Source organism: Alicyclobacillus suci (assembly GCF_017329615.1).
GTDB lineage: Bacteria > Bacillota > Bacilli > Alicyclobacillales > Alicyclobacillaceae > Alicyclobacillus > Alicyclobacillus suci.
In genome coordinates this window covers 1-57,671 of sequence record NZ_JAFMTW010000008.1, presented here as the reverse complement: position 1 = coordinate 57,671, position 57,671 = coordinate 1, and the positions used below count along the sequence as shown (strand labels likewise).

The following is a 57,671-nucleotide window of genomic DNA, read 5'->3' as shown; positions in this document are numbered from 1 at the left end:
TTATTACGGAAGACATTTTCGTGTCGGGCGTCACAGTACGGGATGTCGAAGTGACGTCTGACACGCCTGTAGAGAAGGCGGCTGCCGCAGAGTCTGAAGAAGTCACCACGCCACAGGCGTCTGACGGTTGGAGTCGCGCAGCACAGTACACTGCGCCGGTCACGAGCGGCCGCGGCAGTTGGCTGATGGCCGTATCTCGAGCGCTGGGTAAACTAATTGGCACCCTCTACCAAGCGGGGCGAGACTCCGTCGATATCCTAATTCGAAATATTCTTCCCTTTATGGCGTTTGTAGCCATGTTAGAAGGTATTATTAACTATACAGGGCTTGGTAAATTGTTAGCGCATGGCCTCGTTCCACTTGCGGGCTCGTTATGGGGACTCATTGTACTGGTCATTATCTGTACACTCCCGTTTTTGTCACCCATTCTCGGCCCCGGAGCCGTCATTGCACAAATCATCGGCGTCCTGGTTGGCGCGCAAATTGGTGCAAAGGCAATTTCACCTTTCTATGCGCTACCTGCACTATTTGCAATTGATGGTCAAGTTGGTTGTGACTTTGTGCCCGTCGGATTATCACTTGGGGAAGCAAAGCCAGAAACGATTGAGTATGGGGTTCCCGCGGTTTTATATAGTCGATTGTTTACAGGTGTAGCTTCCGTTATCTTGGCGTATTTTGCAGGGTTTGGAATGTACTGAACGATATGAATGAGGTGTGAGAAATGAAGTCCGTAGTTACCCAAATTGGAGAAATGGCACTACAGTTTGAAGATGAGGGCGTCATTGTATTTTTTGGTCCAAAGGCGCCAAAGGAGTTACGGGATATTTCCATTATTCACGAATCAGAAATCGCGTTTGATGGAACGCTGCTTCAACCGAACCATCACTTATTACTTGGTGATCAAGTTTACAGCATTACACTTGTGGGCACGGAAGCGGCCAGTAACTTTGCAGAGCTTGGGCATATCTCGGTATATTTTTCTGAGCCACCTGTTGAAATTCTGCCAGGCGCGGTATACGTCCAACCCTATCGTTGGCCAAAACTTGAACTAGGTATGACGATTGAAATCCGCTGAGCGGGATGCACGCAAAGAACGGTCGGTTTTGAATTACCTGTGACACCCTTCTATAGAGTAGGGACATTCAGAACAAGAAAAGAAGGTTCTAAGTTGGCTTATTCAGATGACACCAGAGTCTTGGTCAAAATCGCACATATGTATTACGACGACAATGCAACTCAAGCGGAAATCGCCGAACAACTCGGCGTGTCCCGTCCACTCATCTCAAAGTATTTGGCAAAAGCCAGAGAACTTGGCATTGTTCAAATTCGGATTCGAGATGAGTTAGCCTATCCGTACGCAACCATCGAAAAGCAACTTGAGCGAAAGTACAAACTCCGTGAAGCGATTATTGTGCCCGAGGCCCCAACTCCTGCCGTCAAGCGCAGCTTGGGGCAGGCCACTGGCCGATACCTATCACGCATTTTGAAAAAAAACCAGACACTCGCGGTCTCGGGCGGCACGACACTTCACGAAGTCGCAAATCAAATGCCGTATATGCATCTGCAAAACTTCACGGTTGTGCCGATGGTTGGAGGCGTTGGGGATGAACTCATTGACATCCACGCCAATCAAATTTCCGTACAGATAGCAAGAGCTTTGGACGCTGATGTCAAACTCCTTCACGCGCCAGTCGTTGTCGATACTGCAGAGGCAAAAGCGACATTTTTAGAGCAGTCCGCGATTTCTGAAGTTCTTGAGTCCGCAGAACGCGCGGACATCGCGTTGGTCGGCATTGGTGGAAAACCTGAAAATTCTACCATGGTTCAGAATTACCTCGCAGTGGATGATTCCCGAGCGCTCGACCAACAAGGAGTCATTGGTGATGTCTGTTACACGTTGATTGACGAACGTGGAGAAGCTTGTAACGTCTCTTGGAATGAGCGCGTGATTGCGATATCCATTGAATCACTCCGAAACATTCCCATGGTGATTGGTGTCGCGCAGGGAGAGGACAAAGTAAGAGCCATTCACGCAGCCATGACGGGCCGTATCATTCGGGTGCTGGTGACAGATTATCCAACGGCTGAAAAATTATTGGAACTCGATTCGTAACGCACGGAGACACGACAGACAAAGGAGAGGATTCTAGTGTCTATACCGCTGGCAAAGCGAGATTGGAACGGCAACGACGTATTGCATCTCTATTATCAAATGTGGTTAATTCGGTTATTTGACGAAAAAGTCGATGAGATGTTCGCGAAAGGGCTCATCCACGGTACAACCCATTTGTGCGTCGGACAAGAAGCGACACCGGTCGCCGCGTGTGCAGCACTTATGAAAACAGACAAGATCACCAGCACGCACCGCGGCCACGGACATTGTATCGCCAAAGGCGCAGACGTCTCCAAGATGATGGCCGAACTGATGGGGCGTGTCACAGGCTACTGTAAAGGCAAGGGAGGTTCCATGCACATCGCCGATTTAGAAGAAGGCAACTTAGGTGCAAACGGCATTGTCGGAGGCGGAATTCCAATCGCGGTTGGCGCGGCGCTCACATCGAATATGATGAAAGAAAACTACGTCGTTCTATGTTTTTTTGGCGATGGCGCAACAAACGAAGGTAGTTTTCACGAAGCGCTGAATCTTGCAGCCATTTGGGACCTTCCAGTGATCTTTTTTTGTGAGAATAACCAATATGGCATGTCGGGATCTGTTAAAGAAATGTTTCGAATCCAGGATATCGCCGACCGAGCCGTGGCATACGGAATGCCGGGTCATGTGGTCGACGGAAACGACTTGGAAGCAGTCTATGACGTCGTGGCTTGTGCAGTGGCCAGAGCCCGCTCCGGCGCGGGTCCATCCCTCATCGAAGCCAAGACCTACCGTTGGAAAGGACACTCGAAGAGTGATGGACGGAAATACCGGACCAGGGAAGAGGAGACAGCTTGGAAGGCCAAAGATCCCATTGCACGTTTCAAAAGTCGATTAATAGATGAAGGAATCGCGACGGAAGAACAACTGAACGATATACAGGCGCGCGCCAAAATGGAAATTGAACGAGCGGTTTCCTTTGCAGAAAATAGTCCATACCCGACACTTGAGATGTTAGAAGAGGATGTATACGCACATTGATCAGCCAAAGGGGTGAGCAATTTGAGAGAAATCACATATCAAGAAGCAATCCGCGAGGCAATGAGTCAAGTGATGCGCGAAGATGAACGCGTGTTTATTCTTGGGGAGGACATTGGCGTTTACGGTGGCGCATTTGGCGTCACGCGCGGCATGATTGAGGAGTTTGGTCCAGAACGCGTTCGCAATACACCCATCTCCGAAGCCGCCATTGCGGGTGCAGCCATTGGTGCTGCATTAACTGGGATGCGCCCAATTATGGAGCTACAATTCTCAGACTTCGTCACCATCGCGATGGACCAATTAGTCAATCAAGCCGCCAAGATTCGGTATATGTACGGTGGAAAGGCCTCTGTGCCGATGGTTGTAAGGGCGCCAGGAGGCTCAGGAACAGGTGCGGCCGCGCAACACTCCCAAAGTTTAGAAGCCTGGCTTGCACACGTGCCGGGATTAAAAGTGGTGCAGCCAGCAAACGCCTACGACGCCAAGGGCCTATTAAAGGCCGCCATAGACGACAACAATCCGGTGATTTTTTACGAACACAAATTACTGTACTCAACCAAGGCAGACGTGCCCGAAGAACTCTATTCCATCCCCCTTGGACAGGCCGACATCAAACGAGCGGGAAGTGACGTTACGCTCGTGTCAACGGGCATCATGGTCCAGAAATCGCTTACGGCGGCTGATTTGTTAGCCAAGGACGGCATTCAGGTTGAAATCATTGACCCGAGAACATTAGTGCCGCTGGATATCAAAACAATCGTCAGCTCAGTCAAGCGGACCGGTCGGTGCGCAGTCGTCTACGAAGCGGTCAAACGTGGGGGCTATGGTGCCGAGATTGCTAGCTTAGTAGCGGAGAGTGAAGCATTCGATTTCTTAGACGCCCCGATTATTCGATTAGGTGGAAAAGAAGTGCCGATTCCGCAAAGCCCGGAACTGGAACGACATGCTGTCCCGCAGGTGGAAGACATCGTGGAAGCGATTCGTAACATGATGCAAAAAGCGTAGGGGAGGGAAAACGCTTGAACGAAGTGACCATGCCTAAACTAGCGATGACGCAAGAAATGGGCACCATTCTTCAATGGTATAAACGCGAAGGGGATTGGGTAGAAGCCGGCGAGCCACTCCTTGAAGTGATGACAAACAAAATCAACATAGATGTTGAATCTTACGTGGACGGAGTTCTACGCAAGCGCCTCTATGAAGAAGGGGCGGAGGTCCCCGTTCTGAACGTCATCGCATACATTGGTGATGCCGACGAACCCCTCCCAGACGAGTCAGTTAACGTGGCTGTATCGGCAGATTCGAATCATCCCGAAACGCATGCTGCGCCTCATCTGCAGAAGCCTGTCGCGACCCGAGTCCGCGCGACACCAGCTGCACGCGCTGTAGCGAGAAAACTAGGTATCTTGTTGACAGACGTACAGGGTACTGGGCCAAACAACCGAATTCAGCGAGAAGATGTCGAGGCGTTCGCGATATCACGCCCCTCTTGTTCAACCGCCACGCCAGCTGAACGTAGAATCGTATCACGTACAACGTCGCAGACGGAATCATCCGTACATGTGAATCCTAAAGATAATCCAATGACTGCTACGCCATTGGACTCTTTCTCGCGTGTGCCATACCGTGGTCTCCGCAAAATGGTGGGCGATAGAATGGCGACCAGCGTCTCAGAAGCTCCCCACGTCACCGTAGTGCGGGAGATAAACGTGTCACAAACCATCGAGTTGCGTCGTCGGTTGATGCCGATGGTTGAAGAACAAACGAGCGCTCATCTGTCATTGAACACCATGGTGTTATTTGCCACTGCACATGCATTGATGAAACATCCAAATGTAAATGCCACGTGGGCATCTAAGGATGAAATCATCGAACATCATTCTGTTCATCTCGGAATGGCGGTCGCTGCACCGCAGGGGCTGCTTGTACCAGTTATCCATTTCGCAAACACGTTATCGATTTTGGCGTTATCGGAGCAAGCGTCTCAGCTTGTCAAAAAGGCAAGAAACGGGACAATGGCACCGAACGATCTCGAAGGCGGGACATTCACAATAAGTAATTTAGGAATGTTCGGAATCGAGTCGTTCAATCCAATTATCAACTTGCCACAAGTTGCGATTCTTGGCGTCGGCTCACTTATCGAAAAGCCGATTGTCGAAAACGGAAACATCGTGGTTCGCCCCATGTTGACGCTAAATTTATCGTTTGATCACCGTGTTCTCGACGGTGCGGATGCGGCCAAATTCCTTCAGACCGTAGCCAATTACCTTACTTGCCCAGATGAGCTATTTGTCGCGCTACACGCTTAACACTCAGCAAACCTAATCCGCAATCGACGAGGGGGCATATACATCTCATCGCCCCCTCTAGTTCCAAAAACCACTTCCATCACCACGAATACGCCCATCACAACCAATCCGATGACTGCCTGCCAAAAATTTTGAGCCAACGCATAAATGAAGTACCCTGTACCACCAAGGATGCTTCCGCAGGCAAGTAAAAACTTGGTCAATAGCAGTGAAAAACTAACCGTAAAGAGCAAGCATGCTAACTGGGTTTCCGAAAAAAGGCATGCCTATCCCGTTGGCAACGACTGCAGGCATGAAAAGACACCCTGACGGCAACCGCATGAACTTGCTCACTCCTCTCAGATAATTGAATTCATGATATAAGGGAATAGACACGTGGTCAACTGTTTGCGCAAATCAACTACGGTTCCCCCTTAACAAAAACATCCAATTTGGCATAATAACAAAAACTATCTTCCTCAAATTTTTAAAACATGGGTAATCACTCCAGCCTTATAATTTTTGCATACACCTAGACCACCTCATGAATCCGCTTCCACAGAAAACTGCTTCCATTTTCTCTTGCAAGTACGATAAGAAACGGAGTTGAATCAGATGTTCACAGTATCGACCGTTAAATTCCCATTTTGGAGCAAACAATGGATCGGCGGCACCTGGAAAGAAGGATCCAGTTCACGCTATGAAACCGTGACGAATCCATTTAACCAAGAGGTATTAGCTGAAATCAAATTAGCAAGCAAAGATGATATTGACCAAGCTTACCAATTTGCAAAACAAGTTCAACCTGCCTGGGCAAATGCCTCAGCATATGAAAGAGCGAGTGTTCTAGAACGGGCGGCGGAAATATTAGGTCAACGGAAAGAGGAAATCATCAACTATTTGGTGCAGGAAACCGGAAGTTCTCAATTAAAAGCGAGTATCGAGGTCGATACGTCAATTGGGGACTTAAAGTATGCAGCACAGTATTCATTCAGATTAAACGGTACCATTTTACCGTCTCTCATTCCCGGAAAGGAAAATCGGGTGTATCGGAAGCCTGTTGGTGTGATTGGTGCAATCACGCCGTGGAATTGGCCATTTTACTTAAGTATTCGCGTGATTGCTCCGGCGATTGCGACAGGGAACAGCATTGTCTTGAAAGCGGATTCCCAAACACCCATTACCGGTGGCTTACTGATTGCACAAATCTTTGAACAAGCAGGGCTTCCAAAAGGCGTGCTGAGTGTCGTAGTGGCGGATGTTCAAGAAATCGGGGACTATATGGTTGAGCATCCGATTCCAAGCGTTATTTCTTTTACTGGTTCCACGGCGGCTGGAAGGCGGATCGGCGAAATCGCTGGACGGACACTGCGAAAGGCCGCACTCGAGCTTGGTGGAAACAATGTGTTTATTGTTCTGGATGACGCAAATATTGACCAGGCTGTCGCTGCCGCTACATTCGGGAAATTTTTGCACCAGGGTCAAATTTGTATCGCGACCAACCGAATCATCGTTTGTCGCAGTGTTTATGAAGAATTCGTCACCAAATTTAAAGCATCAACCATGAAAGTCAAAGTGGGTGATCCGGCGGATCCACAAACCCTGATTGGTCCATTAATTAATCAACGTCAGGCTCAGAGAATCATGGATCTGATCCAACAAAGTCTTCGGGAAGGCGCAAAGTTAGAACTGGAAGGAAAGCTCGACGGCAATCTGATGACACCGTTTATTCTGACGGATGTCACAAACGATATGGCTATCGCAAAACATGAGATTTTTGGCCCGGTTGCCGCGATTCTTCCTGTTGATAATGAAGATGAAGCGATTCGGATTGCCAATGATTGCGATACCGGTTTGAGTGGTGCGGTGTTCTCGGGATCGATAGAACATGGCGTCCACGTTGCCCAGCAAGTGGTCACCGGGATGATTCACGTCAACGACCAAACTGTAAACGTAGAACCGAATGTTCCATTTGGTGGCGAGAAATCGTCAGGAATTGGACGCTATTGCGGAGAGTGGGGTATTGAAGAATTCACAACCCTACAGTGGATCTCGGTGCAAAAAGAAGACCGTCAATATCCTATTTAATCTACTTTAATCTACGTATCGTTGAAGTTATGTAGTTCAGCACAAAGCACCTGGTCGGTTGACCAGGTGCTATCGGGTAGCTTGGGGGATTGATTGATGTGGGAACTGATGTTATTGATCGGCTTTTGGAGGAGACTGTCGAAAAGGGAGATGTTCCTGGGGTAGTGGCTATCGCAGGAACTGCAGATGGTGTGACCTATCACGGGGCATTTGGCCACAGGGCCGTAGACAATCGTGTACCAATGACAACCGATACGGTATTTTGGATCGCGTCAATGACTAAAGCCGTCACTTCCGTCGCCGCCATGCAACTCGTCGAACAGGGGAGACTCCAACTGGATGAGCCGATCGGGCGTGTATTGCCCGAGTTGACGACCGTCAAAGTCTTGGAAGGATTCAGCGAATCTGGTGAGCCAAGGTATAGAACTCCGAAGCGGCCGATAACGCTTCGCCATCTGCTTACGCATACAGCAGGGTTCACGTACGATATGTGGAATGCGGATATGATGTGTTATATGGAACGAGCACAGATTCCAAACATCATCGAATGCAAAAATATCACGCTCAGCACGCCGCTGGTTTTTGATCCGGGTGATCGTTGGGAATACGGTATCAACATAGATTGGGTTGGCAAAGCCGTTGAAGTCGTCAGTGGTCGATCCCTTCAGGATTACCTCAAGGAGAACGCTTTCACGCCGCTGCGTATGGAAGATACAGGATTTCGAATACCTGACGGTGCCCGCTCGCGTCTGGCCGCCATGCACCAACGTGGAGAAGATGGAACGCTCACACGGATTGATTTTGAAGTCCCGCAAGATCCCGAATTCTTTATGGGTGGAGCAGGACTATATTCAACCGGCACAGACTATTTGAAGTTTACACAAATGCTTTTACATGAGGGTATGGCGAATGGGACTCGTATTTTACAGTCGGAAACTGTGCAGATGATGCGGCGCAATCACATCGGAAGTCTGAACGTACGTCCGATGAAGAGCGCAATAGCGGCCGTGACCAACGACGGTGAATTTTTCCCTGGCATGGAGAAAAAGTGGGGCTTGGGTTTTATGATCAACATGGAGGACGCACCGACCGGACGCCGTGCCGGAAGCCTTGCGTGGGCAGGCTTGGCGAACACGTACTTTTGGATTGACCCGGTTGAGCGCGTAACAGGGATAATCTTGACACAGATTTTCCCGTTTGCAGACCCAAAAGTTTTAGACTTATTCGCCAAGTTTGAAACACAAATTTATCAATTGAGATGACTACTACTGTGCGGTCTATTGAGTTCTATTCAACACGATTTTCAGTTAACATAATATATATTATCGGACATTAAATTTTAACCGTTAAAGCCAAAAGTCCAGCTTTCAGATCTCGGCGCCGACCTCCGCAAAAAGCGAAGTGTCGGCCCAAAATGTTGTGTTAACTACGCGGTGTGTGATTTGCGAAAGCGAATCGCGTCCACTTTCCTGCAACCATAGATGAATAATCCAAGAACAATTAGGCGTACCAAAATCGTCAAGATTGACCACCATAAATAGTAAGCGTCTGGATACGCATGCCCCCAGAAAATAGGGTTGCTTGTTAGATTCCAAAGGGCAGTTTGCACTGTGTCCCTTAAGATTGGCCAAATCGTCAAGATAATGGAGAGTATCCAAGGTGTAAGACTCACAATGCGGTTGCGCGTCCAAGTGTAAACTGCAAGACACACGGCCAATAACATCAAGTAACCTGTCATTTCTGGCGGGCCGAGTGGTGCCATAATTGGATAACCTGCAAACACCATCGAACTCATCGAAAATTCATGCGTCATTCTCCCTATGAGCCACACGATACAAAACGGTGTCAGTGACAGGAAGACAGCAATACGGTCACTTCGTTTTCTTGTGAAAACGTACATAAACAGGAGCACCGCGAGTCCAATCCACGCTTGCAAGTGTGATAGAAACAGGTTGTGGTTCCAGTAAACGACCCATCTAGGTGTCGGAATCGGCGTTAACGTAGATGGTATCACGTCGTTCATACGCATTTGAACAAACAAGGATGTAACAAAAACCGTTAAACACAGTAACGATAATGTAAGAAACCAACGAGGTGACACACCATAGGTTTCACGAATGATACGCCGCCGAACTTCCCTCGCCGTTCCAAACGATGCGAAGGCGGATGCGTGTGCTTCATGTTCGGTCAATCCACGCTTTATCGCTTGTTCAATCGATGCTTCCAGATGGCCCTGCATTTCTTCCAACCACACCTGCTTTTCGCGTTTTGAAAGATATGTACCTTTGAAGACGCTATAAAAGTAATTATCGAAGTTCTTCACTCAAGTCCCACTCTCCCCAAAAACACCGACAACACTCGTTGTTCCTCCGTCCATTCACGACGAATTCTTTCTAGTTGGCTCTTTCCACGCTCTGTTAATGTGTAGTAGCGCCGACGAGGACCTGTCTCTTTGTCTGTGCCCCAATATCCTTCAATAAAGTGTTCCGCCTCCAGTCGCTTGAGCGCTGGATAAAGGGAACCTTCTTTTAGTTGCAATGCCCCGTGTGTTCGTTCATTCACCTTTTGGACAATCTCATATCCATATGTATCACCTGTTACTAAAATTGAGAGGACAATACCGTCAAGGTAACCTCTAACCCGTTCATTGCGCATTGTTCCACACCTCTATATATATAGATAACTTATGTACATAGTAAATGCATGCATCGACGTGAGTCAAGAAGCATGCATAAATGATGGCCCGTGGCTGTATAGGGCATTTCAAGTTTCAACCGGAAACTACGGATTGGTTTTATCGAGAAATTGCACCTAAAGTAGCCTCGCACGCGAAAACAAGGTCCGCCCCTTTTAAGAAAATTTGCAGTCCTCGTCGTCCGGCACTAATACTTACGGGGTCTAGACCTTGAACAGATTCGTCAAGATAGAGTGGGTATTTTTTCTTCACGCCGAGTGGAGAAACTCCGCCTCGAATATATCCGGTCAACATCTGAAGCTCTTTCACATGGACCATCTCCACTTTTTTATTCCCACTGATGATTGCCACAGCTTTTAAATCCAGTTCTCTATCCCCCGGGATGCAGGTCATTAAAACGCCCGTCTTATCGCCTCGAAGCACGAGTGTTTTGAAAATCTGCGACGGCGAAATTCCCACCTTTTGCGCGACTGTCTTTGCGTCGAGCGCCTCTTCGTTCCAGTCGTACTCGTGCACCTGATAGGGGATGTTTTGTCTATCCAATATGCGACATGCGATGGTTTTTGCTGCCATTTCCGCCACCTCTAAACTTATCAAATCCGTTTCTCTAGCATCTCGAGATTGCGCTGCATGAGGTCTGCCACATCATGTGCGAGCTTGTCCGGAGATTCTGTGAGTCCCTTTACCACACCGCGTATGGTGTCTATGGATTTGTTTTGGCTCAACTTGGCCGTACCCTCCAGGATGGTTCCTCCCTGTGAATGGTTGACTACAACCCATCGTACCCACAACTCTCCTCCCTGTCTTCAGCCAAGTAAAAATGATTTTCGGCAACCAATGTGCCCGCCATATTGTCAAAGTGTAGTGTACGTCGACCATGCACTCCACCCCGTTTGTCGTCTGGTGTGGCTAAGTCGCGGCCTACATCAAACAGATCTCGTTGTATGCGGGTGCCGTAACGAATCAAGTCAAAGAACTCAGGCGATGTAATCATCAAGGATAATGCCGCGCCTAGCATGACGTTTGCCTCATCAACCGTACCATATGTTGCAACGCTCAGGCTGTCTTTTGCGATACGGCGGCCTCGGCTACCTGAACGATCACCGCTGCAGTAGCCAAAGTTTTGACCAAACTGGCGAAGACCGTGGCGAGATCCCGTGATATAGACCTTGTTTCCAGGTAGATTTTGATGACTTAGGGTACAGTCGAGGTGCTTATCGACGCCGATTCCGATGAAAAGTGGAGACTTCAGAGCGGCGATAGCTCCGAACTCGTCTGCTAGTTGTTCCTGCGCCATTTGTTCGCACCGATACCTCTTGGAACGCTTCACCGTCTGCATCGTTCGATAATCACCTCTCACTGTACTGTGAACCCTCTCTGCCGCTTTCATGTAAAGTAATCACACAACCATTGGAAACCGTTAAAAAAGCGAACGAAGGCCGCTTATAATAAGCGGCCTTCACGTCATCCAAGCATCTAGTTATATGATTGACCGATTGCCCAATAGGCAATTCGGCAAACGAGCGGACAGCGCGGTACATCAATTTCGGATGAGATAATCGAATGCACCGAGCGCTGCGGTTGCGCCGGACCCCATGGAGATGATAATCTGCTTGTAGGGACTATTCATACAATCCCCTGCAGCAAACACACCAGGGACATTCGTGGCGCCGTGGCTGTCGACCACAATTTCGCCCATACGGTTACGCTCCACCGTATCGCCTAACCAATCCGTATTTGGCACTAGGCCTATTTGAACAAACACACCTTGCAGTTCTATATGTTTTTCGGCACCGGTATCGCGCTCTACATAGGTAATCCCATCAACCTTATCGGTGCCCGTAATTTCTTTCGTTTGAACGTTCTTTAACACGGTCACATTCGGCAGGCTATACAACCGCTTTTGTAGGACGGCGTCAGCTTTTAATTCTGGCATAAATTCAAGTACGGTCACGTGGCGTACAATGCCGGCGAGATCAATCGCGGCTTCAATCCCGGAATTTCCTCCGCCAATCACGGCGACATCTTTTCCAGTGAACAAAGGCCCGTCACAGTGAGGACAATAGGTTACACCTTTATTCCGGAACTCTGCCTCTCCAGGCACGCCGACATTGCGCCAGCGAGCACCGGTCGAAATGATGACCGTCTTACTCTTCAAAATCGCGCCATTCTCCAGTTCAACTTCGACGAGTTCCTTCTTTTCCAAACCTTTGGCAAGATGTCCTTTCATGACATCAATACCGTACTCTTTGACGTGCTCTTCCAGACTGGCAGCAAGCTGAGGCCCTTCCGTGTATTTCACACTGATGAAGTTCTCGATACCCACCGTATCGAGCACCTGTCCGCCAAAGCGGTCCGCTACCAAACCTGTGCGAATGCCTTTGCGCGCAGCATAAATGGCCGCACTTGCACCCGCTGGCCCGCCACCGACCACAAGCACGTCGTAAGGCTCTTTATCCGCGAGGTCAGTTGCATCCGGCGCACTGCCCAATTTGGCGAGAATCTCCTCGACAGTCATCCGACCGCTGCTAAACTCTTCGCCATTGAGGAAGACAGTTGGCACAGCCATGATGTTCTTGCTTTCCGCCTCGGCCTTAAAGGCAGCGCCATCAATCATCGTGTGCGTGATACCTGGATTGAGAATGCTCATCACATTCAGCGCCTGCACGACATCAGGACAATTGTGGCAACTGAGGCTGACAAAGGTCTCAAAGTGATACTCGCCGCGAATGTTCTTGATTTGGTCAATCACACTCTGATCAAGCTTCGGCGCGCGCCCACTGACTTGCAACAACGCAAGTACCAATGAAGTAAACTCGTGTCCCAAAGGAATTCCAGCGAACGTCACGCCAGTGTCTTCGCCTACGCGATTCACACTGAAGCTTGGTGTTCTTGGCAATGACGTCTCTTCCACTCGAATCCGAGGTGACATGCTGGCCAGCTCGTTTACGAGGGCCAGCATGTCGCTTGATACATCGTCGGATCCTGCACTCACTTTCAGCAGTACGTCGCCTTCCATGAGTTGAAGGTATTGCTTTAACTGTTCCTTAATCTCTGCATCAAGCACCATATTTACCAGACTCCTTAAATCTTCCCTACGAGGTCAAGGCTTGGCTTCAGTGTTTCAGCGCCTTCCTTCCACTTCGCCGGGCAAACTTCACCAGGATGGTTCCGAACATACTGTGCAGCCTTGATCTTGTCGACGAGCGTGCTTGCATTACGGCCAATGCCACCAGCGTTAATCTCAATGGCTTGGATGACACCGTCTGGGTCAATAATAAACGTACCGCGATCAGCAACGCCTTCTTCTTCGATCAACACGTCGAAGTTGCGAGAAATTGTATGCGTCGGGTCGCCAATCATCACATAGGTGATTTTGCGGATGGTGTCAGACGTGTCGTGCCACGCTTTATGTGTGAAATGGCTGTCGGTGGAGACCGAGTATACTTCTACGCCGAGGGACTTCAGCGTCTCATATTGTTCTTGAAGGTCTTCGAGCTCAGTCGGGCACACAAAGGTAAAGTCTGCAGGATAGAAGCAAACAACGCTCCACTTGCCTTTGAAGTTAGCTTCGGTGACTTCGATAAACTCACCATTGTGATACGCCTGCGCTTTGAACGGTTTTACTTCGGTTCCGATGAGAGACATAAGACGAATTCCTCCTAAAAGTTGTTTGGTGTACTGCAGATACAGTGACCTACATCTGACAGGTTGTGCAGTATTGGCATCCAATAGACCGATATAGTATTATTTCAGTAAATGGCATCACTCCTTTTTAATAATAATTATCATCTAGGTGCTATTATAGATAGTGTGTAACGAGTTGTCAAAGATACGCTGGAGAAATTTTTTAAGAAAGTAGGGATAACTGTGCATAACCTGTCCACCGACACAAATATCCCAAAGCTGCTGAAAGATGTAGGGCTGCGGGTCACCCCACAGCGCGAGGCGATTTTGAATTTCCTCATTCACTACGAAGGACATGCGACTGTGGACGATATTTACCAAGCTGTTCATCCAACGTTCCCTGGTCTGAGCGTGTCTACGATATATAACACGATGAAGCACTTTGGAGAACTGGGTCTAGTAAAGGAAATCACGTTCGGGGATGCGGCTAGCCGCTTTGATGTGAACGTACAGCCGCACCATCATCTCGTCTGTAAGCACTGTGGAAAATTGATCGATTTCTATTTGCCGCAACCGCCAAACTTCGCCCTGCCGCCCGACGCGTCAGGCTTTGAAATCGAGGACTACCATTTGGAGGTCAAAGGTACGTGCCGCGAATGTCGGGATAAGGGTCGGGATGAGGCAAGAAACGAACAAACGCAATAATTCAACTGGACAAAAGGGCATCTAAAGCGGATGCCCTTTGCTTTACGCGATGTGCGATGTCACGATTGCATAGAACCAGCGTCGCGTTCGTGATGTAGCTTTGCGTCCACCACGGCGATTTTCTCTTCCATCGAATGATTGACATCCCGACGGTCATCAATTTTCACGACTGTCGACAGCCGCTGTGCTCCCATACTGACTAGCGCCTCGTGCATCTCCGAAATGGCTGTAAAGATGTCAGGGAGTTCCCCTTCGATGGTAGTAAACATCGGATCAAGCCGAAACTTCAACTGCGGAAACCGCTGCAAAACGCGCTGCGTCTGGGCGACATATTGACTGACACTCGTACTTCCCGTCCCCAATGGTGCGATACTTACCGCGACAATTGCCACAACAACTCCTCCTCCGGAACGTAACGACATTTCTTTTTGCTTACAGAAAGGAGCTATCCCAAAAATCATCTACGATGGATTTGGGGATATTTGGGTATTGCTCCTTCATACGTATACTCCTCTTCTTTTAACAGAACACCCGTTTGAGAATCGATTAGAACATTGAATTTTACCGCATCGTGCTTTGCTTGAAGCTCTTGGGGAACTTGACCAGTTATCTCTGTTACTTGCAGACCAAGGTATGTTGTTTTCCCATCAATTTTCCATGTAGACTGATTTTCGAGAAATCCAAGTGCAAATTCTTGCGGGAATGTAACATCATCGGTAAACCGGCGATGTAGTAATAGTCTTCAGCATCATAATCTCCTGAGTAGTTCTCGTGGGAAAATCCTGACCCAACAATCCCCCGGTGAAGAGCCTCCTTGCGATTAAATTCATCCGGAAACCACACCTAAAATATACATAATGTTGAATATCAACATCAAGAATAATGGATAAAAATTTGCAATTGAATGATATCAATAAACAGTTACATTTTTCATCGTATGGTGGTTCAAATTCATTTGCGAACTCGATTCCAAGCCTAAAGAGAAACGGCCTATGCTGACCCTTCGTTGCATATAGCGCGTACAGATGTCTATAATATACGTGTAAACACCAGCATACGATAAAAGAAGGGCCACCCGGTGCGCCAACACCGAATGGCCGTATGTGTATCTCAGTCGCCCTTCAAGGGGGCTGCTTCTCGGGGGAATAGACCGCAAACTTTGTCAAGGAGGGCGGTCTATTTTATTTTATCGGAAACAGGCGAAGCCTTTGCGAAATTCATTTCCTCTTACTCGCTGACAGAAGCGCCACAATAAGCGTAGCAAAACTAATCATCAGCGTTAAGGCTTGATACACTGTCAACTGGCCTCACCTCCCCTCCTCGGAGATGAAGCAAGCCCCCATGAAAGCATTCCTGATGATACGAAGTAAGTATATCATTTCATGCACCTCATCTGATAACATTACGCTTCCGATGCATCTTCGCCTAGATTCGCGCGAATGGCGGGCTTCATACATACGCCTATTGACACTCCGCGTTCGCCAAGATAAAATGAGCGCAATCTTATACAGCAACGGCTGAGATGAAGAGAGTACGGGTTTGTTATCAGTGCAGAGAGTCGGTGGATGGTGGAAACCGAACTGAACAAATGCCGGAAGTACACTTCGGAGCCGCATGGTGAACGCCATTTGGTCAGTAGCCAGTGCCGGAAACGTCAACGGCGTTTTCGTTATCTCAATGAAGTAAAAGGCCTTTATGCCTTTGATTAGGGTGGTACCGCGAGTAAAACTCGTCCCTTGCCAGGGATGAGTTTTTTTATTTTACAACTGTATATCGCAAAAAGCTGAGATGGAGAGAGTACGTGTTGAATTCGGTACAGAGAGTCGGCGGTTGGTGAGAGCCGAACTGAATAGGCACGGAAGTACACTCCGGAGCTGTTCGGTGAACTCCATGTGGAAAGTAGCCTCAACCGGGCATACCAGTGCTCGTTAACGCAATCAAGTGAAAGGTTTTTGTGCCTTTTATTAGGGTGGTACCGCGAGCAGCCTCGTCCCTAGTCAGGATGAGGCTTTTTTGTTTACCACCATCCAATCGCACAAACCTTTTATTAGGGTGGTACCGCGAGTAACCCTCGTCCCTAATCTGGGGCGGGGGTGTTTTTATTGACAACGATTAGGGAGGAATTCACCAATGGTCGCAATGATTCAAGAAGTCACCACAAAGCCAGTTCCGTACAAACTCGCCAGTCGGCTACATCATCCAAGCCCGTCTGTTGTCTCTGTTCGTGATCGCAAAATCGGCGACGGATCCGTTACGGTCATGGCGGGTCCTTGTTCCGTGGAAAGCCGAGATCAGATTATCGAAATTGCACAGGCGCTCAAGCAAGCAGGTGCCAATCTCTTGCGCGGGGGAGCATTTAAACCGCGGAGTTCCCCGTACTCGTTCCAAGGTCTTGGCGAAACCGGACTCAAGTTTATGGCAGAAGCACGCGAAGCAACTGGACTGCCAATTGTGTCAGAAGTGATGGATATTGAAAATTTGCCTATGGCATGTGAGTACGTCGACATGATTCAAATCGGCGCACGCAATATGCAAAACTACCCCTTATTGAGGGCTGTCGGCAAAACGACAAAACCCGTTCTTCTGAAACGAGGCTTGTCGGCAACGATAGAAGAATGGCTCATGTCAGCGGAATACATTTTGAGTGAAGGCAATCCCAATGTCGTCCTCTGTGAACGCGGCATTCGAACCTTTGAGACCGCAACGCGTAACACGCTGGATTTAAATGCGATTCCGGTGGTCAAACACTTGAGTCACCTCCCTATCATTATTGATCCGAGTCATGGAACGGGTGTCGCACGCTATGTGAGTGCCATGAGTATGGCCGCCATCGCAGCGGGCGCGGATGGTCTCATCCTCGAGGCCCATCAATCACCTGAAACGGCTTTGTCAGATGGACAACAAAGTATTACACCGGACGAATTCGCAGAACTCATGCAACGCATTGACATCCTCACCCGTGCAGTGAACGTGAAAGAAGGTGTGACCATTGGATGACACAATCTGCAGTCTCGATGAATTTCGGGCGAAAATTGATTCCATTGACCACCAACTGATAACTTGTCTGGCCAAGCGGTTCGAGCTTTCGAAAACCATTGGTACCATAAAACGCAGCAAAAATGTCGACGTTTATCAGCCGGATAGAGCCAACCAGGTTCAACAACGCTTTCTTCATCTAGGCGCATTACATGGTATGCAAGAGCGCTTCGTAACGCATTTGTTCGAATTAATCCACGAAGAATCGTGCCGCGTACAGCGCACAGAGGTGTAACCTCGTCTCTGGTTTTTTGGTGAAATACCGCGATCGTACTTAGGAGTTGGAGGTAGACACCGCCCTTCCCCAACTCCTGCGTTCGATTCGGGTATTCTGACGAATATTATTAAAGTTTATGGAAAACTGAAAATCAGAAAATAAAGTCGATATTCTGCCTTATGGGCCCGGGGGCACACCACGCCATATGCCGCACGCCGCGGTCCCTCACGCGTCGAGGCCCGCTGGCTTATCTGTCCTAAGCCTACCTGCCGACTCCAAGAACCTTACCTGCTTTGTTTTTGCTTATCCTTGTACGCTTTCAAAGCACCCGCAACGGAAACAGCAGACCCAGCAACAAAAAGGACCGAACCCGCAATCCAGGCGATGCTTGCCACGACTTGATACGCCTCTTTGGATGGCTGAATTTTGGTAGGTCGCTTCTTGTTTACGGCCACTCGTCGCACCGCCCTAATCCTTCATAATGACGCATACCCAATCACAATTCAGGCACCTCAAGGATCCAATGGATTTCACAAAATGGTCTAACGTTTCGCATCTGACGCCTCATTCTTATCATATTCCAGTGAATCAAGATTCGATTCCGTGAATGTCCTGTAGGCCAATGCCTCCTACAGTATATCCTCCGCCGAGCCTGGATGTCTGATTAAGACAGTGGTATGCGCCACGTGCCGTGACCGACATCTCGCTCGCCCCCAAATATTACAAAAGAGACTGCCTCTTCCCCGCAGCCTCCACAAAACTGTCGTGTAGATTGTCGACCCGTGCCCATTTGTCAAGCGTAACGCTGGGTCGTCACACGTTTCCACTAATCTGCCCCTTCATATCCTGGTCAAGAATATTACCATCGGCGCCTTCCAGACCATCAAAGGTACTGTTGATGACGCCTCCATTCATGCATAAAACCCCAAAAATGCCGCCTTGCCCTTGGTTCATTTTCATATTTGCATCCCAACCGGTGAAATTCAATTCTCCCAAAAACACGCCCGCGTTCTGCTGGGGTGTACTGACGTTTAAGATTCCAATGTTGAACATAGATGGCATTGTAGAACCTCCCACATAGCGTTTTGCAATCCTAGAAATTACTTGCAATTTGTGATTTGATGTCCTGATCTAAAATCACGCCGTCTAATAGTTCCATGCCATCAAACGTGTGGTTCACGTTGTTTTGACTCCAGTTAAAGATGCCATACATTGAGCCATGCCCTTGATTATACTTCACATTGGCATCGAAACCTGTGATATTAATCTGACCCACAAATACGCCTGCGTTCTGCTGCGGGGAGTGGATATGAATCACGCCAAAGGAAATGAGGTTCGGAATCCGTGTCACCCCCCTTGCGCGCCATCGCAACACTTGCCCATCGTGCGCGACGCTACGAATCTGTATTCAATGTGCGCTGTGCTACAACAGGTGGTTCTGGCGCCGCCACGAATACCCCAGACTTCACATCTCTATCGTCAATCAGTGCATCGACGACGTCGGGGTCATAAGCGATATTGAGGTTCCCCTTCGATTGATTGACGTGCCCGTATGTCTGACCGTATGCGATGTTCTCCTTTTGATGCGCGTCTAGTCCGGTAATACGCGTTTCCCCGATGAATACGCCGGAATTCTGGGTAATCGTCTCACACTGAATGTCGTTGACGCGCGTATTCAATACATTCGGTGCAGAGTGCTGATAGTGTGGCGCGAAAACATGGATATCTCTATCGTCTATTGGTGTGTCGATAACGTCGGGATCGTAAATGAGATTGATGTTGCGGTAGACAAGATTTTGGCTGCCGATTGACCCTATCGCACTATTGGATTTTGAATGGCTGCTGACGCCGATTGCAATATTTTGGTTTCCAAAATACACACCCGAGTTCCCAGCAATAGTATTGACCGTCAGATTCACCGCTTGATTTGCTTTCACACCACCACTCCTACATTCCCTCACCCAATGCAACTTCCCCAAAACGCAGGCGGCAAAATCTCCTGCTTTGACACACGCGTATCTTGTATCTAGTGGCCCTCATGGATTTAGGGCCGATGTTTGTATCGCCTGCGTACGGACGGCCTCGGACGGCCTGTTTTCCGATTGACGGATGCATCTGATGCGTCTGAACCGTTGTGAAACAGCCAAAAGGGATCAAACCCCAGTGCGGAAAATGGCCATTGAGCGCTTAACTGGTGTAAATCGTGAAACATTTTCAAGGATTGGTTGTCGTTTCGCTCGTCACCGTCGCGATACGACTTAGGATATGTTATAAACTGCCTGACCCAGTACGGCATATCCTGCGGGAGCATGTTCTCAACCACCTTTTCCGTATCTGTCCACCAAGGGACTCGATGACCTTCCCGAGCCAAAAATGATTTGATGAAATCCTCCCACATCCCCATCCCCCCCTTGGGACCGTGCTGTGTATCATCCACAGAAATCGCCTTGGAAGCCAGCTATCTCCTGAATACGAGCAAATGTTCTCTGACAAGCTTATATAGATGCGCCCAAAAATCACTTCCCTTCATGGTTCTTAGAACTCAATTGAATGCTTGACATTAGATAGCTGGTCTTTCATAAACATTGAATGACGAACATATCCATATGGTGATTTGTATATCGTGCGCAAAGGCCATAAAGAATCAAGTGTTTTTCGGGGTGGCCAAAATCCCGAGAGGAGTTGAATCATTTTATGTTTGCATCACGTCGCATTCTTCGCAATCAGACACTTTTAATTGAAGAACTCCGCCGTACCAACCAACTCCTGAGATCTTTACCGTACGAATTGGCCAAAGCCCCTGGAAATGTGCACATTCAAAACTTGAAAATAGAGCAGGCCACATTGGATAAACTGCTCTTTCAGTTAGACCGCATCGATGTCAAAGAGTTGAGTGGAACGCTGAATGTGGGCAATAACTTTCAAATGGACAACCCTCAGCGACAGCGATTATCAAACAAGCAATCGGGATTTCGTCGACTCGTGCAATCGGATGGCTCGAACAACTGGAATGAATCGACGGAGGAATCCACAAACGATACGAGTCCCGTTTCTCCGGGGTCCACCGAGCATCCCCACCTAGCGAGGACAGATAGCGGCTACTCGATAAAAGTCGACCAACAATAGGGGGCTTACTACATTGGCTGACCAGGAAGACAACACTGAGCCAGGTCTCTTTTCGACAGTATTTATTGTCGGAACCGTGTCCGTTTCCAACATGGAGGGTGCTTCTTGCCTAAATGTCGGAAACAACTTCCCGACCAACTTTCGAAGTGTCAAAAAACATAACCAGGGGTTCGGAAATGTGACGGGAGATCACAATGTCATGCGAAATCTCAAATCACTCTTAAGCGACCCGGATATACTCGATACGGTTTCGTTCCAAAATGAAACAGACATTCCCAAGTGGGTTGAAAGCCTGTTGCAATCCTCGAAAGAAGAAGGGCTCAAACGATGAATCAGTGGCGTCAGGGGCGCATTCAAATCGGCACGATAACCGACGCATCGCACGCGTACTTTGGTCACAACGTGGTAGTTTGTCAAACCACCTCGCGCAAGGTATCCGATGGCTTTGGCTCAATACGTGGGCAAGGCAACGCGTTGTTCGAAAACGTCCAAATCACGTTAGATAACGATGTCGTCGACAGCGAACATGCAAAAAGGCATGCTCAGTCAGACCAAACGTTGTGAAGCTCCACGACACCTGCTGGGTGATGCAGGGAGGCATACGTCCATGAAAAACGGTGGCCAACAAAATCCATTTGAATATCTGAAGAACCTCGGTGATTTACGAGATATCAAGAAATTATTAGGTGAAGATTTTTTTAAACACTTCTCCATGGCAGGGTTCAATGCGGACCCACTCGCGCGCGAGGAAGAAACCGAACAAGTATACCCTGCCGTCGACATCTATGACCTTGGGAATGAATTTAGCGTCTGGGCGGAAATCCCTGGGCTGAAGCGAACGGACATCTCCCTGCAGGTGAGTTCCTACAGCCTGTTCCTGCGCGGGAATGTACCGACGCCAACCGGAAAGCGCAACGCGCACGTGCTGACGTCGGAACGCTATGTGGGTCCGTTCGAACGAACCATCGAACTGCCCGTGCGTATCCGTCCAGAATCCGTCAAAGCTTCTTACGCCAACGGCCTTCTGATTATCGTTTTAGAAAAGTTCTCGCCGACAGAAGGAGAAATCCACCATGCTGTAGACATCGAATTTGAGTAAATCCGCCCAATACCTCAGCCGTTCCTCGATTGTCCACCGCGTTAGCGATTCCGAACCATCGCCAATAAATCGGCACTCGCGCCCGACACGTCCGAAGCCCCCATAATTGCGGACACCACCGCGATGCCATCTGCGCCTGCTTCCAGGACTTGAACAACATTGTCCTGCTGGATGCCGCCAATCCCGACGATTGGCACATCGACGCAGTCAGCAATCGCTTGAAGTCCGTCAATTCCACACATATCCGCATCCGGCTTCGACGACGTCGGAAACACGGACCCTACCCCCAGGTAATCAGCGCCTGCGGCAACCGCAATCTGTGCTTCTTCCACGGTGCAAGTGGAGACGCCAATCACCATGGTATCCCCCACCAACTTTCGCACGTCCGTACACGAAATGTCACTCTGCCCAACATGAACGCCGTCGGCATCGGTGAGAAGTGCGATATCAACGCGGTCATTCACGATGTAAAACGCACCGTATTCCCTCGTCAATTTGCGAATGGCCCGCCCGAGTTCCACCAGTTGTGCCCCATCGTCGTGCTTGCGTCGAAGTTGAACCGTTGTGACGCCGCCGCTCAGCGCTTGCTGAACCACATCTAGCAGATTCGCGGTGTCCGCTCGCTGATCAGTCACCAAGTAAAGGGCCAATTTGTCGCTTAGTTGCGCACGGCTCAACGTCGGATTGGACATACAAAAAGCCTCCTGTCAAAAGAGGCCGCTAGGGTGTAGACACGCGAGGAGGGCGTCCGCCGAAATATCCTCACGTCTCCGCCACTTTCCTACGCCGGTATTACCCAGATCAGGTGCTAAGGGTCCAAGGTATCCCTTGTCTCAGCATGTTGCTCCCCTAGTGGCTCTATTCAATTCATCTGTCGATGACATTACTACACTCTGCTGGACAATTGCAAGGTCCCCCTTGTCACATGCCAATATATCTGGCGTAAAGACTACGCGCTTCCACTTCGTTGTCAACACCATGAATGAGCGCCCGACCGTCGGCAAACAACGTGATTTGCACGTTGCCAAAGTCGCAGCGCAGCAAGTTCTCGTTGTGCCGCACCTCGCCAAACGAAGAAAGCCTAGCCGCCATTTGCGACAGTGAGACAAGGAGGCTAGCCGCTGGCCGCACCTGTATCGTTTGACGTCCGCATAAAGAGACTGTCAAGTCATTCGTCCGGGTCGCCAACGCCACGTACTCGTGCTGTTGACAACATGGACACGCCGCTTTTGCCTGTCCAAACTGGACGCTACGAAACTCATTTTTCCACACGTCCACATACGTAATCGCGTTCGCCAGGGCATCGACATTGCCCGTCAGATACTTGAATATCTCCGCTACCTGCAGCGAGGCGATCATTGACACCACGGGCGCAATGACGCCCACCGTATCACACGTATCCTGTCCACCACTGTGCGTGTTGGGCCCAAACAGACAGACCAGACACGGTGTCTCTCCTGGGCGAATAAACGCCGTCGTGCCATAGGAACTGACCGCGCCGCCGTACGACCAGGCGATTTGATGCTTCACCGCTACGTCGTTGATAAGGTATCGTACCTGAAAATTGTCCGTCCCATCGACAATCACGTCGACATCGGACAGCAGCCGCTCCGCGTTTCGCCAGTGAACATCCGCAATCGCCACCTCAATTTCGACGTCGCGATTCGCCTGTCTAAGTTTATCCGCAGCCGCCTCCGCTTTGGCGCGTCCGCGCGCGGCATCTGCTTCGTCATACAACGACTGCCGCTGCAAATTGGACGGTTCGATGATGTCTCTGTCAATCAGGCGGACGAAACCAACACCCGCGCGAACGAGTTGGGTTGCCGAGACCGTGCCCAACGCCCCCATCCCGACAATGGCGACACGCGCGCGGTGCAGCATAGCCTGTCCGTCCTCCCCAATCGGTCGAAACAGGACCTGCCTCGAGTATCTATCGTGATTCAACGTGATCATCCCCCTTGTCACGCTCCTGCGGACACTTTAGCGCAGTTTCGAACCATCCGCAAAAGGGCTGGCTTTCCAGTCACTCCCTTGACGATCCAGCCTCGCCCATGATAGCCTAATCCCGAATTGAACGTCTGACAAATCATGTGGTAGAAAATGGTGTGTTAGTTGGGTTCAAAATGGAAACCCGCCGTACCTGATAATTCAGGTACGGCTTTTTTGATGGTGAGGTGAACCATGAACGCGGTCTTACATGTGATTAGTGACCGGCAGCGACACCACTTACCGCTCTTTGACGCGCTCGTCGAAGCGGCGAAAGGCGGTGCCGACGTCTTGCAAATTCGCGAGAAAAAGGCGCCCGCGCAAGAAACGTATTCGCAGGTACGACAACTGCAACAAGCGTTATCAGAGGAGCGGCTCTCTTCGCGCATTTTCGTCAACGACCGAGTTGATATCGCCATCGCGACAGACAGTGCCGGCGTACACCTAGCAGCCAAATCACTCCCCGCGCCCGTCGTCGACGCATTGCGTAAGCAAGCGGGTTGGTCCGGCCAAATCGGCTGTTCTGTCCACAGTCTTGAAGAGGCGCAACGAGCCGAGCGGGCAGGCGCGGACTATGTGACGTTCGGCCACATTTTCGCCAGTGAATCGCACCCGGGACTGCCGCCGCGCGGCGTCTTCGCGCTGCAGCGCGTGGTCGAAGCGCTGTCCATTCCCGTCATCGCCATTGGCGGCATTGACCACACCAATATCGACACCGTACTTGCGACAGGATGCAGTGGCATTGCTGTCATCGGCGCAGTACTTGGAGCCAGTGATCCACGTCGCGCGGCTGCGCAATTGAAGTCCGCCATCGAGAAGTCAAAGGCGAGCCCGAAAGTCGTATTTGGCACGTTACACAATAAAGTGCATGACTAGGAGATATATCAAAAACCGGCATTGCGACAGACACAAGGCGCATAACTTGTCATTTTAGGAAAGGCGGAAACCACGTGCGTAATCTGTTTGACGTCATTGTCATCGGCGGCGGCGCGATTGGAATGACCAGCGCTTGGCGGCTCGCTCAAACGGGGCGCCGCGTTTTGCTGCTCGAACAGGGCCAGTTGGGTGGTGAAGCTTCGAGTGCTGCAGCGGGGATGCTCGGCGCGCAATTGGAAGTTTCAGAACCCGGTGCCTTTTACCAACTGTGCCTGGAAAGCCGTGCATTGTATGCGCAGTTTGTCGACGAGTTGTTCTCGTTGACGGGAATTGATGCCCAACTTTCACACAACGGTATCCTCCAGATGGCCTTCGACGCGACCCACGTCACAGCGCTGAAATCTCGAATGCGTTGGCAGATTGACCATGGTGCGCGCGCCGAGTGGTTAGACGCCGACGAAGTAAAACGGCAAGAGCCACATCTCGCAAAGGCGTTAGGGGCGCTTCTGTTACCAGACGACAGCAACGTCAACACACCACTCCTCATGCGCGCTTTAGCCGCAGCCGTGAAGCAAATCTGCCAGGTGTGCGAGGGCAGCCATGTGACCGATATTGAACACCAAAAGACCGGCGACGGCTATGTGGTCAAGACCGCCACAGGCAGTTACTGGGGGGAATCCGTGGTCGTCGCTGCGGGCGCCTGGTCACAGCGTTTGTTGGAACCGTTCTCCACGCCTTGCGCCATCCGCCCTGTGAAAGGGCAACTCGCCGCGATTCGGCCGCGGCAGGGGCTTGCGATTCGCCACACCATCTACAGTGCCCCCGTCTACCTCGTGCCCAAACGAGACGGCACCATTGTGGTTGGCGCCACCGAGGAACGCGAAGCCGGATACAACCGAGACGTGACGATAGATGCGTTGACGACGCTGTTTACCGCCGTGGCCCGCATGGCCCCGGGCCTTCGGGACGCTATCTTCGAGCGCACGTGGATGGGGCTTCGACCCGGGTCCCCAAATGGCCAACCTTGGATTGGCGAAGTGGCCGGCGCACCAGGTTTGCACGTGGCTGTTGGTCATTTTCGAAATGGCATCTTGCTCGCGCCCGTGACCGCCAAGATGGTCGTGCAGTCCGTCTCCAGAGAGCCGTGGCCAGCGCGTTGGCAACCGTTTCACGTCGCATTCCAAGACCAGTTCCAACCGAGGTGACTGCGATGAAGATTACTGTCAACGGTAAATCCCTAGAAGTTTCAGCGAACTCCACCGTGCAACAACTCGTGGAGCAACTCGATTTGGGGCACGAGCGCATTGCCGTCGAGCACAATCAACACATTCTCGAACCGGGCGATTTTGCCACAGCCACCATCGAAGAAGGCGACACGTTGGAAATCGTCCGTTTCGTCGGCGGTGGTTGATTGAACTGTATCCGCACAACAGATGTAGAAACGTCAAAGGAGGATGAACGCATGGATGGATTCACGATTGCGGGACGTACGTTTACATCTCGCTTAATGGTGGGGACAGGCAAATATCCATCGCTTCCCGTCATGCGCGACGCACTCGCCGCGTCAGGCGCAGAAATCGTAACCGTCGCCGTCAGGCGGGTGAATCTGGAGGCACGCGAAGAATCGCTGCTCGCTTATATCAATCTCGACAAGTATTTCTTACTCCCAAATACCGCTGGTTGCCACACGGCTGACGAGGCCGTTCGCACCGCGCGCCTCGCACGTGCTGCGGGTTTATCGAACTGGGTCAAACTCGAGGTGATTCCAGACGACGGGACGCTTTTACCCGACCCAGTCGCTACTGTGGAAGCGGCAGAAATCCTCGTCAACGAGGGATTTGTGGTCCTCCCGTACACGACTGACGACCACACCGTCGCCCGGCGCTTGCTCGACGTCGGCTGCGCGACCATCATGCCATTTGGATCCGCCATTGGAACCGGGCAAGGGCTCCCCAATCCGGAACGCCTGCGACGAATCATTGAACTGGTCGATGGGCGGGTGCCCGTCGTGATCGACGCAGGTATCGGCGCGCCATCGGACGCGTCCCTGGCCATGGAACTGGGGGCAGATGCGGTTTTGGTCAATACGGCCATTGCGAAGGCAACGAACCCGGTGCAAATGGCTCGGGCCATGGCGCTGGGCGTTCAGGCGGGTCGCTTCAGTTACCTCGCCGGCCGCATTCCTCGCACGGAAGTGGCCTCGCCGAGCAGTCCAGAGACAGGTCTCATCGCGAAGGAAAGCGCGCCGACGACCGCGAAGGCTTAGTCGCGCAGCATAGTGCAACACCAAGGCGGTAGCGAAAATACTGGACAAATGACAGGGCTGGTGGAAAGCGCGCGCACCGCGGCCCGTTTACGCCAGCCCTGTATGTATCACGCCGATTTTTTGGCGATTTGAAAGTTGCGAAGAACGCCCGTGCGCTTCAGCGCGTCAGCCAGCCACTTGGGCAAGAGCCCTCCGAGTACTGCCCCACTCACCATCGTAATGACGGTGTAGAAGACGACGATGGAGGCCTGGTACATGTGACCCCCGTACTGAACATACCATTGAAGGCTAAAAGCAATGCCAGCTAGCGCACCGGAAAGCATCAAAATCGACCCGTGATACTTGCGCCACCCGAACAAGAGAAATGCAACTTCCGCACCAATCCCCTGAACGAGGCCCGACAAAAGCCCGCCAAGGCCCCAGTTGCTCCCCAGTCCGAGCTCGACAACCGCCGCAATCACTTCGGACATAAGCGCAGCGCCCGGACGGCGAACGATGTATGGTATGAGACCTGAAGCCAGCCACCAAAGTCCGTTTATCATGCCCTGCCCAGGCACCCAACCGATGCTGAACAGATTTGTGACGACATCCCACGCGCGGTAGATAGCCCCGCAAACCACAGACAGAATGACCATCGTGACAATTTCTCGCAACTTCCAGCCCATTTTGCACAACGCCTCCCAGAGTTTGCGTGCGCTCAGGCAATGCCAAAAGACCTCGTCGGCGAACAACGCGTGACGAGGTCTGCTAAGTCTGCGGCACTTCCCCACGCTGGTATTACCCAGATCGGGTGAAAGGGTTAGCATCCTCTGCCTCTCAGCCATATGGCACCCCTAGCGCCTCGCATCGTATGAAATTAAATTCCCGCCTCTTAGTTTAGCAACCATTGCAAATCTGCGCTATCAATGTAGAATGCTGTGACCAAAAGGTTCGATGAGCCCGCGCACAAGCGATAACGGATTCGGTAGCGAACTATCCAGGATTAAGCTCGTCCCCACGACCGCTACTAGGCTCATCAAACACGTGAACACGCCCCATTCTCTTTTCGTTTCAACAGGGACGAAAAAGCGAATTTGCACCCACGATGCGGCTGCCAGCGCAAAAAGGAAAAAGAAAACTTGAATCATCGGCTGCCTCCGATACTGGACATTTCTTCATCCTTACTATTTCCGGATGCCCCTTCTCCGCGAATACCGCGGTGTGTCTTCTCGTAAATCGGCGGACCAGATTTACCGCCTTCGACAATCCTGACGTTTGCATGAACCGTAAAGTGCACCGTTTGAAAGATATGGTGCCAATTGTCCTTGAGTCGCTCCCAATCGTAAGGATGCTGTCGATAAATCATCAGCCCGACCCCGGTCGGGTCGGCATCGAGTTGTTTACTCAGTGTATTTAAACAGTGCTGTGCAGCGCGAACAGCATAGGCGTTCACAGCCGTCTGAAACGTTTTCAACACTTCAGGGTCGTCAGCGTCAAGACCCGTCTGGTTTTCTAGCAGCATCGCTGCCCCGGATAGCTGATACTGCACGGATACTTGATTTCCTCGTACTTGCGTGCGGACACGCCTGTGCGCCTGAGTCAAGTCCACGCTGATGGTCTTCCCCGTCTTTGGTACTTGCATTGTCAACACGGTGTACTTTAGCCTGCCGAGCATCCACTCCAACAACATCGTGTCGTCCGGATTTAGGTATCCGACCAGTTTTAAATTGCGGAACACCGCGCAGTGATCAAATGAAAATGCGGGCTCCGTATCCTCGCTCTCTTCGCCCTGACTGCTCGAATCGCCTGTGCTCCCATTCGTTCCACCAGTGTCTGAAGAGTCTGTACCTGGTGACTCTTGTGCCGGCCTGATGTCAATCGCGCTTGCCATCTGGTCTGAACCTTCACTAGCCGATTGAATCATAAAATCCATCAAGGTCGTGTTCGACCCCGTCAGTTGACGCTCCAACTTACGAATCGCCTCACCGGATAAGCTCTCCAACGGATACGTGGTATTTAGCAGGGATTGCGCATCGCTGTCCTTCGCAACCAAAATCGCCGTGCGCAGGCGATTAGGGGGATTTCTCCCAAAGTGATCGAGAATATCCATCATTCCGGTTTTGGCCATCTGGTCACCAATCAGAATGATACGCAGGTGCGGCAAATACAACTGCCGGGGAAGCTTCTTCTGAACATTGGTGTCCGCCTCACTGACACTGCGGCCCGTGGCGCTAATCATAAAGAAACTCTTGCCGCCTGAGCCACCACTCAATCCTGTCTGAGCACCACCGACCCGCGATGGGATAGCTACTTGTGCACTCACGAGAACGCGGTTATCCGGGGTTAAATCGATAGCCTCTGCCATGACGAGTGCGAGTTCGTTGACCTCTTTCCTATCCCAACACCCGGAAAGCGGCAGAATCAAGCAAATCGTTGTGAAGATAAGGAGCCATTTGCGCAGGTTACGCATGGGCAGGCGACCTATCCAGCCCGCGCCTGAGCATGTCGACGGCTAACAGGAACGTGGGCAAAATATTCTGGACGACCATCCCTTCTATGGGAAACGTATAAGTCAAGAAGCTGCGCAGTTCTGCCAAATTCGGGAACATCCACAGACACCCAATCATCGTCAATATGGTCACTGGCATGACAATTAATCGGTGATCAGACAATCCGGTTAACTGCGTCACACAGGTTGCAAACACAAACAAACAGACCGCCTCTTTCACCACTAGCCCGTACATCCAAATCGAAATGATGAGTGGGTCAATTCGCTCAAAAAAGTCACCCAAGCTGATGTACCTGGCGGTAATGTAGTAAGAGTACGTCAGTTTCTCGATGAGCGGCCCTGCGACCATGGTGCTTTGGAGCGCTATCATCACGACAAACACGCCGATGAACGTCAGCAGGTAATACGACATGCGGCGAACGTTTTTGCTCGTCTCCAAAAAGGGCAACAGAAATCCCATCAGCAGGAATTCCCCGTACCAGGCCGATGGCACAATCGCCGCCTGAATGACGGTTTCAAACCAGTCCGGCCCCAACACGGGGCGGACATAAGCTGGACGCATATTCGGCAACAAACAAATGAATACGAAGAGGAAAAACGTGATGGTAATCGGAATAAACGTCTCCGCGCAACGCGCGATGACTTCGATGCCTGCCCATACCGCGACTCCACATGCGAATAGAAATAGCCCGAGAATCATCGGTTTTGGCGTGCGCGGAAGTGCAAACATCGAAATGAAGGTCATCATCTCCGCGGCGACCTTCGTCGTGTAAATAAATGTCTGCAGAATGATGATGACACCAAACGCACGCCCCCCCCATTTGCCGAGGATGTCCATCGCGTATTGAATGATACTTTGACCAGGATGGCGCCGCGCCAGTTCTGTCATCACCCAGATGCTCCAAATGCCTGTCAGTGTCGCTGGAATCATCGCGAGCCAAGTGCGCTGATGGGCAAACTTTGCGGACAGATCTGTCACTGGCAGAATTTCTGTCGCAATGACAATGGGGAGTAATAACATGACAAATTGCCATCGCGAAATCCGCTGTATCGAACTCATACCTTCCCCCCTAGTCTACTCCTTATCCTGCTGCGGACCCGGCTGCTGCCCAGCTGGAATTCGTATGGTATTTTGCTTGGCCGTCATCCCTCCGCGATACCGCATCGCCCAACGAGGAACGCGGATGAACACGTCCCGAAAATCCTGAAAATGCATCGGCCCAACCGGTGTGAAATAGGGAACGCCGAACGACCGCAGGGACACCAAGTGGATGACGAGAATCACAATGCCAATGGCGATTCCATAAATTCCAAAAATCCCTGATAAAATGAGCATTGGGAAACGGAGAAGTCGAATCGCGATACCAAAGTTGTAACGCGGAAACGTAAACGAAGCGATGCCTGTAAATGACACGACAATGACCATCGGCGCCGAAATAATCCCGGCTTCCACGGCCGCCTGACCAATGACCAACGCGCCGACGATACTCATCGCTTGCCCAATTTGCTTCGGCATGCGAACGCCGGCCTCACGCAGGGCTTCAAACACGATTTCCATGAACAGCGCCTCAATGACGGCCGGAAACGGGGTAGATTCACGGGCTGCCGAGATGCTCATCAAAAGTGTCGTTGGAATCATTTCCTGTTGAAATGTCGCCATGGCGACGTAGACGGATGGCAAAAGAAGGCTCACCAGCATAAACGTAATTCTCAAGATCCGCAAAAAACTCGACATAAAGGTCCGCTCATAATAATCTTCGTTCGCATTGAGCGCCCCCCAGAAAACCACTGGAGCCACCAACGCAAACGGCGTACCATCTGTAAAAATGGCAAACCTGCCCTCCAACAAATTTGCGGAGACCACATCGGGCCGCTCCGTGCTCTGTACTTGCGGAAAGGGAGACTTCGGACTGTCCTCAATAAATTCCTCAAGAAATGCTGATTCGAGTACAGCGTCAATATCAATGCGCTGAATGCGCCGCCGCGCCTCCTCAACCACGGAAGGTTCAGCGATTCCGTCCACGTAAGCCAGCACCACATCGGTTTTTGTAAATTCACCAATTGTGAAGGTTTGCATCTTCAATTTCGGACTGCGAATGCGCCGCCGCACCATGGCCGTATTCGTTCGCAAAGACTCGACAAACCCCTCGCGAGGACCACGAATGACCGGTTCCGACGGCGGTTCTTCGATGCCACGTTGCTTCCAGCCCACGACGCTTAAGGTCAAAGCCGCCTCGTCTCCATCGACACACATGGTGACACTGCCCTTCAGGACAAATGCCACCACTTCGTCGTAGGTTGTCACCACACCCACTTGTGCCGCAGGTACGGCTCTGTCGGCCAATATTTCCTGCACCCAAGCCGCCGTGACAGCGGGTGCCGGCGGCAAGGGTTGACGCATCAGCACCTGCAAAACGGCCTCGTCCAGGTGCTTGGTGTCAACAAGTCCGTCGACATAGGTAATCAGCATACGAATCCCCTGCCCCACCGCATCTGGACAAACAATGTGCCGAAACACGACATCGGAGCAATTGGCAAAGGTTTCGCGCAACTGCTTCTCCTTGACCTCCAGCGCCTTATCCAGCAAATCTCCCGCTTCTGGGACTGGGTCGGGCAATCTCACCTCAGGAATGATACTTTTGGGTCGCTTCATTCGTCGATAAGGCCTCATACCGTCCTCCTCGCAGAACTACGATATACATTCCCCAAAGATGACCTTGAACATGCAATAAAAGGTATTAAAACCACATTGAGGATCGCCGACGCACACCAAACAGTCACGCTGCGTATTTCAGCTGTACGACCTTGAGGGGATAAAAGGATTGAAAAGAATTGAAAAGGATGGTGCGACCCTTGGGAGGATACTACCAGAATAAACTTACGCGTCAGTGCCGCACGATGCACGATGGATGTAAAGTGCCACCCATGCCACCCATACGGCGCCGATTCACATCGTCCCCAAGATCTTTTCTACTAAAACCAATTGATTGTACTGAAAAATGTCCTGCATGATCTCAAGCGCAGTTTGCAGGCGCCCAGAATAGTCATAGTCTTCATTTCGCGACAGTTCAATCGTTCGACGCGAAACCGGATCGTCGTAAATCATTAGATTTTGGTAGGTACGCACCTTCCATCCGCGGGAGCGCAAAAAAGCATCGACGTTCTTCAATGGAATCGTTCGTAGAAACGAGTGGTCGGTAATGGTCACGTGGACATTTTGAAATCGCTCAAACATGAATCCGTCACCTCGCTTGGATACACCCAGATACACCCACAAGCAGTATGGTCGCCTAGACCCGTACAGATACACGTTTGTTTGCGCCATTGGAACGAAACCACCTTAATGTTATAATACTAATATTAGCATGCTACGATTAGTTGCATGTCCCATTTTCATCCTCCACAGCGGGGCTGTTTATCGCAATTTCACTTGCAGAAAGGGTGTATGGACACGACGGACGATTTACTTACTATCGACGAAGTATTTGCCGCATTGTCAGAAGCGGGTGTCACATCATCCATTCAAATGACGCGTACCTGGGTGCGGGAAGGCAAAATTGAAGGGGCCTTTATGCCAAAAGGCGCGCGAAATCGCAAAGAGGGCTGGCGCGTGCCACGTGCGAGCGTAGAGGCCTTCATCCAGTCACGCAGGCCGGAGCGTAGGCAAATTGACGAACTGCAAGAGGAAGTCCAGCGACTGACACTTGAACTGATGTCAACCCGCCGTCGCGCCGCGCAATTCTCACAAAACGAAGCGCGCCAACTCGCTATCAAAGAGCGAGTCTACCAAACCATTCACGACATCACCGCGAACGGTCGTGCATACAGTCCTGAACACGTACAGCTGGTGTTAGATATTGTGACAGGAGACGTCTCAAAACTGACCGACAAACAGTTGTATCTTCTGTGTGATCAGTTGTTGGCCTTGTCCCCAAAACTGCTCGATGGTGATGACATCACCACGCACCGCTAATGCCGTGCGGACGCAGATGTAAACGGTGTCATTTTTTTATAAAACAAATTGAAGCGCTTCTATTTCACATGATATACTGTGACTGCGGGTGAATTCCCTCTTTCTAACTATTGAAAGTTAAATTTAATTCCAATTCTGATAATTCACCTCGCACATTTCGAACCAAGTCATACACACAGAGGAGGGGGCGTATTGCAAAAGTTAAACAGAAATATTGGCACGTTTGGCCTGATGATGACCGGCGTCGGCTCGATCATCGGCTCAGGCTGGTTGTTTGGCGCGCAGAAAGCAGTGGTCGTCGCGGGTCCAGCAGCTGTCGTGGCTTGGATTATCGGCATGGTCATGGTGCTCTTCATTGGCCTAGTCTATGCTGAGCTCGGCGCGCGATTCCCGGAATCTGGCGGGATGGTCCGCTACGCCCAGTACTCACACGGATCTGTCATTGGTTTCATCTCTGGGTGGTCAAATTGGATTGCCATCGTTTCCGTCATTCCAATTGAAGCAGAGGCCTCGATTCAATACATGAGTTCGTGGCCCTTCGCTTGGACACATGCGCTCTATTCGACCAGTTCTCAAACGTTGACTGCCACCGGCCTATGGTTGGCCGCCGTCCTGGTTTTCATCTACTTTTTAATCAACTTCTGGACCGTCCAACTATTTGCACGCGTCAACACGTTCATCACCGTGCTCAAGTTCGTGATTCCAGGTTTAACTGCGATAGCTTTGCTTTGCAGTGGGTTCCACAGCGAAAACTTCTCGCAACACGGCGGGTTTACGCCCTTTGGTTGGTCAGGTGTACTCACGGCTGTCGCAACTTCAGGTATTGTTTTTGCATTTAACGGTTTTACCAGCCCCGTCAATTTGGCCGGTGAGGTAAAACGTCCAAATCGTTCTGTGCCAATTGCCGTCGTCGGGTCAATCCTGTTGGCCGCCGTCATCTATCTCTTGCTACAAGTGGCCTTTATTGGCAGCTTGACACCTGCGATGCTCGCCAACGGTTTCGCTCATTTGAACTTTGACTCACCTTTTGCAAACTTGGCCATGGCTTTTGGCCTGAATTGGCTGGCCATCATCTTGTTTGCGGACGCATTCGTGTCTCCGTCTGGAACGGGCATCACGTATACAGCGACCACGGCCCGTATGATTTTTGGCATCAGTGAAAACGGTTGGCTGGCGAAATCGTTCGCCCATGTGCATCCAAAGTGGCGGATTCCTCGCCGAGCCATGTGGGCTAATCTCGTCATCGCGTATTTGTTTCTGATACTGTTCCGCGGTTGGGGGCAACTGTCCACCGTCATTTCCATTGCGACCCTATTATCCTACACGACGGGCCCTGTATCGGCGTTGGCATTCCGCGACGTCGCGGATGGCATGGGTTCGAGCGTGCGCGTCAAGGGTTTGAAAATACTAGCACCCATCGCTTTCGTGATGGCCTCCTTGATTCTGTACGCAGGCACCTGGCCATCTACGGGACGTGTCATCTTCGTGATTCTTGTCGGGTTGCCTATCTACCTTTTCTTCCAATATCGGAATGAGGGGTTCAAAGGATTTGGCAAACATCTCAAATCTAGTATTTGGATGATTGCCTATCTCGCGTTCATGATTCTCGTGTCATTCCTCGGCAGTGCGCAATTTGGGGGCATTCAAGTCATCCCCTATGGCATAGACTTGTTAGTCGTGGCCGTGGGCTCCCTCGCCTTCTTCTACTGGGGTGTGCGAAGTGCTTGGGTGACGCCATATCTCCAACGTGCTCAAACGGATTATGAAACAGAAATCCGCGCCAGCGCATCACCACTAGGGCAGACAGCGGACGCGGCTGCAGATTTGCCGTCCACGAGCCTGTAAGTTTCTCAGAAGGTATCGAAAGATATCGGATTACGTTCGATAAGATCCTTTGTTAATCTGTTGACAAAACTGTTTACCCAGTGTAATCTTTATCCACACAACTGAACGAAATATTGTAGATCTTCTTATCAAGAGCGGCGGAGGGACTGGCCCGATGAAGCCCGGCAACCACCGTAAATCGGATGGTGCTAATTCCTGCAGGACAATCGTCCTGGGAGATAAGAGGGATGCCGTCCAAAAGGACATCTCCCTCTGGGAGATGTCCTTTTTTATCAACTGGGCACCCCCACCGCGGGCACAGCGCGTGGATCTCAGCCAGACGATTCTGACAGCTGCCTGAGGAGGACATAGCATGGACAACATCAACATTGGATTACTGGGGTGCGGTGTGGTGGGCACCGGCATTTTACGCGTACTCGCCGACAAACGCGACACGCTACGGAAGGAACGTGGACTCTCAATCGATGTGCGTGGCATTGTCGTGCGCGACTTAGATCAACCGCGGGACAACATTGTAGACACAGCGAAGTTACATACCGACTGGATACAAGTGTGTGCAGATGACGACATCGATGTCGTCATCGAGGTCATGGGAGGCACGGACAGCGCGCGAGATGCGGTGCTCTACGCCCTCCGGCACGGAAAATCTGTCGTCACCGCCAACAAGGAACTCATGGCCAAATACGGCGAAGAGATTCGTCGGGTCGCACGCGAATACGGCCAATTTGTCCGCTTCGAAGCGAGCGTGCTCGCAGGCATTCCGGTTGTGCACACCCTAGAGACCTACTTTCACATAAGCCAAATTGTCCGCCTGCGTGGCATCATGAACGGCACATCGAATTACATCCTCACCCGGATGCACCAAGAAGGACTCGCATTCGCCGACGCCCTTCGCGCCGCCCAAGCGCTTGGCTACGCCGAAGCGAATCCAGACATGGACGTAGACGGCATTGACGCCTGGTGCAAACTCCAAATTTTACTCGACTGCATCGGTGTTCCGCAAGACGCGCGCGTCGGCACGGAAATCGAAGGCATTCGCTCCATATCCCAAGCAGACATCCGCACAGCGCAAACGCAAAACTGCAAAATCAAACACATCGTCTCGGCAGAATGGGATGTAGCGTCAGGTCTCGTCAACTGGCACGTCGGACCAGAGACTCTCACCCTTGATGATCCACTCTACGCCATCGACGACGTCCAAAACGCCATCTGTATCGACGGCGACGCATCGGGCACCATCACCCTATCTGGCCCGGGCGCAGGCGCACTGCCGACAGCGAGTGCCGTCCTCGAAGACGTGCTCAAAATTGCACAGAAGTTGCAGGTTTCACTGTCAGTGTGAGGGGCGGCGCAGCGGGATTGGGCAGCACTGGGGCGGTCGTACAACGATTACTGCGGTGGAATCCTCCAAACCACAGCGCACCAGCATTCCCCCCAATCCCCCCACCCTTCAACGCACCTTAACACTTTCCTAACCCGAAATTAAACGGTTTTACACAAATCATCGTTACGATAAAACTATGATGCCACTTGAAATGACGATGATGGTTGTGCGATTCCGGAAAAAATATCTGATTTTATCGACAATTCAGGCGCGATGCTCGTAGTGGGGCTCACGGCAGGCTGTGGGACGTCAGCGGCGAGCATTCTCTGCGTCTCACAATAAGTTGTCCACACCAACTGGTCGTCGGAGAACGCGTCCATCTTTTCATCCGACCAGAATGGTCGACAACTGGCGAAGGCCTACCCACTACCGTAGAGCGCGTTCGCTATCAGGGTAGTGTGACGGAGTATGAGCTACATAGCCCACTGGGCCAACTGTACATCCGCCAATTGCGGCCGACTGAGTACAGTATGGGGCAATCCGTGTTTTGGCGACCGACACAGGCCACCGTCGTCAATTCATTCACTTGAAGACGGTCGGCCTGTGCACCATGCCACTTGTGCTGATTTACGATTTGCTCTCGAACGTCGCCTCGACCACAGGTGAACTCGCCACGTTCGTCGACGAGGAACGACGCTTCGCGATTTGCATCGCCTCAATCAAGGTGTCCATGTCACGTTGAATTTCGTCGCACTGCTTCTGCCAATACTCGATTTGCTTGTGCAGGCGGTAGATTTCCTCATCCTTGGCCGCCAGTTGCGACTGGAGTGCCCGTTGCTCCTGGTGTAGTTTCGTCATCTGTCCATGGTCATCAATGATTTCAATGGACTCTAAGTACGCAATCAAATCATTCTTAGTGACAACCGGGCGCTGTTCAGCGCGATTCTCCCCTGCTGTCTCCTCGCCTCCAGATACCTTTGGCGCGACTGGAACACGCGGTGAGACGCGCGTCGCCTGCATGTCGTCCAATGCACGGTCGACCACATCCTCGTACAGCTGGGACGACTGCTGCGCCGCATCGCGTCCGGTTGCCTGAGATGTCCCGCCGTCGTGTCGGTGCGCGTCACGCGAGTTCTGCGCATCTGATTCTCGATGAAGCATCGGTTTAAATACTGACTGCCATCTCGATCTCGTCTCCGACACCTTCTTGCTCAACAGTCCAAAACCCGGCCGCAACATCTTGGTCAATTTGCCGTTCTGGAACTTCACTTCCCGCATCTCGACAATGTCGGATACCGTGAACGACTCACTGCGGATGAAATCAATCAGCGACGCAAGGCAATCTTCATGAAACGGTTCATCGAGTGACATGTGGGCGCAATCTTCGCAGACCAGTCCAGCGAGGTGATCGAGAAAACCTGTGCTCAATTGCACACGCTGTGGCAGCCGATATGAAAGACTTTCCGCAAACGCGTCGACAATTTGCAGTCGGTTCTGATCCGCGAGGCGTTCTGCGGCGAGTTCCGCTGCGAATGGATGAATCGGGTTGTCGGGCATACTCGCCAATTCGTCAATCGTTCCCGCAGCGATGCGCTCCTCTTTCAAGCGCTTCAATGCGTTCGCAAGAACCACCGTTTCCGCTTCTTCATCACTATCTGGCCAATGTTTTACAAGAAACGAATGCGGATCTCGCTGACTCTCCACAAACTGCTGTGCCTCTTCCAGCGAGATCTCCTTTTCGTAATAGCGATCATATAATGAAACTCCATATTTATCGGCAATTTCCAATGCCTCGTATCCACTCAATGTACGCATTGTCCACCCTCGCAATTCGACAAACTCGACTATGCATATATTCGCACGAGCCTAACGCTTTATGTCTCATTCTATACGGACAATGGACAATAATCGAGGATCTTCGTCACATCCATCAAAACTTTACATCGCAGCCGGATAGATCAGCCACAGATTTACCTATTCGCATCATGACCAAAGAACACACGCGGTCGTTCAGCTTTCACCACGTCCTTCAATCGTTCAATTTCTGTACATCATTTTCTGCATTTTCTACACAAACACATTCTTTTCCTGCACGACGCCAATGGCCCGCAAAGTACAGAGAGGAAGGATAACATATTCGACAAATTATGCACTAGCATCTGCTGATCAAATCAAAGAATCCCTACGATTATCGGTTTTCTACAAAAAATTGATCAGATCTCTGTGTCTAAAATTGTCCATACCAAATACGACAGGCCCGTCCACCCTATATCTGACGAGCCTGTCCAACGATTGAATCGGTTTAGAGCGGGGTTGTCAGGACCTCGTCCCAGACACTGAAGACATGCTCTCCGACCAACGATTGAACGCCTTCGTTCGAACCATAAAGCAATGTCGGATACCCTTTTGGCGCATACTGCTTCGCAAAACTCGACCCTAGCGCATAATACGACGTAAACCCATGTAAATGAAGGTCTTTCACTTCCGTTGCCACCACCTTTTTCGCCTCTGCGAGCGTTGTGCCATCCGGAAATCCAGTATGAATCAGCACAGGTAACGCTGAGAGTTGCGACTGGTGGTTCGACAAGAGTTGCAACGTCCGCTGACAATGTGGACACCAGTACGCCACTATCAACGCAGGTGTCTTCTCTGCGTTGAGAATCACCCGATGGCCCTGACTATCGAGCACGTCAATGTGGGTGTCATCCGTGGTCGTCACCAGACTGGCATCCATTTTTTTGTCGGGCGTGATGCGCATCTCGCTGGTCTTGTTTTGGAAAACGAGTTGCCCACTTGTCGTCCCAGTTTGATTGGCTGAAGCGCCGTTCTGCCCAATTGCACAGCCTGTCATCAACAGACAAACCGCTAGCGTAGATATTCCAATGGCCAGACGATTCACGTCGTCGCCGCCTTTCTAAACGCATTCGCCAAGCTTTACCCAAAAGATAAACGAAAGGCGGCGGCCCAGCAATCAAGCGAACGGCGAGAATTTGTACAAATGTGTGACATCCCTACGAGGAACGCACGGCTGCAGCCGTATTTGCCCGGATGTACTTTGTCAACGAAACGGTCATGTCGTACTTGAGAAATGGCGTCACCAGATACAAGCCGTTGAAGTACTGGCAAGCTTCGTCACACAAATCGCGCGCAATTGCCAACCCCACCTCCTGCGCTGACTCGGGTGAAGCCTCCCGCATCTGCTGAAGGACAGGCTCTGGAATCGTCATGCCCGGCACCTGGTAGTGCAGGAATTCGGCGTTGCGCAAACTGGTCAACGGCATGATGCCAATGAACACTGGCACGCCGAGATGAAGGGTCGCGGTGGCGATACGCTCCATCATAGCTGCGTCGTAAACCGGCTGTGTCATCACGTAATCTGCGCCCGCCGCCACTTTGCGTTTCAGGCGCTCTATCGCCTTATCAAAGTTGCGCACATGGGGATTGAACGCCGTCCCAATGACGAACTTAGCGGGCCTCGTCAACGCCTTACCAGAAAAACCCACGCCGTCGTTCAATCGGCGCACCATTTTGGTCAAATCAATGGAGGACACGTCGTAAACCGATGAGGCGCCAGGCAAATCTCCGTACCGAGACGGATCTCCGGTGATAAGCAGGATATGGCGCACCCCCATGACGGATAACCCCATTAAGTGTGACTGTTGGCCAATCAGGTTCCTATCTCGACAGGTGACGTGAACCAAAGGCTCAATGCCTTCTTGTTGTAACATTCCGGCAAGTGCCATGTTGCTGACTCGAACGCTGCCGAGCGAATTGTCGGCCATGGTGATAAGGTCACACCCCGCATCGCGGAGGGCCCTAGCGCCCTCCAGAAATTTGTCACAATTCAGTGTCTTTGGCGGATCAAGTTCGACGACAATCGTCGTCTTCTGCTGGACGCGCTCGACAAGGGACTGCGGGGTCGGCGGCAAGATTTCGCCCACAGCCGGTTTATCATCCCGATTGACAACTCGCCAGGGCCGCCCCGCTCCATGCCCATGTTGCGCGGTTGTCGTCGCACTGCCGTCGGTCGATGTTTTGAGTCGCAAAACCAGCGTCCGGATGTGCGCTGGCGTCGTACCGCAGCAACCACCCAACCACGTGACACCGAGATTTGCCATTCTCAACATGATATCCGCGAAGTTTTCCTCATCCCCCGTATACGACAGTGCGCCGTCATCGGTCTGATGCAACATGCCACCGTTCGGCATTGCGGCATACTGGCCTGAGATATCTGCGAGCGGCTGGAGTTGCTCGAATGATCGGAGGATGCCATACGGGCCTAAGCGACAATTGATGCCCGTCACATGCACACCTGCTGCGCGAAGCGCGGTAAACGCCTCAGCCAGTCCGACGCCGTCGCGCGTAACACCAATTTCCTCCGGCGACAAATTGGCAACTATCGGGAGATTGGAGTGCGTCGTGACCACCTCAACGGCCATCAACAGTTCTTCTAAATCCGGGAAAGTTTCGAGTATCCACCCGTCAATGCCAGCCGCCGCCAGCGCCTCGACCTGCTCCTCGTAAAACGCCTGTAATTGCTGCCGTTCCTCGTTTAACAACGCGCTGCCATAGCGATTGCCACCTTCCACTGGTGCAATGGTGCCATAGACCGACGCCGCTTGACCAGCGGCCTTGCGCGCAATGGCCACTGCCGTCTGATTGACCTCTCGGACGCGATTCCCCAGACCGTGCCGCGCTAAACTGCGCCGATTCGCCGCGAACGTGTTGGTCTGAATCATCGTCGATCCGGCCTGTACATAAGCCCGATGTACTTCCTCAACAAGCGCCGGATCAGACAAATTGAGCGCCTCGGCGCTTACACGAATGGGGACGCCCCGCTGGTGTAAATAAGTCGCCATTGCCCCGTCGCCGATAACATACCTGCGGTTCCCTACTTGCAAACTATGCGCTGGCCACACCACCTGATCCTTAGTCGCCATATTGTCCCTCCTATCCATGCTTATAACGCGCTTGACCGGCGTCGACTTCGCGAACGACAGATGATAACCCATGCGCGACAGTTACCCGTTGGCTTCGACGTTGAAATATTTCGCCTCCGGATGGCTGAACGCCAAGGCTGACACGGACGCTTCTGGGTCCATCATAAATCCATCCGTCAGCTGAATTCCGATGTCCTCCGGCCGCAGTAGTGAAAACAGCGTCGCCTGCGATTCGAGATCAGGACATGCAGGATAGCCAAAGGAGACGCGTATGCCCTGGTAGCGGGCGATAAATCGCTCGCGCATCGTCATCGTGGGCGGGTCAGGAAAGCCCCACATATCCCGGATTTGCTGATGCACACGTTCAGCGAAGGCCTCGGCCAATTCTAGTGCAATAGATTGTAGTGCGTGCGCCCGCAAATACTCGCCTGCTTGTTTGAGGCGTTCGGCCTCGTGCCGCACTTGACTACCTGTCGTCACTGCAAACATCGCGACATAATCCATCACGCCGTCCTCCACGGGCCGCACGAAATCAGCTACACACAAGTACGGCGGCTTCGCTTGCCTCGGAAACGGAATCCGCGTGCGCTCCCGCTCGCCATCGACGTCGTAGATGACCAGGTCATCGCCATCAGCAGCGGTCGGGAAAAATTGATAGACTGCGTTGGCTTGCAACCAACCTTTTGCGACGGCTTCCTCCATCAGGAGCTCAACCGTGTCAAGTAACGCCATCGCCTTGTCGTCTCGTTCTGCTAAGAGCTTTTCCACATTGCCTGCGAGCCCGAGGTGCTTGCCAAGGAGCATCTGCAAGTTCAGATAAGGGCGGAGCATCGCTACTGGATAATCCCGAAGGATGTGTCGTTTAAGGTCAGGTGGCGTGTACACGCGCGCTTTCCGGTCGATGTCGGATTGCACCTTGACGGTTGGCTTTCGAACTTGAGGATTGTGCATCTTGCCCTGTTCGACAAAACTTTGGCGCTCAGCCTCATTGCGCGACAGCAATGGCTGACGCGCGTCTTCGCTCATCAGCTGATTCGCGATATCCAGTCCCTCCATCGCATCCTTCGCGTACAACACGGGGCCGTCGTACTTGTCCGCAATCTTGGTCAGCGTAAACTTTTTCGTCAGCGCTGCACCGCCGACCAGGATGGGCAAGTCGATGCCCGCATGGCGAAAGTCCTCTGCGGTAACGACCATTTGCTGCGCGGATTTCACCAAAAGTCCTGACAAACCGACCATGTCTGGCTCATATTCCCGAATCGCTTGAATGAGTTGCTCAGGCGCCACCTTAATTCCCAAATTCACGACGTCAAAGCCATTGTTGGCCATAATGATTTCGACCAAATTTTTGCCAATATCGTGGACGTCCCCTTTCACCGTCGCCAACAAGAGCCGCCCTTTGGCGTGCGTATCACTTTTCTCCATGTACTGCTCGAGATACGCCACAGCCGCCTTCATCACTTCTGCCGACTGCAGGACCTCCGCCACAATTAACTCATTGTTATTGAACAGCCGCCCCACTTCCGTCATCCCCGCCATCAAGGGACCATTGATAATCTCCAGCGGTTTGTAAGACTTAAGCGCCTCGTCGAGATCAGCAATCAGTCCTTCCTTCGTACCATCGATGACGTATCTCGCAAGTCGATCCGACAGCGGCAAATCGCTAACCGCGACGGAGGGTGCAACGCGCTTCTCGCGGTACTTCGCAGTAAATTCGGCCACCAACTCGTCCGTCGTCGCAAACAACAGCCGATTCGCGAGTTCTCGCTCGTCCTCCGGGATCGATGCGTAGCGCTCAATCCGCTCGCTGTTGACAATCGCATAGGCGAGCCCCGCCTTCGTGCAATGATACAAAAAGACCGCGTTCAGCACCTCGCGCCCAGCCGGAGGCAGACCAAACGACACATTGCTAATGCCAAGCAGCGTTGGACACTCCGGCAGTTGTTCGCGCAGCATGCGGATAGCTTCGACCGTCTCCAGCGCGGAACCGATATAGTTCTCGTCGCCCGTTCCGACAGGGAAGGTAAGCGGATCGATAATGATATCTGACTTACGCAACCCGTATTTTTCCGTCAACAAGCGGACCGTGCGCAGCGCGATGTCCACTTTCCGAAGGCGACTCACCGCCATCCCTTGTTCGTCAATCGTCCCAACGACCAACGCGGCGCCGTACGTGCGCGCAAGGTTCGCATAGGTCGCCAACCGCGCTTCGCCGTCCTCGAGATTGGTCGAGTTGATGATGCACTTGCCTTGCACCCGCTTAAGCGCCGCCTCGACCACAACCGCGTCCGTCGAGTCAATCATAATTGGCACCTTCACCTTGCGCGCGATAAGCGGCAAGACCTGCTCCATATCGGCGAGTTCATCCCTATCCGGGTCAGCCAGACAGACGTCGACCACCTGCGCACCCGCCCGCACTTGTGTCCGTGCGACTTCCGCTGCGGCGTCGTAATCCGCGCTCGCGACGAGTCGACGGAATTTTCGCGACCCGATGACGTTCGTGCGCTCACCGACGAGCACGGGGCGCATATCATCGCTGAGGATCATCGCCTCCATGCCCGACACAGCATGCGCATGTTCCGCCGCGTAGGCGCGCGGGGCTAGCCCTTCGATTTGCGCGGCGAGCTCGCGAATGTGCGCAGGCGTCGTCCCACAGCAGCCGCCTGCGATATTGAGCCAGCCTTCGCGTGCAAAGTCGGACATTTTCTTCGCAAACGCATATGGCGTCTCCAGGTAACAGCCATTTTCGTCCGGCAGGCCTGCGTTTGGATGGCAACTGACCGCGCATTCTGCAAGCGCGGACAGGGCACGAACGTGATCTCGCATGAGCTCTGGACCTGTCGCACAGTTGATTCCGACCGCAAACGGCCGCATATGTTCCACCGACAAATAAAAGGCCTCAATGCTTTGCCCAGCGAGCGTCGTCCCCATCGGTTCAATCGTGCCGCTAATCATGACGGGGATTTCCCGCCCCAGTTTCTCTGCGACGCGCTGGACAGCGATGCCTGCAGCTTTGACGTTCAGCAAATCTTGCGATGTCTCAATGAGCAAAAAGTCCGCACCGCCGACCATCAAGCCCTCCATCTGCACAGCGTAACTTTCCACCAATTCGTCAAACGTAGCACCACCGGTTACCGACAGGCTCTTCGTCGTCGGACCGACAGACCCCGCCACAAACCGGGGCTTCGCTTCGGTCGCAAACGCGTCGGCCGATGCACGTGCGAGTACAGCTGCCTGGCGACTGATTTCAAACGCCAAATCTGCCAAATCGTACTCCGCGAGAACAAGCGGTGTACTGCCAAACGAATTGGTTTCGACGATATCTGCACCAGCTTCAAAATACGCGTCATGAATCCTTTGAATGAGGTCTGGACGCGTGATGTTCAAATATTCGTTACACCCTTCCAGCGCGGGCCCACCAAAGTCATCAGCCGTTAAGCCACTTTGCTGAATCATCGTCCCCATTGCGCCGTCCAGGATAAGAATGCGTTGTCGGAATAAATGCTCAAGCGCTTTGGTCACGGTGTCTCCACTCACATTTCTCTGGACAATTCATTTCTGGCCCATTGTAACACAGGCCGAATAGTCCGACTACACACTCAATTCACGCTTTCAGTGAATTCACAGGTGCCGCCTTGACTTTCGCAGCCTGCCGGTAGGTAAGACAAAGTGGCGGAATGAAGAGAGCCATGAGCACCGCGCCCATGCCACACGCGTTTTGCAAACCGACGTGATGGACAAGGCTGATAAAAAGTGGCGCACCCACCGAGAATCCAAGGACGTACGCCGCGTTATAGATACCGTTCATCGCACCGCGCACCGCGTTTGGCGACTCGTCGCCAACCACCCAAGTGAACACCGTCGTCAAAACAGCTGACCCAGCCCCCCACAAGGCGCTAATTATCAACAGCGGCAGCCATGAACGCGCATCGCCAAGCCACCACGTAGCGCCGGCAAGCACAAGTAGCGCGCAAAGTACCAGCCTGTGCAAATGCCGCAGGTGCGTGACTTTCGCAAAAATAAACGCCCCAACGACCCAGCAAAAACCAAGCGGCAAAAACAAAAATCCATTGGCCAGCGACGTGTGCGCACCCCCATAAGCCAGTGGCATCATGGCCGAAATTCCAAAGTAAATCACGCCAAACACCATCGCACCGAGCACAGTGGCCGCCAGCACCGGCATCCGAGCCGCGACGCGCAGAGACTGCACGTACGCGTCGTACGTAATTCGCTCGTCATGTTCAGCGCCTTGTTTTGAAATGTTCAACCGCACGGTCGCCAAGGCCGCCAGGATAGCGCTGCCATAGAGGACAAAGACGGCCTTCCACCAGATGGCCGCCGCCACTCCGCCGAGAAATGGCATCATCGCCTCCGCCACAGCAATCGCTCCGGCAAAAAACGCAAACGCACGGCGCCGCGCAGGACCCCGCGGATACATATCCCCAATCATGCTGTCAACCATCGGTTGAATGCCTGCGGAGCCCACCCCCATGACGCATCGGCCAATGAGAATTAAGACGGGGTTATCAAAACCGATTGGCACCAAACCGCCAATGGCGAACAGACACAAGCCGACGACGAGCACCGCCTTGCGCCCTAAGAAATCAGAAATCATACCAAGCACCGGTGTGGCACAGACATAGGCAATCGCATACGCCGTCACCATCCACCCGACAAATCCAAGCGAACGGTGTAAATGGCTTGCCAGCTCACCCTCCGCTGGAAACAAGACGGAGTTTGGCATCATCGCCACCACCGACGCAAACATTAAAATGATTAGTCCTGTGCGGTTTCTCATACCTCAACTCCTCACTTCACACGCAAACGGCGAATCACTACGACCAGCCGCTGATGTCACCCTGGCCATCATAACAAAATTTCGCGCCGACATGGAAAAACGCAGGAGGAATGTCCCCCCTGCGCTTTGTGAAGGTGTGAATCAGCCTGGTCTTTAACCGTTTGAATGCCGCCGTCCGTGATCGATATTCACACGGTGATACTGTTTCCACGGGACTACCCCGTCCAGGCGTGTACTCATCATGTGATTGCGTCGCGCAACAAACGACTCAAAATGACGATTCATGTCTAACGCACCGACGAAGGTAAAGTTCTCATTGTGGTTCTCGGTATGCTGACCTGACATCATCCCACCCCCGTCTTGGTTTACCCGGGAATGGGTCTTCCCATGTATGCTTAACGCCCGATACGCTCGTGGAGCCAAGTTGCAACGTCCGCAATCGCAACGCGTTCCTGTTCCATGCTATCGCGATGGCGAATGGTCACCGCGTGGTCGGTCTCCGATTCAAAGTCATACGTGATGCAATACGGCGTACCAATCTCGTCGTGGCGGCGGTACCGTTTCCCAATTGATCCCGACTCGTCATAATCTACACTGAACTGCTTCGCTAGATTGGTGTACAGTTGTGTCGCCGCCTCGCTGAGCTTCTTCGACAACGGGAAGACAGCGGCTTTGTATGGCGCAATCGTTGGATGCAGGCGCAACACCACGCGCGTGTCGTTCTCGCCCACTTCTTCTTCGTCATATGCATCGGCAAACAGCGCCAAGAACAGCCTATCGACCCCGATAGACGGTTCAATACAATACGGGATAAACGGCTCTTGACCTTCCTCTTGCACGGTCATGTTTTCGCCAGAATGCGTGGCGTGTGCCTTCAGGTCATAATCTGTCCGATCCGCCACACCAAGCAACTCACCCCAACCAAACGGGAACTTGTACTCGACGTCGGTCGTCGCCGTACTATAGTGAGACAGTTGTTCCTTTTCGTGGTCGCGCAGTCGCAGGTTCTCTTCTTTCATGCCGATAGACAACAAGAAGTCATAACAGAATTGGCGCCAGTAGCGGAACCACTCCATATCTTCGCCGGGCGCGCAGAAAAATTCCAGTTCCATTTGCTCAAATTCCCGCGTGCGGAACGTGAAGTTGCCAGGCGTGATCTCATTGCGAAAGCTCTTACCAATCTGCCCAATGCCAAACGGCAACTTTTTGCGCATCGCGCGCTGCACGTTTTTAAAATTAACGAAAATCCCTTGGGCAGTCTCAGGACGCAGATAAACCTCGTTGGTCGCGTCTTCCGTCACGCCTTGGTGGGTTTTGAACATCATGTTAAACTGGCGCACAGATGTAAAATCTTTCGCACCACACGCGGGACACTGTACGTCATATTTGACAAGCAACGCATCCATCTGCTCAAACGGCAGACCGTCGACAATGATTTCCTCACCACGGGCCTCAGCCGCTTCCTCAATCAGCTTGTCCGCCCGATAGCGCGACTTACACTGGCGGCAATCCACCATCGGGTCATTAAAATTACCCACGTGCCCGGAAGCCACCCAAACGCTCCGGTTCATCAAAATCGCCGAATCCAGCCCGACGTTGTACGGGTTCTGTTCAATAAACTGACGCCACCACACCTGTTTGATATTTTGTTTCATTTGAGCGCCAAGTGGGCCGTAATCCCATGTGTTCGCCAATCCGCCGTATATTTCCGAGCCCGGGAAAATAAATCCGCGGCGCTTTGCTAATGATACAAGTTGTTCCATTGTCGTTTGCATGGTTGTCCTCCCGTGACCATTGAATACGGCTATCATAGCGGAATCCATATAAAATAAGCAATGATTTCCCCTGATTTCAGGCAATTTGTGCCGGTTGCGGGGACCCTGTGTATAATGAAAGCAGTGTCCTTGCGAATGGGACGTCATTCGGACAGGTGCATTGTTCCCGTTCAATTGTTCAGATAAAGCGAAAGGACCGCAACCGCTGCAGTGGCGAGGAGGAGCATGGAGATGATACAGACAAAAATAGAAATGGTATTTCTCGATATCGACGGAACACTATACGCAGACGGAGCGCTTGTCCCAAGCGGCGTTCACGCGGTGGAACAATTGCTACAAAAAGATATCCCGGTTGCCCTGTGTACTGGTCGATCCGTCCTTCACGCACAACACGTCCAGGACGAATTAGGCGTGCCTTACGGCATTTATTTTAACGGCGGCCTTGTAAAATCGAGATCGGATGAATTGTTCAAAGCGCCCTTCCCGAGCGAGGACGTAGAGGCGATTGTTCGTTACGCCGACCAATTTGACATCCCCACGGTCGTGCACACGCACGCCAAAGCCGTCGCCTTTGAGCCGATTCCGCCACAATACGAACCCGTACTGCGGTCCTTCGATTTTCCGGAGATTGAAGTCATCAACAAAGACTTCGACATTCTTCAAACCCTGCCAATTTACCAAATCAACGCCTTCATGACGCCCGGGTGGGACGCCGAGTTCGAAGCGCGTTTTAAAGGCTGCTACATCTATCGCTGGAACCCGAACGCCGTCGACTTTCAACGCCGCAAGTCGGACAAATCCATTGGCGCACTGCATCTGCTTAAGCACCTTGGCATCTCCCCAGAACATGCAGTGCACATCGGCGACGGCGGAAATGACGTCGGGATGTTTCGCACCCTTGGCCACTCCTATGCCATGGGAAATGCGGAACCGGACGTCAAACGCGCTGCCAAACGCGTGACCGCTGACGCGCTCGACGACGGCGTGGCGAAGGCCCTGCTAGACCTCGGTTTAATTGACACTATCGCGCGCTGACGCGCGCTCGGTACTGGCTCGGTACTGCTCGTTCTGACACACCTTGCGTGAACTGTCTCCGAGATGTGCTGCGCGCGCATGCGCTCAGCTCACCGCGTCCTTTTACCGCCACGATGCGAACAAACGTTTGCCATCTGTGACCAAATTGTGATACGATGGAGACAAATAACGGTAAGGGATGTGTTCACCGTGAGCCAGCTCACCGCCCGACAAGAAGCGATTCTCGCATTTATCCGAAAAAGTGTACATGAAAAAGGATACCCACCATCGGTTCGGGAAATTGGCGAAGCGGTCGGACTCGCATCCAGTTCAACCGTTCACGGTCACCTCGAACGGCTTCAACAAAAGGGATTTATTCGCCGTGACCCGACAAAACCTCGGGCGCTCGAACTTTTGTCCACCGAGGACGTCGCTCGCGGCAGTGAATCATCTGCCAGCGCGCAGGCACAAGCCGTGATGGCGCCAATCGTCGGCCGCGTGACGGCCGGATTGCCGATTACGGCTTTCGAAGACGTTCAAGGATACCTCCCGTTGCCCGCCGATTTTGCACGGGAAGAGGAAATTTTTGTACTAAACGTCACGGGCGACAGTATGATAGAAGCTGGAATTTTGGACGGAGACATGGTGATTGTGCGCCGTCAATCGAACGCCTTCAACGGGGACATCGTCGTGGCCATGACTGAAGACAATGAAGCAACCGTCAAACGCTTTTACCGGGAGAACGGACACGTCCGCCTCCAGCCAGAGAACAGTCAAATGGAACCCTTGATTTACCCGGAAGTCACCATTCTGGGCAAAGTCGTCGGGGTCTTCAGGAATCTGCGCTGATACGAGGAAGACTGGGCTCACTACAAAAAGTCCAGTACTTTTCTATAGCAGTCGAGTAAGTCGGGGAATCCTCCCCGGCTTCTCACGTCTATCGACATACAAGTGGCTGTTCAGACCACTACTAAACATGCACGAGTGGGGGTTCTAGAGTAGGAGCTCAGGCCTTGATGGGCGGGAATTCCGTCTAGCGACGACGTTCGCCAATATCCACACGGTACATACTGTTGTATGAACCACCGTGAAGTTCCACAGCGGGTATGAGGCGCTTGGACATAAGTGGATGAACATACCTCTTATTCCATTACGCTTTATTCGATTCTTGCAGTGTGTCAACTTCTACACTTAACTCGCCGACTTTACGGCTTATGACGCGTACTTTGGTCGATAACCCGTCAATCCGATCATCTATCTGTTCAAAACGATGATTCATGTCTTGGCGAAAATCACGTAATTCTTGTTGTGTAACTTTGTTAATCTCTATAAGTTGTCCAACCATGCGAACAAGTTGCTGAATTGACTCTTGCTCAGACACTTCATATCCCCTCTACTTCATTTACACCTACTAAATTCAACCTGTACAATTCACTGCACATCAGGATTATTATTCCATTTACCGTTCCTTCGCAATTCGTTTGACATCAATGTTACTGCACGGCGTTGCACATGGCAACTTCCATTGTTTATGATTTGTCAATGTTTTTTCATGTCGAGGATTACATGGGCGTGATCGACAAATACTGATGCTGTAGACGGTGCAAACAACCTGCGCTCTTTCATTTGAGATGTTCGACGCGTCGGAGTTATGTGATAGATTAATGCCCAGAATCCACCCAAATTGAACTCATTGGATCATACAGTACTGGACTGGTGTAGAAACCGTGCACCCATGGTTGAACCGAATAGTAATCAATCATTTGGATGGTCGGAATCCATACCGCATCAGACATCACTTGGTTAATGACCTTGCCATACAATGCATCACGCTGAGCCTGATTCGTATCGTTTTGCGCCTCATTCAACCATTGGTCAACCTGTGGATTATCATAGTTAGTGTTGTTGTTGGTCGGGGCTTGATCCGAATTGAACAGCGTGTTCAAAAAATCAGACGCGTCTGGAAAATCCTGAACCCAACCGCTTTGGTAAACCTGCGCAGTACCAGACATGGCCTTAGTCAAGAAATCCTTCCAAGTAACATCGTGAATTTTAACCGTAATACCGATATTCTTCATCATCGCCTGGAATGCTTGGTCTTCTTTCATAGCAACGGATGTATTCTCATCCCACATATCTACCGTAAGACCATTACGATATCCAGCTTTCGCAAGCAATTCTTTTGCTTTCGCAACATTGAGACCATACTTGGCATCGCTGTCCAAGTTCTTTACATAGCCTTCCATCGTGCTTGGAAGCGGTTGATTGAGTGGGAGCACAGCTCCATTGTTAATCTTCACGAATTGGCTGTCATCAAAGCCATACTCCATGGCCCGACGAACCAAGACATTGCTGAGCGGATTGGGTTTTCCGTTAATTGTCTTGGCCGTGTTCAATCCAATGTAGAAGATGGAGTTTGCAGGTTGCTTCAGCACCAACTGTTTATATTTTGGTGTATTCATGATAGTGACATATTGCGAGGCCGGAATCCCATCGCCTCCAATTAACCACGGACTCATGAACGCTGTTTGCCCTTGCTCCCAATGTAATGCGTCTACTTGGTCGTTGTTGTTGACGTTGATGGTCACTTGATTCAGATATGGCAACTGCTGTCCCCATTGATCTTTTTGCCAATTACGCGGATTTTTAACCAGCACAACTTTGTTTTGGTTGTTCGTCTTTAATTCGAATGGACCAGTCCCCATCGCTGATGTGGTGTCAAATGCTGCATTGCCAACTTTCTTGACATAGGCCGGATCAACAGCAGACAGAAATTGCATAGCTAACACCTGAAGGAAAAATTTCTCGGGTTTCGACAAGGTGAGGACAAGCGTGTTTTTATCCGGTGTCGAAACTCCACTAATCGTCTTTGCCGTTCCATTGTAATATGCGGTAGCGCCCTGAATGATCTCAAAGAATGAATTGCCTGGAGACGGTTTCGGGGTCATCTTCTTATCAAGAATGCGTTCCAGTTCGAAGACGAAATCTTGAGCTGTGAGCGGATCACCATTGGAGAACGTAACACCTTTCCGAATCTTGAACGTATAGGTAAGTCCATCAGGGGATACTGTGTAGGACGATGCTAGTTCCGGAATGATTTTGTAAGTATTCTTATCATATGTGACAAGTGATTGATAAATCTGTGAATCGACCTCAGCAGAAGTGGTATCGTATGCAACCGCTGGGTCTAAGTCAGGTACAGCTTGCGTGGAATCTAGCGTAATCGAACCACCCTCCACTGGTTTCTGATCGCTGTTGGACGCTGTTTCACTAGCGGAATTAGCAGTGGTGTCTGCAGATTTACCAGAGGAAGTGGTATTTGTCCCACACCCCGCAAGGAGTAGGGCGACTGCAGTAACCGACGTAACAGCAGCTAGGCCTCGTTTCCAAGACAATCCCATTCGATGTCCCCCATTTCGTTTTTAGCCATCTTATTTTGAATATTTGTACTTTTGTATATTAAAGCGAAACCGTTTGTCGCGCAATAAAAAATGTAGAAAATCTAACGTGATTATAAAATAAGGAGGTAAAGTCCATTTTTGATTGTTTTGTTGCGGTAATAAAGATAACATAACAACCCAAGGTTATCCATTACATCGGTTATCGGTTAAGGGGACATGAATTTGACTCGGAACAAAAAAAGGCAGATCCCGTGTTTTCACGAGGCCTGCCTTTTCGTACTACGCGCACTTCATGCCACACGTGATAAATGACAGGAAACTGTCCGTGGCTCAATAAAGCGTTTTAATGGCTTCAGAAGTAAACGGTACCAACTCATCTGTCCGCCCGTCGCGGATTTTTTTGACCCAAGCAGGATCAACCAGCAGTGCCCGCCCGACGGCTACTAAATCGAATTCTTCACGTTCCAATCTTTCGATCAAACCGTCTATCTTAGCGTTTCCAGCACCTTTTCCTTCAGTAAATAGACTCATAAACTCACCGTCTAGACCAACCGACCCTACCGTAATCGTAGGTTTCCCTGTCAATTTCTTTGTCCATCCGGCAAGATTCAAATCGGAACCCGCAAACTCCGGTTCCCAAAACCGTCGAGTTGAGCAGTGAAAAACGTCAACACCCGCTTCCATCAACGGCGCCAAGAAACGCTCCAGTTCAGCAGGTGTTTTCGCTAACTTTGCCGCATAGTCACTCGACTTCCATTGCGAAAATCGCAGCACGATAGGAAACTCAGGTCCAACTGCACGGCGGCAAGCTTCAATAACCTCCGTCGCAAAGCGAGTTCGCTTCACCATGTCGCCACCATATTTGTCTGTACGAGTATTCGTTTTTTCCCAGAAGAATTGATCAATCAAATATCCATGCGCGCCATGAAGTTCAATGCCGTCAAACCCTAACCTCTTGGCCTCGGCAGCAGCTTGTGCGAAGGCCTCGACGATTGCGACAATCTCCGATTCCGCGTAGTCGTTGACATTTCCTCGCGCACCCATGTGCCAGATTTGTGGAATAATGCGTCCACCCGCTCCGTGAACCTGATTGACCACGTTTGCCCAGCCTTGCAACGCCGATTCACCATAAAAGTGCGGAACGTTTGCTTGATTGGACGAATCGGGGTGGTTAATCACCGTACCTTCTGTCACGATAAGGCCGACGCCATTCTCGGCCCTGCGACGATAGTATGAAGCAACATCTGGGCCCGGAACTCCATTTGGTGAGAATTGTCGGGTCATCGGAGCCATCACGACACGATTCGGTAACAGGGTATTGCCAAATTTAAAGGGTTGAAATAACGCTTCAACAGATTTAGAAGAGTTCATCATGTACCTCCAGATATCATGAAATATCAAGCTGATTTTTCGAGTGCATATTCGAACGACAATCCAAACAAGTTCTAAAGCGAAATAAGCGCAAAAGAAGTCCGTAGCACCGCCTCAATTTTCTCTCTAGATACACCTCTTTTTTCCATTATTTTTGCGCCTAGAATCGCATTAACCAGATGTGCTGCTAGTTCTTCGCTCGTGTAATCAGTCGTCATAAGATGTTGCTCCTGACCGATTTGGATGACCCCCTCAAGAATTCGCTCCATTTCAGTAAACATCATGTCTACTTCACGCATTACCTCTTCGTCGTCCGTCCCGAATTCCAACGCAGAATTAACCATTAAACAACCTCTGCAAACTGCTTCGTCTACTGGCGAAAGGATTGCATCACGTATAGCTTCCAGATTCTTTAAAGGAGATACATCATTTTTCATTCGATGTTCCATGTGCTCTATACTCTGTTTCCGGTACTGCTTCAGTGCCCTTAAAAACAGGGAGCGCTTATCATTAAACACACCATACAAGCTCTGCTTTTTCACACGTGTCGCACGCGTAAGGTCCTCATAGGAAGTAGCGTGAAAGCCTTTCGTCCAGAACACATCCATACACTGGTGAAGTACATGTTCCACATCGAACTGTCTTGGTCTACCCATGGGTGCCATCATATCGATTTTTGACCACGAAGTCAATAATTGTGCCGACCAAACATTTCTGGAAGTCGTTGCCCCATCCGTAGTGCAATTTCTAGGAGGGATATCATGCTGGGCGTAACAACGCCTAGCTTGTACAAACACGTGCCCTCCCTTGGCGCCATCCAAACGGCAATTGCCGAGCGTGGCCTCCGGGGAACTCCGAAACGCATTGCGTACGGCCGTCAACGGTCACGTCGAAGACAAAGCCTTGGAACGCGTCGCTGACGTTTACCGAAGTAATGCGCGCTACGCGGCCATGCAAAGACGCCTGATTCCCACAACGACACACTCCGTACCCTGAGCGAAGAGTTGTTGGACATCCTATTTGGCATTCTCGCCACTTACGGTCGATCCGGCACACAAGCCATCCACGATGTCCGCATGTTGCGCTCAGCGTTACACGGCTTCGTGCTACTTGAGGACATCGGTGGCTTCGGAATGCCCCTAGATGTGGATCATACGCTTATGAATTGCTCGGTATCCCCACACACATAGCGCTAACACGATTACCGCAGGTATTAGCTCTATTCGCCAGTGGTGATAAATCGATGTCGCAGCGAGTTTGATTAGATTTCCACCCAACAAGAACGTACCGATCCACAAAAAGGACGCAAGGAGCTGAATCGGAACGTACACCTTCAGCCCTAATTTGTTGACGCCAGCAACATACGGGATGATATCTCGAATCACTGCGATATATTTCGTAATGAGTAGTGTCCAAATCGCTTGTCTATGAAACAATCGCTCGGTTTGTTGGAGACGCTTCTCTGTAATGAACACATACTTGCCGTAGCGTAAGATGACAGGACGCCCGACTGTCCGTCCGATAAAATATGTGATGATGGATCCGGTGAATGAACCGAAGCTGGCTACGACGATAAGAAGCGGTAGACTAAAGTGCAACTGCTGTGTGTGTGCCAAAACCCCAAGGGTCGTTAATAACGTCTCCCCCGGAACAACCAAAATCAAATACTCCAATCCCAGCAATGCAAAGATACTCGTGTAGCCGTACGCTATCGCAAAGTGGATGAACCCCACGTCAATTCAACTCCCAAGATGAATTCAAATTTATGCTATACATGAGTGATTGAAATACCATCGATACATACAGACGGGGATGAGGTTCAAAAGTTCACAAGCGAGAGGGGTACGTGGTAGCAGCGAAGAAATGTGACCAAATGCTCCATCCGGATCTAACCGATACAGTTTGCGATCCGGTGGATAAATCAGCGCGCGTGAAACGCCAAACCGGCAAATGGCAGGCGATTTGCCGGTTTGGCGTTTCTTCTTGTTATTCTGCTGTAATTCCCAAATGAAATGTCAGGCACCTTCAGCCCGTTTTCCGAGCAGTATCACGCGCCGTACGGAATCGCAAAAACGACACCGTGCATAGCAGAAAAAATATGAACATCCCGACGGTAAGAGAACCAAGCATCGCCCTTGACCCAAATTGATCAAAAATCCTACCGATAAGAACTGGCCCCAATCCACTGCCGAGGAACAATGAAAACGCAAAAAACGAAACAGCAGTGGCCCGCCCATTGGGTAATAAATCAGTAGCGAACGTTTGTAATGTGGAGTGACAATAACTATATCCAAACCCTAGAATAATGAACCCAATGGTCAACGTGGTAACACTTGCCCAACTCCATATTATCCCAAACCCAGCTATCATCAGCAGCGCACCAAACGCTGGCATCATAGACGTGCCAAGCCGCTTCAACACAAAGGTAATCGTCCGGCTTCCGACGAATCCTCCAACACTATACGTTGCCGTCAACAGTCCAATGACCAGATAGGACAGATGAAGGGCCGACACACCGTACGCCCCGAGAAAAGTGAACCCTCCGTAAAAAATCACCCCTTCACAGAAAACTAATCCGTAGATCATCCAAGAACGACGGTTCCCCAATAACATCCGGTACCTCTGAAGAAAAGGTGTCGGCTGTGCTCTCTCCAATGGCTCACGTTCCCGGCGTTCACGAATCAACAAGAGTATTCCCGGGATGCACGCCGCACCAAGGACAAGAAACAAAATACGGTAAGTAAAGAATTGGGCTACCAATCCGCCAATCACGATACCCATTGCCTGACCGGAGGTCGAAAATGACATAAAGAAGGCAATAGCTTGCGGTCTCCTTTGAATTTCAAATCGATCTCCGATTTGTGCAAGTGTCGTGGGCATAATACCCGCAGCGAACATGCCCGTAATAAATCGTAAAACCAACAACCACGAGAAGACATGAATAATCCCACAAAAAATCGTTCCTAAACCGAACAAACACAGTGCCAACAATATCGTACTCATCTTCCCGATTTTCTCTGCAATTGGTGCGTAAACCAATTGAAATAAACCGTAGGGTATGGAGTACGCGGTGACGAGAAGTGCCGCTGATGATGTGGTCGTGTGAAGTGAAGAGGCGATATCAGGCAGCATAGGTGCGATGGCCCGACTATCCGCGTTCACCAAAAAGCCGGCCAGGCCCAATGCCCAAAGCATGGATTGGTTTCCAAGTGGACTTCTCTCCATATTTGTCTCCTTGCTCTCTCTTGTTTACTATCGTGCGGTCACTGCTGCGATACTTTCTACCAGAGCAAATTGTACTATGTATTAACCCGGATTTCGACGATTGTGTCCTCATGAACTGGTGTGAATAATTGAAAAGGTGCTCCCCGTATGGCTAAGATGAGTTTGTCAAGAACCACATCTTCGCTAGGAAGGAGCACCTTTTGGGTGAAACAATATAATCATACACGAAGCCAGTTTGCTCGTAAAAGCTCTACAATTCATACTCGTTACGATTTAAATGCCGCCACCTCCTTTGGCGGTGCAAGTGGTCTCATAGATTTCGTTTTGGGAACGGGTATTGACAGGGAGTTTTGGGTACATGGATTACGCAAGGGC

General features: G+C 51.2%; 61 protein-coding genes, 3 riboswitches and 2 other annotated features (1 of these 66 running past the window's edge). Of the genes, 26 read left to right on the top strand and 35 right to left on the bottom strand.

The window, feature by feature from the left end:
• The 8 genes from srlE to J3482_RS06130 form a co-directional block, all read left to right on the top strand.
• Positions 1-698, top strand: the 3' portion of a protein-coding gene (srlE, locus tag J3482_RS06165) for a PTS glucitol/sorbitol transporter subunit IIB (protein WP_146824792.1). Its footprint begins 304 nt before the window's first position; only the last 698 of its 1,002 coding nucleotides appear in the window; its start codon lies off the left edge, out of view; it ends in the stop codon at positions 696-698.
• A gap of 23 nt (positions 699-721) precedes the next feature.
• Positions 722-1,075 (top strand): PTS glucitol/sorbitol transporter subunit IIA, encoded by a 354-nt coding sequence (locus J3482_RS06160; RefSeq protein WP_146824793.1) that lies wholly within the window; start codon positions 722-724, stop codon positions 1,073-1,075.
• 93 nt (positions 1,076-1,168) lie between these two features.
• Positions 1,169-2,113, top strand: coding sequence for a sugar-binding transcriptional regulator (locus J3482_RS06155; protein WP_146824794.1), 945 nt, complete (start codon positions 1,169-1,171; stop codon positions 2,111-2,113).
• 99 nt (positions 2,114-2,212) lie between these two features.
• Positions 2,213-3,133 (top strand): thiamine pyrophosphate-dependent dehydrogenase E1 component subunit alpha, encoded by a 921-nt coding sequence (locus J3482_RS06150; protein ID WP_146824802.1) that lies wholly within the window; start codon positions 2,213-2,215, stop codon positions 3,131-3,133.
• 21 nt (positions 3,134-3,154) lie between these two features.
• A complete protein-coding gene (locus tag J3482_RS06145) occupies positions 3,155-4,138 on the top strand; it encodes an alpha-ketoacid dehydrogenase subunit beta (RefSeq protein WP_146824795.1) in 984 nt (327 codons plus the stop codon).
• 23 nt (positions 4,139-4,161) lie between these two features.
• Positions 4,162-5,442: a dihydrolipoamide acetyltransferase family protein gene (locus J3482_RS06140; protein WP_223204324.1), complete on the top strand. Its 1,281-nt coding sequence runs from the start codon at positions 4,162-4,164 to the stop codon at positions 5,440-5,442.
• 594 nt (positions 5,443-6,036) lie between these two features.
• Positions 6,037-7,509 carry an aldehyde dehydrogenase family protein gene (locus J3482_RS06135; protein ID WP_146824797.1) on the top strand — a complete coding sequence of 491 codons (1,473 nt, stop codon included), beginning with the start codon at positions 6,037-6,039 and terminating at the stop codon, positions 7,507-7,509.
• A gap of 98 nt (positions 7,510-7,607) precedes the next feature.
• A complete protein-coding gene (locus J3482_RS06130) occupies positions 7,608-8,771 on the top strand; it encodes a serine hydrolase domain-containing protein (protein ID WP_206922189.1) in 1,164 nt (387 codons plus the stop codon).
• A gap of 164 nt (positions 8,772-8,935) precedes the next feature.
• On the opposite strand, the gene J3482_RS06125 is transcribed toward J3482_RS06130, so the two are convergent.
• The 7 genes from J3482_RS06125 to ahpC form a co-directional block, all read right to left on the bottom strand.
• On the bottom strand, positions 8,936-9,832 hold the full coding sequence (locus tag J3482_RS06125) for a permease prefix domain 1-containing protein (protein WP_146824798.1): 897 nt from the start codon (positions 9,830-9,832) through the stop codon (positions 8,936-8,938).
• The gene (locus J3482_RS06120; protein ID WP_146824799.1) at positions 9,829-10,164 is read right to left on the bottom strand and encodes a PadR family transcriptional regulator; all 336 of its coding nucleotides are present in this window, start codon (positions 10,162-10,164) and stop codon (positions 9,829-9,831) included. The genes J3482_RS06125 and J3482_RS06120 overlap by 4 nt, the downstream gene beginning before the upstream one ends.
• A 139-nt stretch (positions 10,165-10,303) precedes the next feature.
• Complete coding sequence (gene ybaK / locus J3482_RS06115) at positions 10,304-10,777, bottom strand: Cys-tRNA(Pro) deacylase (RefSeq protein ID WP_146824800.1); 474 nt, start codon at positions 10,775-10,777, stop codon at positions 10,304-10,306.
• A gap of 20 nt (positions 10,778-10,797) precedes the next feature.
• Positions 10,798-10,929, bottom strand: coding sequence for a hypothetical protein (locus J3482_RS21265; protein ID WP_262927024.1), 132 nt, complete (start codon positions 10,927-10,929; stop codon positions 10,798-10,800).
• Positions 10,930-10,973: 44 nt separating this feature from the next.
• Positions 10,974-11,543, bottom strand: coding sequence for an ATP:cob(I)alamin adenosyltransferase (locus J3482_RS06110; protein ID WP_146824801.1), 570 nt, complete (start codon positions 11,541-11,543; stop codon positions 10,974-10,976).
• Between the two features lie 201 nt (positions 11,544-11,744).
• Positions 11,745-13,274 (bottom strand): alkyl hydroperoxide reductase subunit F, encoded by a 1,530-nt coding sequence (gene ahpF / locus J3482_RS06105; RefSeq protein ID WP_146821878.1) that lies wholly within the window; start codon positions 13,272-13,274, stop codon positions 11,745-11,747.
• A gap of 14 nt (positions 13,275-13,288) precedes the next feature.
• Positions 13,289-13,852: an alkyl hydroperoxide reductase subunit C gene (ahpC, locus tag J3482_RS06100; protein ID WP_146821877.1), complete on the bottom strand. Its 564-nt coding sequence runs from the start codon at positions 13,850-13,852 to the stop codon at positions 13,289-13,291.
• A gap of 222 nt (positions 13,853-14,074) precedes the next feature.
• Here ahpC and J3482_RS06095 point away from each other — a divergent pair, with 222 nt between their 5' ends.
• Positions 14,075-14,536: a Fur family transcriptional regulator gene (locus tag J3482_RS06095; protein WP_223204021.1), complete on the top strand. Its 462-nt coding sequence runs from the start codon at positions 14,075-14,077 to the stop codon at positions 14,534-14,536.
• 59 nt (positions 14,537-14,595) lie between these two features.
• On the opposite strand, the gene J3482_RS06090 is transcribed toward J3482_RS06095, so the two are convergent.
• A complete protein-coding gene (locus J3482_RS06090; protein ID WP_188332135.1) occupies positions 14,596-14,928 on the bottom strand; it encodes an MTH1187 family thiamine-binding protein in 333 nt (110 codons plus the stop codon).
• An 825-nt stretch (positions 14,929-15,753) separates the two neighbouring features.
• On the bottom strand, positions 15,754-15,831 hold the full coding sequence (locus J3482_RS21780) for a putative holin-like toxin (RefSeq protein ID WP_223204030.1): 78 nt from the start codon (positions 15,829-15,831) through the stop codon (positions 15,754-15,756).
• A gap of 215 nt (positions 15,832-16,046) precedes the next feature.
• Positions 16,047-16,276, top strand: a binding site (T-box leader).
• A gap of 36 nt (positions 16,277-16,312) precedes the next feature.
• Positions 16,313-16,534: a binding site (T-box leader), on the top strand.
• Positions 16,535-16,666: 132 nt separating this feature from the next.
• On the opposite strand from J3482_RS21780, the gene aroF reads away from it, so the two are divergent.
• Positions 16,667-17,533 carry a 3-deoxy-7-phosphoheptulonate synthase gene (gene aroF / locus J3482_RS06085; protein ID WP_146821875.1) on the top strand — a complete coding sequence of 289 codons (867 nt, stop codon included), beginning with the start codon at positions 16,667-16,669 and terminating at the stop codon, positions 17,531-17,533.
• Positions 17,526-17,807: a chorismate mutase gene (locus tag J3482_RS06080; protein ID WP_146821874.1), complete on the top strand. Its 282-nt coding sequence runs from the start codon at positions 17,526-17,528 to the stop codon at positions 17,805-17,807. The genes aroF and J3482_RS06080 overlap by 8 nt, the downstream gene beginning before the upstream one ends.
• 266 nt (positions 17,808-18,073) lie before the next feature.
• Here J3482_RS06080 and J3482_RS06075 read toward each other — a convergent pair whose 3' ends face one another.
• From J3482_RS06075 to J3482_RS06055, 5 genes are all read right to left on the bottom strand, one after another.
• The gene (locus tag J3482_RS06075) at positions 18,074-18,244 is read right to left on the bottom strand and encodes a hypothetical protein (protein ID WP_188332134.1); all 171 of its coding nucleotides are present in this window, start codon (positions 18,242-18,244) and stop codon (positions 18,074-18,076) included.
• Between the two features lie 358 nt (positions 18,245-18,602).
• A complete protein-coding gene (locus J3482_RS06070) occupies positions 18,603-18,851 on the bottom strand; it encodes a hypothetical protein (protein WP_146821873.1) in 249 nt (82 codons plus the stop codon).
• A 31-nt stretch (positions 18,852-18,882) separates the two neighbouring features.
• Positions 18,883-19,140: a hypothetical protein gene (locus tag J3482_RS06065; protein ID WP_236017950.1), complete on the bottom strand. Its 258-nt coding sequence runs from the start codon at positions 19,138-19,140 to the stop codon at positions 18,883-18,885.
• Positions 19,141-19,183: 43 nt separating this feature from the next.
• Positions 19,184-19,726, bottom strand: a complete 543-nt coding sequence (locus J3482_RS06060; protein WP_146821872.1) for a hypothetical protein — start codon at positions 19,724-19,726, stop codon at positions 19,184-19,186.
• Positions 19,727-19,833: 107 nt separating this feature from the next.
• Positions 19,834-20,187, bottom strand: a complete 354-nt coding sequence (locus J3482_RS06055; protein WP_206922188.1) for a hypothetical protein — start codon at positions 20,185-20,187, stop codon at positions 19,834-19,836.
• Between the two features lie 296 nt (positions 20,188-20,483).
• On the opposite strand from J3482_RS06055, the gene J3482_RS06050 reads away from it, so the two are divergent.
• Genes J3482_RS06050 through J3482_RS06035 form a run of 4 tightly spaced genes read left to right on the top strand, consistent with a single transcriptional unit; the run spans position 20,484 to position 22,014 of the window.
• The gene (locus J3482_RS06050; protein WP_146821870.1) at positions 20,484-20,915 is read left to right on the top strand and encodes a hypothetical protein; all 432 of its coding nucleotides are present in this window, start codon (positions 20,484-20,486) and stop codon (positions 20,913-20,915) included.
• A gap of 13 nt (positions 20,916-20,928) precedes the next feature.
• Complete coding sequence (locus J3482_RS06045; RefSeq protein WP_146821869.1) at positions 20,929-21,246, top strand: hypothetical protein; 318 nt, start codon at positions 20,929-20,931, stop codon at positions 21,244-21,246.
• A complete protein-coding gene (locus J3482_RS06040; RefSeq protein ID WP_146821868.1) occupies positions 21,243-21,479 on the top strand; it encodes a hypothetical protein in 237 nt (78 codons plus the stop codon). Before J3482_RS06045 ends, J3482_RS06040 begins: the two co-directional genes overlap by 4 nt.
• A gap of 43 nt (positions 21,480-21,522) precedes the next feature.
• Positions 21,523-22,014, top strand: coding sequence for an Hsp20/alpha crystallin family protein (locus J3482_RS06035; RefSeq protein ID WP_188332133.1), 492 nt, complete (start codon positions 21,523-21,525; stop codon positions 22,012-22,014).
• A 41-nt stretch (positions 22,015-22,055) separates the two neighbouring features.
• Here J3482_RS06035 and thiE (J3482_RS06030) read toward each other — a convergent pair whose 3' ends face one another.
• Positions 22,056-22,706, bottom strand: coding sequence for a thiamine phosphate synthase (gene thiE / locus J3482_RS06030; protein ID WP_146821866.1), 651 nt, complete (start codon positions 22,704-22,706; stop codon positions 22,056-22,058).
• A gap of 69 nt (positions 22,707-22,775) precedes the next feature.
• A riboswitch (TPP riboswitch) is annotated at positions 22,776-22,875 on the bottom strand.
• 60 nt (positions 22,876-22,935) lie between these two features.
• A complete protein-coding gene (locus J3482_RS06025; protein WP_146821865.1) occupies positions 22,936-23,967 on the bottom strand; it encodes a ThiF family adenylyltransferase in 1,032 nt (343 codons plus the stop codon).
• A 228-nt stretch (positions 23,968-24,195) separates the two neighbouring features.
• Here J3482_RS06025 and thiE (J3482_RS06020) point away from each other — a divergent pair, with 228 nt between their 5' ends.
• The 4 genes from thiE (J3482_RS06020) to J3482_RS06005 all read left to right on the top strand — a co-directional run bounded on the left by thiE (J3482_RS06020) (position 24,196) and on the right by J3482_RS06005 (position 27,142).
• Positions 24,196-24,876 (top strand): thiamine phosphate synthase, encoded by a 681-nt coding sequence (gene thiE, locus J3482_RS06020; RefSeq protein ID WP_146821864.1) that lies wholly within the window; start codon positions 24,196-24,198, stop codon positions 24,874-24,876.
• A gap of 74 nt (positions 24,877-24,950) precedes the next feature.
• The gene (thiO, locus tag J3482_RS06015) at positions 24,951-26,081 is read left to right on the top strand and encodes a glycine oxidase ThiO (RefSeq protein ID WP_146821863.1); all 1,131 of its coding nucleotides are present in this window, start codon (positions 24,951-24,953) and stop codon (positions 26,079-26,081) included.
• Positions 26,082-26,086: 5 nt separating this feature from the next.
• The gene (thiS, locus tag J3482_RS06010) at positions 26,087-26,287 is read left to right on the top strand and encodes a sulfur carrier protein ThiS (protein ID WP_223204020.1); all 201 of its coding nucleotides are present in this window, start codon (positions 26,087-26,089) and stop codon (positions 26,285-26,287) included.
• 51 nt (positions 26,288-26,338) lie between these two features.
• Positions 26,339-27,142, top strand: coding sequence for a thiazole synthase (locus J3482_RS06005; protein WP_146821862.1), 804 nt, complete (start codon positions 26,339-26,341; stop codon positions 27,140-27,142).
• Positions 27,143-27,249: 107 nt separating this feature from the next.
• Here J3482_RS06005 and J3482_RS06000 read toward each other — a convergent pair whose 3' ends face one another.
• The 6 genes from J3482_RS06000 to J3482_RS05975 form a co-directional block, all read right to left on the bottom strand.
• Positions 27,250-27,807 (bottom strand): ECF transporter S component, encoded by a 558-nt coding sequence (locus tag J3482_RS06000; RefSeq protein ID WP_206918389.1) that lies wholly within the window; start codon positions 27,805-27,807, stop codon positions 27,250-27,252.
• Positions 27,808-27,888: 81 nt separating this feature from the next.
• A riboswitch (TPP riboswitch) is annotated at positions 27,889-27,987 on the bottom strand.
• A gap of 57 nt (positions 27,988-28,044) precedes the next feature.
• Positions 28,045-28,269, bottom strand: coding sequence for a hypothetical protein (locus tag J3482_RS05995; protein ID WP_146821860.1), 225 nt, complete (start codon positions 28,267-28,269; stop codon positions 28,045-28,047).
• The gene (locus tag J3482_RS05990) at positions 28,266-29,591 is read right to left on the bottom strand and encodes a Ger(x)C family spore germination protein (protein WP_146821859.1); all 1,326 of its coding nucleotides are present in this window, start codon (positions 29,589-29,591) and stop codon (positions 28,266-28,268) included. The genes J3482_RS05995 and J3482_RS05990 overlap by 4 nt, the downstream gene beginning before the upstream one ends.
• The gene (locus tag J3482_RS05985; RefSeq protein WP_146821858.1) at positions 29,584-30,690 is read right to left on the bottom strand and encodes a GerAB/ArcD/ProY family transporter; all 1,107 of its coding nucleotides are present in this window, start codon (positions 30,688-30,690) and stop codon (positions 29,584-29,586) included. Before J3482_RS05985 ends, J3482_RS05990 begins: the two co-directional genes overlap by 8 nt.
• Before the next feature lie 15 nt (positions 30,691-30,705).
• Positions 30,706-32,301, bottom strand: coding sequence for a spore germination protein (locus J3482_RS05980; protein WP_146821857.1), 1,596 nt, complete (start codon positions 32,299-32,301; stop codon positions 30,706-30,708).
• 276 nt (positions 32,302-32,577) lie between these two features.
• Positions 32,578-32,955, bottom strand: a complete 378-nt coding sequence (locus J3482_RS05975) for a hypothetical protein (protein WP_206919998.1) — start codon at positions 32,953-32,955, stop codon at positions 32,578-32,580.
• 120 nt (positions 32,956-33,075) lie between these two features.
• Between J3482_RS05975 and J3482_RS05970 the strand changes: the two genes are divergently transcribed.
• From J3482_RS05970 to J3482_RS21775, 4 genes are all read left to right on the top strand, one after another.
• Positions 33,076-33,603 carry a helix-turn-helix domain-containing protein gene (locus J3482_RS05970; protein ID WP_146821855.1) on the top strand — a complete coding sequence of 176 codons (528 nt, stop codon included), beginning with the start codon at positions 33,076-33,078 and terminating at the stop codon, positions 33,601-33,603.
• Positions 33,604-33,795: 192 nt separating this feature from the next.
• Positions 33,796-35,448: an APC family permease gene (locus tag J3482_RS05965; protein WP_206919087.1), complete on the top strand. Its 1,653-nt coding sequence runs from the start codon at positions 33,796-33,798 to the stop codon at positions 35,446-35,448.
• Positions 35,449-35,570: 122 nt separating this feature from the next.
• Positions 35,571-35,673, top strand: a riboswitch (SAM riboswitch).
• A gap of 127 nt (positions 35,674-35,800) precedes the next feature.
• Positions 35,801-36,790: a homoserine dehydrogenase gene (locus tag J3482_RS05960; RefSeq protein ID WP_146821854.1), complete on the top strand. Its 990-nt coding sequence runs from the start codon at positions 35,801-35,803 to the stop codon at positions 36,788-36,790.
• A gap of 281 nt (positions 36,791-37,071) precedes the next feature.
• On the top strand, positions 37,072-37,362 hold the full coding sequence (locus J3482_RS21775) for a TOBE domain-containing protein (RefSeq protein WP_146821897.1): 291 nt from the start codon (positions 37,072-37,074) through the stop codon (positions 37,360-37,362).
• A 37-nt stretch (positions 37,363-37,399) separates the two neighbouring features.
• On the opposite strand, the gene J3482_RS05950 is transcribed toward J3482_RS21775, so the two are convergent.
• The 7 genes from J3482_RS05950 to J3482_RS05920 form a co-directional block, all read right to left on the bottom strand.
• Complete coding sequence (locus J3482_RS05950) at positions 37,400-38,587, bottom strand: hypothetical protein (RefSeq protein ID WP_146821853.1); 1,188 nt, start codon at positions 38,585-38,587, stop codon at positions 37,400-37,402.
• Positions 38,588-39,074: 487 nt separating this feature from the next.
• On the bottom strand, positions 39,075-39,671 hold the full coding sequence (locus J3482_RS05945) for a TlpA family protein disulfide reductase (RefSeq protein WP_146821852.1): 597 nt from the start codon (positions 39,669-39,671) through the stop codon (positions 39,075-39,077).
• 112 nt (positions 39,672-39,783) lie between these two features.
• The gene (locus J3482_RS05940; protein WP_206922187.1) at positions 39,784-41,712 is read right to left on the bottom strand and encodes a bifunctional homocysteine S-methyltransferase/methylenetetrahydrofolate reductase; all 1,929 of its coding nucleotides are present in this window, start codon (positions 41,710-41,712) and stop codon (positions 39,784-39,786) included.
• Between the two features lie 81 nt (positions 41,713-41,793).
• A complete protein-coding gene (metH, locus tag J3482_RS05935; protein ID WP_236017954.1) occupies positions 41,794-45,177 on the bottom strand; it encodes a methionine synthase in 3,384 nt (1,127 codons plus the stop codon).
• Between the two features lie 139 nt (positions 45,178-45,316).
• Positions 45,317-46,510 carry an MFS transporter gene (locus tag J3482_RS05930; RefSeq protein WP_188332132.1) on the bottom strand — a complete coding sequence of 398 codons (1,194 nt, stop codon included), beginning with the start codon at positions 46,508-46,510 and terminating at the stop codon, positions 45,317-45,319.
• A 153-nt stretch (positions 46,511-46,663) separates the two neighbouring features.
• Positions 46,664-46,855, bottom strand: coding sequence for a hypothetical protein (locus J3482_RS05925; RefSeq protein WP_021298185.1), 192 nt, complete (start codon positions 46,853-46,855; stop codon positions 46,664-46,666).
• Positions 46,856-46,905: 50 nt separating this feature from the next.
• The gene (locus J3482_RS05920; protein WP_146821848.1) at positions 46,906-48,285 is read right to left on the bottom strand and encodes a glycine--tRNA ligase; all 1,380 of its coding nucleotides are present in this window, start codon (positions 48,283-48,285) and stop codon (positions 46,906-46,908) included.
• Positions 48,286-48,516: 231 nt separating this feature from the next.
• Here J3482_RS05920 and J3482_RS05915 point away from each other — a divergent pair, with 231 nt between their 5' ends.
• Together J3482_RS05915 and lexA are read left to right on the top strand one after the other, a co-directional pair.
• The gene (locus tag J3482_RS05915) at positions 48,517-49,320 is read left to right on the top strand and encodes an HAD family hydrolase (RefSeq protein ID WP_236017949.1); all 804 of its coding nucleotides are present in this window, start codon (positions 48,517-48,519) and stop codon (positions 49,318-49,320) included.
• A 189-nt stretch (positions 49,321-49,509) separates the two neighbouring features.
• Complete coding sequence (lexA, locus tag J3482_RS05910) at positions 49,510-50,148, top strand: transcriptional repressor LexA (protein WP_146821847.1); 639 nt, start codon at positions 49,510-49,512, stop codon at positions 50,146-50,148.
• Between the two features lie 301 nt (positions 50,149-50,449).
• On the opposite strand, the gene J3482_RS05905 is transcribed toward lexA, so the two are convergent.
• From J3482_RS05905 to J3482_RS05890, 4 genes are all read right to left on the bottom strand, one after another.
• Positions 50,450-50,680: a hypothetical protein gene (locus J3482_RS05905; protein WP_146821846.1), complete on the bottom strand. Its 231-nt coding sequence runs from the start codon at positions 50,678-50,680 to the stop codon at positions 50,450-50,452.
• Between the two features lie 280 nt (positions 50,681-50,960).
• On the bottom strand, positions 50,961-52,700 hold the full coding sequence (locus J3482_RS05900; protein WP_206922186.1) for an ABC transporter substrate-binding protein: 1,740 nt from the start codon (positions 52,698-52,700) through the stop codon (positions 50,961-50,963).
• 330 nt (positions 52,701-53,030) lie between these two features.
• Positions 53,031-54,071: an NADH:flavin oxidoreductase gene (locus J3482_RS05895; RefSeq protein WP_206922185.1), complete on the bottom strand. Its 1,041-nt coding sequence runs from the start codon at positions 54,069-54,071 to the stop codon at positions 53,031-53,033.
• Between the two features lie 74 nt (positions 54,072-54,145).
• A complete protein-coding gene (locus tag J3482_RS05890) occupies positions 54,146-54,868 on the bottom strand; it encodes a TetR/AcrR family transcriptional regulator (protein ID WP_328702662.1) in 723 nt (240 codons plus the stop codon).
• Between the two features lie 207 nt (positions 54,869-55,075).
• Here J3482_RS05890 and J3482_RS05885 point away from each other — a divergent pair, with 207 nt between their 5' ends.
• On the top strand, positions 55,076-55,261 hold the full coding sequence (locus J3482_RS05885; RefSeq protein ID WP_321198823.1) for a TetR-like C-terminal domain-containing protein: 186 nt from the start codon (positions 55,076-55,078) through the stop codon (positions 55,259-55,261).
• Here the strand turns inward: J3482_RS05885 and J3482_RS05880 are convergent.
• Positions 55,211-55,804, bottom strand: a complete 594-nt coding sequence (locus tag J3482_RS05880; RefSeq protein WP_206922184.1) for a DedA family protein — start codon at positions 55,802-55,804, stop codon at positions 55,211-55,213. The two genes, J3482_RS05885 and J3482_RS05880, sit on opposite strands and share 51 nt — an antisense overlap.
• Before the next feature lie 292 nt (positions 55,805-56,096).
• A complete protein-coding gene (locus J3482_RS05875; protein ID WP_206922183.1) occupies positions 56,097-57,296 on the bottom strand; it encodes an MFS transporter in 1,200 nt (399 codons plus the stop codon).
• Between the last annotated feature and the right edge of the window lie 375 nt (positions 57,297-57,671).

Coding starts and splice junctions, on each gene's coding strand:
- J3482_RS06160 (WP_146824793.1), top strand. CDS start 722: ATGAAGTCCGTAGTTACCCAAATTGGAGAAATGGCACTACAGTTTGAA.
- J3482_RS06150 (WP_146824802.1), top strand. CDS start 2,213: ATGTGGTTAATTCGGTTATTTGACGAAAAAGTCGATGAGATGTTCGCG.
- J3482_RS06135 (WP_146824797.1), top strand. CDS start 6,037: ATGTTCACAGTATCGACCGTTAAATTCCCATTTTGGAGCAAACAATGG.
- J3482_RS06120 (WP_146824799.1), bottom strand. CDS start 10,164: ATGCGCAATGAACGGGTTAGAGGTTACCTTGACGGTATTGTCCTCTCA.
- ybaK (WP_146824800.1), bottom strand. CDS start 10,777: ATGGCAGCAAAAACCATCGCATGTCGCATATTGGATAGACAAAACATC.
- J3482_RS06110 (WP_146824801.1), bottom strand. CDS start 11,543: ATGCAGACGGTGAAGCGTTCCAAGAGGTATCGGTGCGAACAAATGGCG.
- ahpF (WP_146821878.1), bottom strand. CDS start 13,274: ATGGTGCTTGATGCAGAGATTAAGGAACAGTTAAAGCAATACCTTCAA.
- ahpC (WP_146821877.1), bottom strand. CDS start 13,852: ATGTCTCTCATCGGAACCGAAGTAAAACCGTTCAAAGCGCAGGCGTAT.
- aroF (WP_146821875.1), top strand. CDS start 16,667: ATGGTCGCAATGATTCAAGAAGTCACCACAAAGCCAGTTCCGTACAAA.
- J3482_RS06070 (WP_146821873.1), bottom strand. CDS start 18,851: ATGCCATCTATGTTCAACATTGGAATCTTAAACGTCAGTACACCCCAG.
- J3482_RS06055 (WP_206922188.1), bottom strand. CDS start 20,187: ATGTGGGAGGATTTCATCAAATCATTTTTGGCTCGGGAAGGTCATCGA.
- J3482_RS06050 (WP_146821870.1), top strand. CDS start 20,484: ATGTTTGCATCACGTCGCATTCTTCGCAATCAGACACTTTTAATTGAA.
- J3482_RS06040 (WP_146821868.1), top strand. CDS start 21,243: ATGAATCAGTGGCGTCAGGGGCGCATTCAAATCGGCACGATAACCGAC.
- J3482_RS06035 (WP_188332133.1), top strand. CDS start 21,523: ATGAAAAACGGTGGCCAACAAAATCCATTTGAATATCTGAAGAACCTC.
- thiE (WP_146821866.1), bottom strand. CDS start 22,706: ATGTCCAATCCGACGTTGAGCCGTGCGCAACTAAGCGACAAATTGGCC.
- J3482_RS06025 (WP_146821865.1), bottom strand. CDS start 23,967: ATGATCACGTTGAATCACGATAGATACTCGAGGCAGGTCCTGTTTCGA.
- thiE (WP_146821864.1), top strand. CDS start 24,196: ATGAACGCGGTCTTACATGTGATTAGTGACCGGCAGCGACACCACTTA.
- thiS (WP_223204020.1), top strand. CDS start 26,087: ATGAAGATTACTGTCAACGGTAAATCCCTAGAAGTTTCAGCGAACTCC.
- J3482_RS06005 (WP_146821862.1), top strand. CDS start 26,339: ATGGATGGATTCACGATTGCGGGACGTACGTTTACATCTCGCTTAATG.
- J3482_RS06000 (WP_206918389.1), bottom strand. CDS start 27,807: ATGGGCTGGAAGTTGCGAGAAATTGTCACGATGGTCATTCTGTCTGTG.
- J3482_RS05995 (WP_146821860.1), bottom strand. CDS start 28,269: ATGATTCAAGTTTTCTTTTTCCTTTTTGCGCTGGCAGCCGCATCGTGG.
- J3482_RS05990 (WP_146821859.1), bottom strand. CDS start 29,591: ATGCGTAACCTGCGCAAATGGCTCCTTATCTTCACAACGATTTGCTTG.
- J3482_RS05985 (WP_146821858.1), bottom strand. CDS start 30,690: ATGAGTTCGATACAGCGGATTTCGCGATGGCAATTTGTCATGTTATTA.
- J3482_RS05980 (WP_146821857.1), bottom strand. CDS start 32,301: ATGAGGCCTTATCGACGAATGAAGCGACCCAAAAGTATCATTCCTGAG.
- J3482_RS05975 (WP_206919998.1), bottom strand. CDS start 32,955: ATGGCGCAAACAAACGTGTATCTGTACGGGTCTAGGCGACCATACTGC.
- J3482_RS05970 (WP_146821855.1), top strand. CDS start 33,076: ATGGACACGACGGACGATTTACTTACTATCGACGAAGTATTTGCCGCA.
- J3482_RS05960 (WP_146821854.1), top strand. CDS start 35,801: ATGGACAACATCAACATTGGATTACTGGGGTGCGGTGTGGTGGGCACC.
- J3482_RS05950 (WP_146821853.1), bottom strand. CDS start 38,587: ATGCGTACATTGAGTGGATACGAGGCATTGGAAATTGCCGATAAATAT.
- J3482_RS05940 (WP_206922187.1), bottom strand. CDS start 41,712: ATGGCGACTAAGGATCAGGTGGTGTGGCCAGCGCATAGTTTGCAAGTA.
- metH (WP_236017954.1), bottom strand. CDS start 45,177: ATGGGGACGATGATTCAGCAAAGTGGCTTAACGGCTGATGACTTTGGT.
- J3482_RS05930 (WP_188332132.1), bottom strand. CDS start 46,510: ATGAGAAACCGCACAGGACTAATCATTTTAATGTTTGCGTCGGTGGTG.
- J3482_RS05925 (WP_021298185.1), bottom strand. CDS start 46,855: ATGTCAGGTCAGCATACCGAGAACCACAATGAGAACTTTACCTTCGTC.
- J3482_RS05920 (WP_146821848.1), bottom strand. CDS start 48,285: ATGCAAACGACAATGGAACAACTTGTATCATTAGCAAAGCGCCGCGGA.
- J3482_RS05915 (WP_236017949.1), top strand. CDS start 48,517: ATGATACAGACAAAAATAGAAATGGTATTTCTCGATATCGACGGAACA.
- J3482_RS05900 (WP_206922186.1), bottom strand. CDS start 52,700: ATGGGATTGTCTTGGAAACGAGGCCTAGCTGCTGTTACGTCGGTTACT.
- J3482_RS05895 (WP_206922185.1), bottom strand. CDS start 54,071: ATGAACTCTTCTAAATCTGTTGAAGCGTTATTTCAACCCTTTAAATTT.
- J3482_RS05875 (WP_206922183.1), bottom strand. CDS start 57,296: ATGGAGAGAAGTCCACTTGGAAACCAATCCATGCTTTGGGCATTGGGC.